This is a genomic window from Pedobacter sp. AC379 (assembly GCF_979258145.1).
In genome coordinates this window covers 5,420,939-5,478,609 of record NZ_OZ409839.1, presented here as the reverse complement: position 1 = coordinate 5,478,609, position 57,671 = coordinate 5,420,939, and the positions used below count along the sequence as shown (strand labels likewise).

Genomic DNA, 57,671 nt, shown 5'->3' with positions numbered 1-57,671 from the left:
CTAATCGGGGATCGAAATTTTGACCGGCCTCTAGCATTAAAACCTTTTGACCTGCATGGGCCAGAACATATGCAGCCATTCCACCACCCGCACCAGAGCCAACAACAATGGCATCATAAACGGTAGGCGATTTTTTTATCTGAAAGTCACTCATGGATTATGGTTAGCTATTTTTATATGCTCTAATCTAAAGCTTAATTTTTTGAAATAAAAGCGTTAGGCTTCTTTGGAATCAATATAGATAATTGCTGCCTTTGTGTATTTCTAAATCGTATTACGTTAACAATGTATCAGCCCTTTTTTGGCGGTGAAAAATTTAATTTGGTCGCTCTATTGTTACATTATCACGCAGATGTTCTGCTCCGGGTAAACTTGATTATCTTTGTCATTTAAATTTCAATGCCAGTGTCAGAATATATCAAACAATTTATCGCAGCTTTAAAAGAAAGCCTGAATGCAACAACTTTTGTAAAAGTTTCTTTAGGGAACTATAAAGGCAATGAAGAAGCATTAAAACAGTTGCTGGTTCGTAAAGTTGTAATTAAGCGCGATGATAAACTGGCTTTTACCTACCGTTACAAAACCCGCGATGTGGTGAAAAATTACCCGGTTGATGAAGCTATAGATCTAATTTCTGATTACCTGGAGCAAGGTTTTAAAATCGGTACTTTATTTACGACCGAAAAAGACCTGATTTTGGAAGAATTGAATAATGGTAAAATTGTTTTGAGAGAAAGTCCGGCATCAAGCGCGACCGCTCCTTCTGTAAACCACGACAAAGAAAAAGCGCGTTTAATTAAACCCGATTCAAAGTCGTATTTAACGGAACTGAAAATTACCGATGCCGATGGTAAGGTGTTTAAAAATGCCCAGGATAAATTCCGTCAGATAAACCATTATATTGAAATTTTAAGTTCTTTAATTAAGGAGCTGCCAGAAGGTACGATTAAAAAAGTGGCTGATATGGGCTCCGGTAAAGGATATTTAACTTTTGCATTATACGATTACCTGCATTCGGTTTTAAAACTGAAAACTGAAGTAATTGGTGTTGAATACCGCCAGGATATGGTTGATTTATGCAATCAAGTGGCCGACAAATCTGCTTTCGATAAATTAAAATTTGTTCAGGGAACAATTGAGGAATATAATGCTGAGGATGTTAATTTATTAATTGCCTTGCATGCCTGCGATACCGCAACTGACGATGCAATTTTCAAGGGAATTAAAGCTCATGCCGAACTGATTGTGGTTGCACCTTGTTGCCACAAACAAATCCGTAAAGAAATTGAGCAACATAAAGTAAAGAATGAGGTATCATTTTTAACTAAATATGGTATCTTTTTAGAACGTCAGGCCGAAATGGTTACTGATGGTATACGTGCCCTGATTTTGGAATACTTCGGGTATAAAACCAAGGTATTCGAATTTATTTCTGATGCGCATACGCCTAAGAATGTACTTGTGGTAGGGATAAAGGGCAAGGAGCATGGCGCAGAGAAGAAAGCAGAAATTTTACAGAAAATTAAAGCAAGTAAAGAATATTTCGGGATTGGGCACCACCATTTGGAAAGATTATTGGGGCTTTAGATTTTTTAATGTGGTCGTCATGCTGAATTTATTTTAGCATCTATCATACATTTAGAAAAACAAATGGGGCGTTATCCCCTTTTAAACTAGCCCCTAAAACAGGTTCAGGGGTAACGAAGGCCTTTATTAAGTTGATCGCCTAAGAATAAATCCAAAGCAACACTGGCTTTTTCCTGTTTTTGAGTAACACATCAATCTTTAGCATGGTACCATCTGATAAAACAGGGCAGCCGGCACTTTGGCCAAATAAGGTTTGAGGATAAATTTCCTGGTTGGGTACAGGCGTATAGGAATGTAAAACGACAATTCGCTTAAAAGCATTACTGTTTGATTGCTCTAATCCAAACATTTTATAGTGTACATGAATCCCCCAATTACTATAAGAGCGGCCTTTCACTTTATACTTACCCAATGAAGTACAATAACTACCTTCTTTATTGCTAAAAACGGGTTTGGCCGGAGTACTGCCTCCACCAACACCATGCGCACACAATCCTTCAACGGTAATTGCTTTTTGTTTGAAATCGTAAACGAAAATTCTGTTTTTGCCGGAGTGGATACTCATATCAACCATGATGGCGATGGAAGTGTCCATCTTGTTTTTATGGCAAAAAGCTAGGGCTTCATTAATTCTTTCTTCTCTTATTTTGTTACCAGTAGTGGGTTTTAAACCTAACAGCGTAAATAAGAAAAGGATAGCGGATAACTTAAGCATATAAGATTAATGAAAAAGCATACATTTTTATTGTTGAGCCACAACCGATAGATGAATTTACAGATGCAATAAAATCAAGGCTACCAATGCAGGTATCGACTGTACATACAGAATCCTTTTACTGGCCGTGGCTGCACCGTAAATACCAGCAATAATTACGCAGGTTAAAAAAAATACAGCCACATAAATTTTCCACTGATGATCAGTTATACATAACGACCAGATTAAACCTGCGGCTAAAAATCCATTGTACAATCCCTGGTTTGCTGCCAAGGTTTTGGTTGGCACAAACAAATCTTTAGGGATGGTTTTAAAAACTTTTGGTGCTTTGGTAGTCCAGGCGAACATTTCTAACCAAAGTATATAGATATGGATGAAGGCTACTAAGCCGATTACGATTTGAGCTGCTAATTGCATTTTATAAGGGATTATACAGATTTAAATGATTGTACAGATTGATTGTATCTCTAAAGATATAAAAATTAAAAGTGGTTTTTTAACGGGCTGTTATTATAAACCCTAAAGCGGAACTGCTGCCTCCAAAGCACTATTGACTTTCATTTTCAAATCATTTTCAGAAATTTGTACTTCGCTTTAGTATTTAAGCCTAAGCCTTTCAGCTTATTTCTGTCATGCTGTCAGTAAACTATAACCTCTTTTTTTACATTTTATCAGTCTTTTACCTGTATTATCTGCCAAAACCCAATTGGCACAAGCATTGTTTAATAGGAGTAGAAATTATAATACTTTAAAAAGAGAAAATACAAATACAATGGGAAAAATTATTGGAATAGACTTAGGAACAACAAACTCTTGCGTGAGCGTAATGGAGGGCAACGAGCCTGTAGTTATCGCAAACAGTGAGGGTAAACGTACTACACCGTCTATTGTTGCTTTTGCAGAAAACGGTGAGCGTAAGGTTGGCGAGCCTGCTAAACGTCAGGCTATAACCAACCCAACAAAAACGATATATTCGATTAAACGCTTTATGGGTAACAGCTATGACGAAAGCGCGAAAGAAGCTGGACGTGTACCTTATAAAGTTGTTAAAGGTGATAACAACACACCACGTGTTGAAATCGACGACAGAAAATATACTCCACAGGAGATTTCTGCAATGATTTTGCAGAAAATGAAAAAAACTGCTGAAGATTTCTTGGGTCAGGAAGTTACAGAAGCGGTTATTACAGTACCAGCTTATTTTAATGATGCACAACGTCAGGCTACTAAAGAGGCAGGCGAAATTGCAGGTTTAACTGTAAAACGTATCATTAACGAGCCGACTGCAGCTGCTTTAGCTTATGGATTGGATAAAGCACACAAAGACATGAAAATTGTTGTGTTCGATTGTGGTGGTGGTACACATGACGTTTCTGTATTGGAATTAGGTGATGGCGTTTTCGAAGTAAAATCTACTGATGGTGATACACACTTAGGTGGTGATGACTTTGACCACATTATTATTGATTGGTTAACTAGCGAATTCAAAGCTGAAAACAGCATGGATTTGGCTAAAGATCCAATGGCTTTACAACGTTTAAAAGAAGCTGCTGAGAAAGCTAAAATTGAGTTATCAAGCACAACTTCAACTGAAATTAACTTACCATACATTACTGCTGATGCTAGCGGCCCTAAACACTTGGTGCGTACATTATCTCGTGCTAAATTTGAGCAATTGGCTGATAGTTTGATCAAACGTACTATCGATCCTTGTAAATCTGCTTTGAAAAATGCTGGTTTAAGCACAAGCGATATCGACGAAATTATTTTGGTAGGTGGTTCAACCCGTATTCCTGCAATCCAGGATGCAGTTAAAGCTTTCTTTGGTAAAGAGCCAAGTAAAGGTGTTAATCCTGATGAGGTTGTAGCAATTGGTGCTGCTATTCAAGGTGGTGTATTAACTGGTGATGTAAAAGATGTATTGTTATTAGACGTTACGCCTTTATCATTAGGTATTGAAACTATGGGTGGTGTAATGACTAAATTAATCGAGTCTAACACAACAATCCCAACCAAAAAATCTGAAACTTTCTCAACTGCGGCTGATAACCAGCCTTCAGTGGAAATTCACATTTTACAAGGTGAGCGCCCAATGGCTGGTCAGAACCGTACAATTGGCCGTTTCATTTTAGATGGTATTCCACCAGCACCTCGTGGTGTGCCTCAGGTAGAAGTATCATTCGATATTGATGCCAACGGTATCTTACACGTAAGTGCTAAAGATAAAGCTACTGGTAAAGAGCAAAAAATCCGTATCGAAGCATCTTCAGGTTTAACTGATGCTGAGATCAAAAAAATGAAAGAAGAAGCTGAAGCTAATGCAGCAGATGATGCTAAGCAGAAAGAAGAAGCTGATAAAATCAACGGAGCTGATGCTTTAATTTTCTCAACTGAGAAACAACTAAAAGAGTTTGGTGATAAATTATCTGCTGATAAAAAAGCACCAATCGAAGCTGGTTTAGAGAAATTAAAAGCAGCACACGGTTCTCGTAACTTTGCAGATATCGATGCAGCACAAGCTGAATTGCAAAATGCATGGAACGCAGCATCTGAGGAAATGTACAAAGATGGCGTTCAGCCTCAAGGGGGTGAACAACCACAAGCTGATGGTCAGCCTCAAGGTGGTGGCGATAACGTTACCGATGTTGATTTTGAAGAAGTAAAAGAAGACGATAAGAAATAAGTCTTGAGTCTTTAGTTCTGAGGCGAGAGTCTTGGGAGAATATTAAAAGCGTTCCGATTTCACATCGGAACGCTTTTTTTGTATATGATGTAAATCGCGCAGGTTTGATGCGATCATAATGCTGAATTTATTTCAGCATCTTTTCATCACTTAAGGCCCTGAACTAATTCAGGGTGAAGAATGAGGTTAAATCCATTCTTTTATTAATATAATATCCAGGCGATAGTTTACTTATGTATTTTTAAATGCCTTATATGGTTGAAATGGTTTGGAAATGAACGGTTCGGTACGTTTCGGTTGATGTAGTCCCGCCATTTGCTAATCCGATGAAAGATCGGAACCGCTGCTGTCGGGTTTAGGTAGGAGGGTTTAGTGCTTCTTGGGGCAGGTTGAATAGCGATCGGTTTAACTAATGCGATCGTCATGCTGAATTAATTTCAGCATCTTTTCATCACTTAAGACCCTGAACTAAATTTAGGGTGACAAATGAGGTTAAACTAATTAAGTATGACGAATTTAATTAAACTAAATTCTGTTCAATAATATCCTGTAATTCTTTTTCTTCTGCAGCAATTTGTTGCAATAGTTTAAACTGATTTTTGGCCCTATCCAAATTTTGTTTGGGGTAGCTAATAGGGTAATACTTATTGCCGCTCAAATAATCAGTTAAGAAGCGCAGGGCCTGCATATAAATGATGTATTTGCCTGAGAATAAAATGAGTTCTTTTTCTGTTTCGGTTAAAATACCTTTCATCTCCGATAAATAACCTTTTATCGTGGCCTCAAAGTAGGGCAAACGTATCTTAATCTTATCTAAATCGGTTTCATTTTCAGAAAAAGCACAAAGATAAGTGCGCATCATATCACCCAGGTCGGAAATAAATTTACCGGGCATAATGGTATCTAAATCAATTACACAGATGCCCTCATAAGTTTCATTATCCAATAAAACATTGCTTATTTTGGTATCGTGGTGCATTACACGATCAGGGAAATCAGTCCTGTGCGAGTATGAAGTATAATAATCTAAAATATATTTATGAGATAAAGCATCTTCAATCTGCGTATTTGCCGCATTTTTTAGCATTTCTTCTGCCTGGTTTAAAGCTAAAATAAACTGTTCGTACCTTAAAGCCAGGTCGTGGAAACCAGGGATGGTAGCCTGAAGTGTTTTAGCCTCGAAATGATTAAGCAGCCTGCTAAGTTTTCCAAACTGCTTTGCTGCTTCATAAGCTTGTTTTGGGTCGGCCAGTACATCCAATGAGATTGTGTTAGGCACAAAGGGAAGCATGCGCCAGTATTCATTATGGATATGGGCCATTTCTTCGCTGTTAGCGGTAGAAACCGGTTTTATAAAAAGGTAATCTGGATAGTTAAACGCAAGATAATCGGCAATTGCCCTGAGGTTATTTGCAATAGCTTGTGGCGATTTGAACACCGAGGTATTGATGTTTTGAAGAATGTACTTTTTTTCTTCTGCTAATGGAGCAAGCAAATAAGTACGGTTAATTAAACCCGTACCTATTTGTGTAATTTTGATATTTTCTTTAGTGTATCCGTAGGCTTTTAAAACTTCAGAATCTAAATTTAGTTCCATAGTTTTTCCGGATATGTTCCGTTTTTAACCAACTGGTCAATACTATCCTGAACATAAGGTTTGTCTTCTTTGTAAGTTACACCAAACCATTTATTTGAAGTTGGTACCACTTTAAAGGTTGCTGTATTGCTTTTTACCAAACTTTCGCCAATTAATGGAATAAAGAATTCTGCCTTAGGTTTATCTTTGTTCGCTTGGGCAAATTCTCTGAAAAGTTCTTCGGTAATTTTAAATACTGAAGGTGTAAAACCCCAGAAATTCATCGATACAGGTGTTTCAAACGCTAAAGGGAATTCTTCGCCATTCTCTTCATAAAAGATACTGCCATCCTTAGGATAAACTTTTGTACGTTCTACAATTTCTTCCAGGTTACCAGCTGCGTCTACTTTACAAACACCGCGTGATACTGCACCAAACTCAGATAAAGTTTTGCCAATTTCGTATCCAATAATGGCATAATTGCTGTCGGTAACTTCTGTAGATAAGAAATCGACCATTTTTTTAAAGGCATCGTAACCATAATAATCATCTGCATTAATAACGCAAAACGGTTCTTTGATTACGTTTCTTCCAGAAAGAATTGCATGGGCAGTACCCCAAGGTTTTTCCCTGTAAATTTCCTCTTCGATACCAAATTGCTTTAAATCAAAGTTCTGAAAAACGTAATCCGTTTCAATTCTTCCGGCAAGTTTAGGCTCAAAAATAGACTTAAAGTTTTCTACAAACTCTTCTTTAATGATAAATACAACTTTGCCAAAGCCAGCATTAATTGCATCATATATTGAATAATCGATAATGGTTTCGCCGTTCGGGCCAAAACCATCGATCTGTTTCATACTTCCATAACGGCTTGCCATACCTGCAGCCAATATTAATAGGGTAGGTTTCATCTATTGTTTATTGTTTTTTTGGGATTACACCAATATCATTTAAAGTCATTTCTATTGGTAATGTTATTGTGAAATTAGTTATATGAGCGTTTTTATATTGTTATTTAACCAGTTTTAATATTCAAACAGACTATCTCAGCTTTTTGAGCATGTTTTATTCTTCTAATCATGCGAAATACGAGGTACAGTCTTTTACCAATCTGGTGTGTTATTGTTGCGAAAATAGTAATTTCTATGTTTATTATTAATGGCCCTTGCGGGCCATTAGCTTAATTGCTATAATGTATTTATATCATTTATTTAAAATCCAAACAGGCCGCCACCGGTTTTTGAGTGTGTTTTTTTTCCTGTAAGCATGCCGAAAATGCCCCGAACAATTTCTTTGCCAATCTGGCGTGTAATTGTTGCACCCATTACCTGCTCTACCAAACTCTTTTCGCCTGGTTTAGGTTTGCTTTCCTGTTCGGCCTGTTTCTGTTCCTCAGCCTCCTGTTTTTGTTGCTCAGCAGCTGCGGTTTGTTCATTAATGCGTTTTGTTAAAATCTCATAGGCACTTTCCGGATCAACCGGATCTTTATATTTGGTGTACAATGGACTTGCATGCACCACTTGATCGAAATCTGCCGCGGTAAGTGGCCCCATTACTGCACGCGGGGGCGTAAGCATGGTTGCAGAAACCTCAGTAGGTATTCCTTTTTCATTTAATACAGTTACCAATGCCTGCCCTGTACCCAATGCGGTTAATATCTTGTCAATTTCATAAAAATCGGATTTTGGATAAGTATTAACAGTTTTCTTTAAAGCATCTACATCATTCGGGGTAAATGCCCTTAGGGCGTGCTGAACGCGATTACCCAATTGCCCCAAAACACTTTCCGGAACATCGGTAGGTGCCTGCGTACAGAAGAAAACGCCTATTCCTTTTGAACGGATTAACCTGATAATGGTTTCTATCTGCGCTAAAAATGCTTTCGAAGAGTTTTTGAAAAGTAAATGCGCTTCGTCAAAAAAGAAAACCAGCTTCGGTTTATCTAAGTCGCCAACCTCAGGCATGGTATTGAATAATTCGGCCAATAAGCTCAAAAGGAAAGTAGAGTATAATACCGGCTGATTTTGAACATCAGCAATGTTTAATAAACTAATGGTTCCTTTGCCATCAACACGTTCGAAAAGATCTTCAATATCGAAAGATTTTTCACCAAACATACCTGCCAGCCCCTGTTGCTCTATGGCAACAATTTTTCGCAGTATAGTGCCTGATGTTGCTGTTGATATGGTACCATAACTGCTTTTTATTTCTGCTGCACCAGCCCCTTCAGAAAGGTAAGATACTAGTTTCTTTAAATCATTTAAATCAATTATCGGCATCTTGTTATCGTCGGCATATTTAAATATTACCGCCATAACACCTGATTGTGTATCGTTTAAATCTAAAATTTTTGATAAAAGCGTAGGTCCGAATTCGAGCACGGTTGCCCGCATCTGCGCACCCATTTTACCTGAAAGCGAATAAATTTCTATTGGGAAACCAGATGGTGAAAAAGGTTTGTTGAGCTGTTGTGCCCTTTCTTCAATTTTTGGATTAACTGCGCCAGGCTGGTTCAACCCCGATAAATCACCTTTCACATCCAACATAAACACCGGAACACCTGCATCTGATAACTGCTCTGCCAATAATTGCAGCGTACGTGTTTTACCGGTTCCTGTAGCTCCCGCAATTAAACCGTGTCTGTTCATCATTTTTAATGATAAATTAACTTCGGCTTCGCTGTAAACCTGTCCGTCTAAAATTCCGGCGCCTAAATAAATGTACGAGCCTGTTGGGGCATAAGATGATTTTATTTTTTCGATGAATTTTGAAGAAAGATCGCTCATTTTTTAAAATTAGATTGCCAATTTAAGAAACATATCTTAAAAAGGATGTGTTTTTGTTACCACTTTTAATGCAAAATACTGCACAAACGGTTGTTTAATGGTGTTGGTTAAGTTGCTTATAATAATTTAGTTCGTTCTGAAGTGTTGTTATTTCCTGCTGCATATTTTGCAATTGATTAAGCAGATGGGAAACGGCATGAATCCCTTCTAAATTGATTTCAAGATCGTGCGCTAAACGCAGGTATTGCTCCAATTTAGCTAATTCATCAACAGGTAAAAAGATCGATTGCTTTTTAACAGTGGTATGGATCAGTCCAAAATCTTCTAAAGACTGGATAAAATTGATCTCCACATGGTGGTAAGCGCAAATATCTTCTACAGGGATTAGATAGGTTTCCATAATGGTTAGAATTTGGAAAGTTTTTCAAATAGTTCTTTTTGTTCGGCGTTTAAGTTGGTAGGCAATTTAACCTGCCATTTGATGTACAGATCACCAAACTGATTGTCTTTTTTATAAAGCGGAAATCCTTTCCCTTTCAAACGCAGTGTAGCATCGGGTTGTGTGCCTTCGGGTACTTTAAGTTTCACTTTGCCGTTTAGGGTTTCTACAATTTTCTCTCCGCCTAAAATGGCTGTATATACATCTATTTCTTCCTGAATGTAAATGTCGTTGCCCTTGCGTTTAAACTTAGGGTCGTCAATAATATTAAATTTAATAAACAGATCGCCCGGAGGACCATTATTTACACCTGCTGCGCCATAACCTGGCAATTTAATTTTCTGTCCGTTTTCTACACCAGCCGGAATGGTAATGCGCACCTGTTTACCGTTTACAGTTAGCGTTTGTTTATGTGTAGTGCAAGCATCGAGTAGGTTTAACTGCAAATCGGCATTATAATCCTGGCCTTTAAAAGGAGAATTTCTACTGCTTCTGCCCCCACCACCAAACATGGAAGAAAAGAAATCAGAGAAATCATCTCCGCCAAAACCACCCGAGTAGCTATTTCCTCCTCCATAGCCGCCGCCTTGCGATTGATATTGCCTTTGCTGCTGCTGTTGCGCATCCAGCTGATCGGCATGTTGCCAATCTTTACCATATTTATCGTACTTCTTTCTTTTATCCGGATCGCTTAAAACTTCATTGGCTTCATTAATCTGTTGAAATTTTTTATTCGCTTCCTCATTATTGGGATTAAGGTCGGGATGGTGCTTTCTGGCTAATTTTCTATAAGCTTTTTTAATATCCTCAGTTGTAGCATCTTTTTTTAAATCGAGGATTTTATAATAGTCTATGTAGTCCATATTGGCATAACAAATAAGTAAAAAGAATGTTCAGTTTTAATGGTATAAATGTAAGGTTTTAGGTTGAAAATGCGGCTAAACCGTGGTGCAAAGCGCATAGGAAATAGAGCAAAGGGTAAAGAGAATAGAGCAGGGGGTGTGAGTTGAATTTGATGCGGTTAGCTGTTATGATTCTGGCTGATTGATAAGTGCCTGATTAACTATTGAGCATAATGGCAAAGAATGAGCAAAATTTAAATGCTAAGTATGGATTTACCTTTTATAATGATGCTAAGCAGCGCAGGGCACTAAACCATCAAAGTTACTTTGTTTTGCCGCTGCCCACGGCAGGAAGGTTTCCAAGTAACTTTGATTTGTCGCTGCTTATGGCAGGAAGGTTTCAAAGTAACTTTGTTTTGTCGCTGCCCACGGCAGGAAGGTTTCAAAGTAACTTTGATTTATCGCTGCGTATGGCAGGAGGTTTTCAAAGTTAATTGATGCCATTTTACTCCAAATAACCAAATGGATAAGAATAAGCGATTGAAAGATAGTTCATAATCAGTGTCAGGTAGAAATAGCTAATACCCTCGAAATTAAACTTAGAAACAAAAAAAGTGCCCCGGTTAGAGGCACTTTAATCGATAAAGGTAGAGAGAGATTTATTTTTTGTTTTTAACGTATTTTTCCAACCACTGGTCTTGCTCCCAAAGCATGTGCAATAAGTTTTCTTTACCGCGGTAACTGTGTGCCTCGTAAGGTAAAAATACAAAACGGGTGGTGCCTCCAGCTCCTTTTATAGCGTTAAATAAACGTTCGCTGTTAATTGGGAAAGTTCCTGGGTTATCGTCAGAATCACCGTGGATTAACAATATAGGTGTTTTAATTTTATCGGCATAACTGAAAGGGCTCATTTCATAATATAATTGAGGGGCCTGCCAGTAGGTGCGTTCTTCGTTTTGGAAACCAAATGGTGTTAATGTACGGTTATAAGCACCGCTGCGGGCTATACCTGCTGCAAAAAGATTGGTGTGTGCCAACAAATTTGCTGTCATAAATGCTCCGTAACTGTGACCGCCTACAGCCATGCGCTTTTTATCTCCAACGCCTAAATCTGATAATTTATTAATGGCAGCTTCTGCGTTTAACTGCAACTGATCAACAAAGGTATCGTTGGGCTTTTTGCCATCTTTAGCCACAATCGGCATTTCGGCATTATCCAGAACCGCATAACCACGGGTTACCCAAAATATAGGTGATGCCCAACTGATGGTTGTAAATTTATCTTTCGATCCGCGGATCTGAGCCGCATCAGCTGCTGAATTAAACTCTCGTGGATAAGCCCAGATTAATGCTGGCAACGGACCATCTTTATCCTTATTGTAGCCCTTAGGTAAATACAGATCGCCCGTTAAATCAACCCCGTCTGCACGTTTATAAGAAATTTTTTCTTTGGTAATACCTTCTAAAGATGGATATGGATTAGTGAAATTGGTAATTGGCTGATCTGCAATGCGGAGCATCAGGTTTTTGATAAAGTAATTGGGAACCAGTTTCTGACTCTCCTTGCGGGTAAGTAAAACCAGTTTATCAGGGTTAATTACATCAGTTACATATTCAAAAGTTCCTTCTGCACTGCGCCAGATAATTTCGTTCTTTTTGGTTGCTAAATCAAACTTGGCCAAAAACGGTAAGTCGCCTTTTTCTGATGAGCCTACAACGTTGTTCATCAATAGTTTGGTGCCATTATCAACTGTTTTAATTACCTGCCGGCCATATTTGTTTTTTGTTGTAACCGGCGAACCTGGATTGCCATAAGCATCAGTTTGGTTCCGGCTGTATAATTCCTCTACAGCACCGGTAGTTGGGTTGTACCTGCTTACTTTACTGGTTTGTTTGCTGCGTAAGCCTTCCATAATGAGGGCAAGGTTGGCATCGCCCCATTGTACACCACGGTAACGGGTTTGTGTTTTAAACAGTTCTTTTTCTGCCCCTGTAAAAGGCGCGCTCAGGGCGTAAACGGCATCATGAAAAGGAACATCTTTTTTAATTAAACCACTGTCTAAAGGTTTGCTCCAAACCAAAGTGGCAGGCTCATCATCTCTCCAATCAAAACCACGCGCTACGTTTTGTGTATTATCATAACCTGATGGAGTGCCTTCTGAAGATGGTAATTCGGCAATAACTTTTATTGTTTTACCAGTTAAATCGGTAATGGTTACGGTAGAAGGGAAACCATAAGCAGAAACCAGGTAAGAAAAAGGTTTGCGGATGGTTTCAATCATCATGTAGTTTTTATCGGGCGATATACTTGTTAAACCATAAATGGCTGGTTTGCCAATTGGGGTTTCTACACGTGCAGTATTTTTAACCAATTGTGATGTGGCAAAAAACTCAAATAATTGTTCATCAAAAGGCGATTTTATTAAATCCTGATAAGTAGCACTTGGCGCGGCTTTACCTAAATTTTGTTGTATGGTTGGCCCTTTTGGCGTTAATGGTTTTGTTGGTGCGGCACTTGCTGGTTTGGTTACCGTGCGGTAAATAATGGTGTTATCGTTTAACCAGATAAGGCCACTGCCTAAAACTACATTTAAGAAAGCTTTATTTGTTTTAGTAGCTTTTTTTGTAGTTAAATCTATAATGTAAAGATCTACACCTTTTTGTGTGGTGTTGGTAAAGGCAATTTTGTTTTCTGAAGGGTTCCAGTTGATATTGCTTGCATATAATGGCGTTGGCAAACCAGTTACCTGGAAGGTTTGATTGGATTTTATATTTTTAAGACTGAAGTTATTAATGTACGTCTGCCTGCTTGGCGAATAATTGTTTGGATTTAACCTTAAGCCCGCAATCCGGTATTCGGGCATGGCCAATTCTTCTACAGATGGGTAAGAATTACGTTCGCTAAATAAGATCCATTCTGCCTTGCCATCAATGCTAACGCCAGGTGTGGGTTTGGCCAGCAGCAAATCTGCAATTTCTTTTGGTGGGGTTTGGTAGCTTATGGCATCCTGTGCCGCTGCATTAAGCGAAACACAAGTGCCCGCTATCAGTAAATAGAGGTGTAGTTTTTTAATCATTTCCAGTTAGTTTGTTCGAAATAAGGAATAATCAAATATTGCAAAATTTAACTAATTATAGCGTAACTTCTTATTTACATCGTGCTGGTAAGGTTATTATTCCTGCGCAGGTGGGAACCCTAATGCGCCAAGCTGTTTTTACCCATTACTCAGGCTTGCTTTCGCTTAGTCTTGCTTCGGCTCACCGCCGCCGATGGGGCTCTTACCTTTTTCTTGATAAAAAGGTAACCAAAAATCAAGGCTTGGAACTGATGTCGGATAAATTCGTTAAAGCTTTTTGGTCGTCAGCACAAGTTCCGCCGAAGGGGGCGGAAAGTGTGTGCTGCCTCAATGCAATTATAAAAGAAAAGGTAATGATAAAGCTTTAACGTTTTCTCCTTCCATCATTTCCTATGCCGGATAGCAGGGAGCATATAGCGAGATGCAGATCGCGAGGTTTAAATAGCATTATGCAAGGAAAACGTTGAATCCGTCATTGCGAGGCAGGGAAATAGCGAGCCGAAGCAATCTTTGTAGTTTTTAATACGGTTGTCATTCCCACGCATGCGGGAATCGTAATGCGATCGCTATGCTTTTACAATCTTTAAGCTTATCTCTTTTAAGAAACTAAAGGGGTACATAGTAACGTCATTTCGACCGTAGTGGAGAAATCTTTGGATTTGCCTTCACAATAAATCCGTCATTCTCGCGCATGCGGGAATCTTAATACGATCGCTATATTTTCGCTCCGCTTAGTCTTGCCTCGGCTCACCGCCGCCGATGGGGCTCTTACTTTTGGCTTGGCCCAAAAGTAACAAAAGCCCAAGGCTTGGAACTGATGTCGGATAAATTCGTCAAAGCTTTTTGGTCGTCAGCACAAGTTCCGCCGAAGGGGGCGGAAAGTGTGTGCTGCCTCAATGCAATTATAAAAGAAAAGGTAATGATAAAGCTTTAACGTTTTCTCCTTCCATCATTTCCTATGCCGGATAGCATAGAGCATATAGCGAGGTGCATGTAGCGAGGTTCAGATTAAAACTGTCGTCATTCCCGCGCAGGCGGGAACCGTAATGCGATCGCTATGCTTTTGCAATCTTTAAGCTTATCTCTTTTAAGAAACTAAAGGGGTACATAGTAACGTAATTTCGACCGTAGTGGAGAAATCTTTTAATTTGCCATCACAATAAATCCGTCATTCCCGCGCAGGCGGGAACCGTAATGCGATCGCTATATTTTCGCTTCGCTTAGTCTTGCCTCGGCTCACCGCCGCCGATGAGGCTCTTACTTTTGGCTTGGCCCAAAAGTAACAAACCTGAGCGCAGCGAAAGCATGACTACCTATAAAAACAACAAACAATAAGGCATAACTGAAAGGCTTGGAACTGATGTCGGATAAATTCGTTAAAGCTTTTTGGTCGTCAGCACAAGTTCCGCCGAAGGGGGCGGAAAGTGTGTGCTGCCTCAATGCAATTATAAACTAAAAGGTATTGATAAAGCTTTAACGTTTTCTCCTTCCATCATTTCCTATGCCGGATAGCAGGGAGGAAATAGCGAGGTGCAGATAGCGAGGTTCAGATTAAAACGGTCGTCATTTCCGCGCATGCGGGAATCGTAATGCGATCGCTATGCTTTTACAATCTTTAAGCTTATCTCTTTTAAGAAACTGAAGGGGTACATAGTATCGTCATTTCGACCGTAGTGGAGAAATCTTTGGATTTGCCATCACAATAAATCTGTCATTCCCGCGCATGCGGGAACCGTAATGCATCACTATGTTTAACGAAATTATTTTTCCCCTGTACCACATTTCTTATTGCATTATAACCATCACTCCCCAACACTTATCCTTTTACAATTATTCTTAAATGAAGATTGACAAATGTCAAAAAAACAACATTTTTTATACAACCTTTTACACTTTTTTCTACATTTGAATTGTCAATCGTCCCCGATAGCTGATTTAATTATTTTTTCATTTTTTAAAAAATTAATTATCTCAATGACAACACAATTAAAGCAAGGAGAAATCCTTGAGCGCTTAGTGCGCAGAGATCGTATGGGCATCAGTGAGCTTTCCAGAAAGCTTAATGTAAGCCGCAGAACAATTTACAACTGGTTTGGTCAGGATAGGATTGGTCACGAAGTAATTTGGCAGGTAGGCAAATTATTAGGGCAGGATCTTTCAGCATCATTCCCGGAAGCTTTTCCCCGATATAGTTCAGATAATGCAAATCAAACTGCAGATCCTTCAAAACAAATCGGGTCTGATGCCAATTCGGTTTATTTCTGGATGAACAAGTACATTCACTTATTAGAAAAGTACAATGATCTGTTAATTACCGAAGAGCAACAGGAAGATCCCATTAGTAAAGAGTTTCCGTTAAGAAATAAAAAAACTGAAGCATTTTTGTACCAATAATAATATATACTAACCAAATACCGTGCAATTGCACAACTTAATGTGAGTGATCTAATCATCCCGTTAGATTTTATTTTTTTTACCACTCACCCTTTAAGTTGAATCAATTGTTTCTCACCTCCCTATTCTAAACTCTGTAATATTTTTGGGTGTTAACATCTATGCTTTTATAAATTTCTAAATTGGTAATTATCAATAGAAATTAGAAGTCATGATTATTAACCGAAACAACTATTTATTAAGCTTAAGTAGCTTAGTTGCCTGCTTTGTATTTTCTTTATTTACTGTTTGTGCGCAACAGAAATTAAATGTGGCAATTGCCGGGTTAAACCACGATCATGTGTATCTCATTATGAACAGTTACCAAAAGGCAGAGGTTAATATCATCGGTATTGCAGAAAGTAATCCTGAACTGGTAAACAAGTTTAAAACACGCTACAAAATTCCCGACAGTATATTTTATACTAACCTGGTTGATTTATTAAAGAAAAAGAAGCCAGATGTTGTACTGGCCTATAATGCCATAAGCGATCATTTAGCCGTGGTAGAAGCTGCTGCTCCGCTTGGCATATCGGTAATGGTAGAAAAACCTTTGGCGGTAACGGTTAAACAAGCAGAAAGAATGGCGGCACTGGCCAAACAGTATCAGGTGCATGTGCTTACCAATTACGAAACCACCTGGTATCCCAGTAACCAGGAAGTGTATAAAAATGTTAAAGAAACCAATAGCATAGGCACCTTAAGAAAAATAATTGTACATGATGGGCATGAAGGACCAAAGGAAATTGGTGTAAGTAAGGAGTTTTTAAGCTGGTTAACTGATCCCGCTAAAAACGGTGGAGGTGCATTGGTGGATTTTGGCTGCTATGGTGCAAATTTAATGACCTGGTTAATGGATGGTAAAGCACCCGTTTCTGTTACAGCAGTTACGCACCAGATTAAAAAAAATATTTATCCGAATGTGGATGATGATGCCACAATTTTATTAGAATACCCTGGTGCCACCGGCATTATTGAGGCCTCGTGGAACTGGCCGTTTAGCATAAAAGATATGGAAGTGTTTGGCGCAACAGGATATATACAAGCGGTAAACGAAAAAGATTTAAGGGGAAGGAAAAACGGGAAGGAAGATTATAAGGTATATGCAGCAAAAGCATTACCGCCAGTATATGCCAATCATTTAAATTATCTATCAGCAATATTAAAAGGCGAAATTAACCCAACAAATGATTTATCCTCTTTAGCCAATAACTTAATTGTAGTTAGCATTTTGGAGGCGGCTAAAATCTCTGCCAAAACGGGCAAAAAAGTGGTGTTAAAGTAAGCAGCCCCGAAATAAAAATAGCCACCTGTAATGATGGCTATATTGATAAAAGATATTCCTCTTTTTATGGTGTGCCTGCCCTCCGCGGATCTCCCGCTCACAGGACTTTTTTGTCTTTCCTTTATGCTTAACAATTTAGGCAATAGTTAGTTTTGTTATGCAAAATAATTTTACACATCGTGTGGAAAATGTTAATATCTCTGTAAAAGCCAGCTGTATATCTATAATTTAGGTTAAAATGGCGATTAATTGTAAACCCGTTTTACGTAATTTTTTTATATAAAACATTTTACGGCCTGCTGCGTTTCTGATTAGGTTGCTCAGAAGGTTCATAACCATCCTCGTGTACAAATTATCAAACACTAAATCTATGATCGAATTAAATAACGAGCTTTTTTGCAAACTTGGCGATTTGTCTGTTGATGGCTACTTTATTTACGAACATGATCAACAGAAATTTTCTTACCTGAATAAATCCTTGGCTGCAATCTGGGAAACAACACCAGATGATATTTATACTAATCCACAAGTACTTTTGGAGCGGATTCATCCTGAAGATACAGCGCATGTATTTTCATGTTATGAAGAATGTTTAGAAAATGAAAAAGAAAAGAGATATGAGTTCCGCCTCACTTTTAAAGGTAGAGAAAAGTATGTGCGTACAACGGTATTTGCTGTTGCTGATGCAGGCAGAGCGCGGATGATTGGTACTGTAGAAGATACTACTGTAGTGCGGCACAATAAAATCCATATTGAGCAAATTAACGCCAGAAAGAACATAACCCTTGAGGTGCTGGCGCATGATTTGAAGGAGCCACTTGGAATGATGAAATTAACAGCATCATCAATGGAAGATAGCATTGCACAAATGGGCGATGAACGGATGGTGAATTCGTTAAGTTTTATTAAGGATATGTGCGAGCGCAACCTGCTCTTGGTAAGGAGTATGATTAATCGGGAGTTTCTTAAATCATCAGTAATAGAAATTGGCAAGGAGCGCGCCGATCTCGTTTGGGAGCTTAGGGATGTGGTGCGTTTTTACAAGCGATCTAAATTGGGCAAAACCAAAAATATACAGTTTACCAGCTCTGCCGAGCAAATTTACCTGCGCCTGGATAGCATGAAGTTTTTGCAGGTAATTAATAATTTAATTTCAAACTCCTTAAAATTTACAACCGATAACGGTTACATTGGTTTGCATGCCGAAGAATTGGAAAAAACGGTTCTAATCACCGTAACTGATGATGGCATAGGGATACCGGATGAGTTGCAGGCAGGACTATTTGATCATTTGCCTGAAACTTTAAGGCCGGGTTTAAAGGGCGAAGAATCCGGAGGTTTTGGAATGAGCATAATCAAGTCGATTGTAGATTTGCATCAGGGAAAAATCTGGTTTAAGAGCAAAATTGGTGTCGGAACCACCTTCTATATCGAGCTTCCGAAGTAGCCGTTTTTAATTTTAAAATGGCGTAAGTTATATTTGAATTATGATTAACATTATTCTTGTAGACGATCACCATATTATCCGCACCTCTCTAAAAGCACTTATAGAAAAACATGATGGGATAAAAGTTGTAGCAGAAGTATCTGATGGTTTAGGTGTTTTAGCACTTTTGGAAAAAGGAATAAAGGCTGATATTGTTTTGTCTGATATGGCCATGCCGAACCTTGATGGTTTAGGTTTAATTAGTGCAGTTAAGGCACATGGATACAATACAAAAATTGTAATTCTCTCTATTTTAGATGATGAAAAATATGCTTCAAATGCCTTTATTTCAGGAGCTTTTGCTTACCTCTCTAAAGATATTGAAGAAGATGAACTGCTGTTTTGCATTAAACATGTAATGAAGGGAAAACGGTACCTTTCATCTAATTTATGCATCTCAATTTTGGAGCGTTTTAACACCCAATTAAATATGCTGTCGCAAAAAACCAACGGAGAAATTAATTTTTCTGAGCGCGAAATTAACGTATTACAACTCATAGCAGATGGTTTAACCAACCAGGAAATTGCAGATAAATTGTACCTCAGCAGGCGTACAGTTGAGAGCCAAAGGGAGGCTTTAATCAATAAAACGGGTACCAAAAACTCAGCATCTTTAGTCCGTTTTGTGATGCGGAACGGGTACATTTCTTAACAATTTTGGTGGTTTTGGGGTTCATTTTACGGTGTTTTAAATAAACCGTAAAAAATCGGGTATTTCTACAAATAACATTGCATGTTACCGTTTGTTGAACATTTACATCAATCCCAAAACCAACATGGAAACATTAAATTTCAATTGCGACATTTACCAATATCGCCAGCCACTTTTCGAACGGGCATTAGCATACACTCGTGATGAAGACGATGCCGCCGATCTGGTTCAGGATACCTTTATGAAAGCATTTAGGTTTTCGGCCAAGTTTGAAATGGGCAGTAATGTTAGGGCATGGCTTTTTACCATTTTAAAAAATACCTTCCTTAATCATTATTATAAATTAAAGCGGAAAAACGAAATGATCCAGCAGGAAGAAGATTTAACTTCTTTACAGTTGGCCCCCAGTGCATCAAGCAATGCCGGAACTGCTAAGTTTATGATGGAAGATATTCAAAAATCATTAAATGCATTGCCAGAAGATTGCCGCTTTTGTTTCTGCCGCTATTTTGAAGGGTATAAATACCATGAAATTGCTGCAGAACTGGATATTCCCCTTGGTACTGTTAAAACCAAAATACATGTGGCCAGAGGACTTTTGAAAAAGATGCTTAAAAATTATAAATCTGGCATGGCAGCCTAGTTTTATTGCTAAGCTCAATTCAAAATTCTACAGCTATCTAAAAAATAATGAGTTTAAATATTAAAAAAGGGATAAGTAATTAGCTTATCCCTATATCTAAACTCAAACATGCGCTCAAACATGAATGAATCTTATCTACTAAACAGTTCAATTAACTATTGGTTTTAAAAAGGCGAGGTTATTCTACTCAATTTTTCAATATTACCTTAGCTTTTGCTTCAATTCTATTTTCAGTTCATTTATTTGCTCCTGCGCCTGTCTGTTTTCCAGGTAAAAATAAATTGCAGTAGCCAAAAATATCTTTCCCAATACAAAAACAGCTATAAATGCCCATTTCCAGGCTTTATTAACCCGCATCTGGTTAGATTCTGATTCTACCTCGATATAGCGTTCTTGTTTGGCATATTCCTGCTCTCTGTTATCGTACCTGAATGCTGGCTCTGGTTCGGCCTGTAAAGCTTGGTTACGGCGTTGAATTTGGTTAATCTCCTGTTCAATTTTCTCCAGAGTTCCGGCAGGTGGATCGATGCTCATGCTTTGCGCCAATGTTTCCATATCAAACTCTAATTGATCTAAAGCATTTTTAAATTCAGGGTGTGTTTTTGTTAATGATAAAACCTGCTGAATTTCCTCTTCGGTTGCAATACCCATTACATAGGTTTCCATTAAACCGCTTTCCATTAATTTTTTAATTTCCACGGGCCCTCCTCATTTTATCAATTGCTAATTTTAATTGGTTACGTATTTCCTCTTCTCCATAATTTAAGCTTATGGCCAGTTGTGAAATTGATTTTCCGTGATAGTACACGGCTTTAAAAACTATTTTCTGCAAATCATCAAGCGATGCTAAGCCTGGCTCGCTAACAGATTGTTTTTGAATAAGCTGACGATCTGATAGTACAGCCGAATTTAACCTGTTTTGTGCATACTGGCGCAACTCAAGCCAGATGTGCTGATTGCTTTTTTCTGCCGCCACAAAATCCTGGGTAAAAGAGGTAAGGATTTTAACCAATTGATCTTCTGATTGCTGCTTGTCTTTAACAATGCCATTAATGTAGCCAAGCAACATTGCCGCATAGCGATCATAAAACCAACGGATATCCTTTGGTTCTGCAGGAGGGATATTTAAAACTGCTTTGAACATGGGTACTTACGGGATAATTTAATATACTGCAAGATAGTTGCAAATTTTTTATAAGTCATAGTTTTTTAACTCAAAAGAAATTTTATTGCTAAAATTGTAGCTTTAGTATGGTAAGTTGAAACACTTGGTTTCAATTTGGCGTTTTAATACTGAGATTTATAAAATGAAGATAGCAACTTATAATGTAAATGGAGTTAATGGTCGCTTGCCTGTTTTATTGCGCTGGCTCGAAGAAACCCAACCCGATGTAGTTTGTTTGCAGGAACTAAAAGCACCGCAAGAAAAATTTCCTGAACAGGCCATTAAAGATGCTGGTTATAATGCCATTTGGCACGGACAGAAAAGCTGGAACGGTGTTGCCATATTGGCCAAAAATTTAGAAATAAAGGAATTAAGGCGTGGGTTAGACGGCGACCCTGAAGATTTGCATAGCCGGTACATTGAGGCTATGGTAAACAATGTAATTATTGGCTGTTTGTACCTGCCAAACGGCAACCCGGCACCGGGGCCAAAGTTTGATTATAAATTACAATGGTTTGAGCGCTTTACTGCCCATGCTGCCAAATTACTCACCTACAATTTGCCTGTGGTTTTGGCTGGAGATTACAATGTAATTCCAACAGAACTCGATGCTTATAAACCCGAACGCTGGGTGGAGGATGCTTTGTTTAGACCAGAAACACGTTTGGCCTTTAAAAATTTAATAGGGCAGGGGTATACAGATGCCATCAGAAAGTTATATCCTGATGAAACAATTTACACCTTTTGGGATTATTTCCGCAATGCATACGGAAGGAATGCAGGGTTACGGATTGATCATTTTTTGCTGAGCCCACAGGTTAGCGATCGCTTAAAATCGGCAGGAGTAGACAGGGAAGTTAGGGGATGGGAAAAAACAAGCGACCACGGACCTGTGTGGATTGAAATTGATGATTTATAATTAAGAAACAGACTGCTTTAAATCGGTAACATCTAAAGTTGTTCCGATTAGTTTTAAACTTTCGCCATCTTGCTGAGATAGTATTCCATCCGCTTTAATCCATCTGATTTCACCATCAGGACGGCGGATGCGGTAAAGCACATTGTAACTGCTTTTTTCTCTGGTTACTGTCAATTCAATTTCGTCTTGAACATGGTCAAGATCTTCTGGTAAAATTAAGCCTAAAACGGTTTCATAACTTAAAACAGCATTTGGCGGGTACCCAAAATTTTCTTTAAACGACCTGGTTGAGCGGAGTATTCCAGTGGCTACACTTAACTCCCAAAAACCCAGACCAACGTGGTCGAACACAACATCCCAATGACCATCGCAGATAATTGAGAGATCGATGCTTCTAATATTTGATCTCATAATAAGGATAAACTAATTGTTATAATAACGCAAACAATGTAAATATAATTTTAAGTATTAATAACAATAAACGCAGTGCTTAAGGTTTTAATTGGTATAGTTGGCAAGAATTTTTCTCTACGAGGAGATAAGTAGGTGAAATTGGTATAAAATTACTCTATGTGCTGTTAATTCGCAGAAGTTTTTCAGCTAACTAAGCAATCTTTTAAGCAAAAATATCTAGCATGATGGTTTACTTCTCGTTTTCCTCCCTCAAATGACGGTATTTTTATAAATAAAGCTTCTTTTAGTATTTATTCAAGATAATAATGCCTGATTTTTTGCAGGTTATCATCCAGTTCGTAAACCAGCGGCACCCCTGTAGGGATTTCTAAAGCGGTAACTTCTTCGTTTGATAAGTTATCGATGTATTTAATCAGTGCCCGTAAACTATTGCCATGTGCGCTGATAATTACTTTTTCGTTTTTGCTTATGGCGGGTACAATGCGCTCGTTCCAATAAGGCAATACCCTTGCAATGGTATCGCTTAAGTTTTCGGTTAAGGGCAATTCTTCGGGTTTTAAGAGTTGATAACGGAGGTCGTTCCCAGGATAGCGTTCATCATCTTTGGTAATTTGTGGAGGTTCTTCATCAGGATTTCTTCTCCATTTATATACCTGATCTGCTCCATATTTCTCTGCAGTTTCTGCCTTGTTCAGGCCTTGTAAAGCACCATAAAAACGCTCGTTTAAATGCCAGCTTTTATGTTCGGGGATCCAAAGGTGATCAAGATCCTCCAAAATGATGTGTAATGTTTTAATAGCCCGTTTTAATAGCGATGTAAAAGCGATGTTGAAATTATAACCATGCTTTTTTAAAATTTCACCTGCCTTTTTTGCTTCCTGGTAACCATTTTCTGATAAATCTACATCCGTCCAACCGGTAAAACGGTTTTCGAGGTTCCAAACGCTTTGTCCGTGGCGAATTAATACAAGTTTTTTCATAACTATATGCTTAAACAAATAAGATGTAAAATGTTCTAAAAATGATTGTAGTGAAATTGTAAAATGCCTTTTAAATAAAAGAAGTCAAGTTTTTATAGCGCATGGCCATTAAAACTTGACTTCTTTAGCAACTAATCTTGCTCGGATATTAAAAATTAAATTTGTCGATTTTCTTTTTCGATCAATTCTCTTTGATCTGTTAAATCTTTATAATAGAAATAAGCTGTAAACCCTAAAATGAGGATAATGTTGCTTATTTTAAAACTATGGTCGAGCCAGTAAGCAAGTGGCGGTGCATTACCGTTCATGCTTTGTTTTATGCTTGGCCATGAGTTTAGCGTAAAAATGATCAAAATCATCAGCAAAAGCTTTAAAAAGGTTCTGATGATGATTTTTTTATGGTTTACTTTTTCCATTATTTAAATTCCCTGAAATCATGACCATCGGTAATGTTTAATAAACTTTCGTAAATTAAACTGATTACATTGTCAACATCTTCTTTATGCACCATTTCTACAGTGGTATGCATATAGCGTAGCGGTAATGAAATTAATGCTGATGGAACACCCCCATTTGAGTAGGCAAAGGCATCAGTATCTGTTCCGGTAGAGCGCGATGAAGCCTGACGCTGAAATGGAATATTATTTTTTTCTGCAGTTTTAATTAACAGTTTATTCAGGTTGGTTTGCACGGCTGGCGCATAAGAAACCACCGGGCCTTTACCGGCAGATAAATCGCCCTGAATGTTTTTGTTAATCATTGGGGTAGTGGTATCGTGGGTTACATCGGTAATGATAGCCACATTAGGTTTAATACGATGTGCAATCATTTCTGCCCCACGCAAACCAATTTCTTCCTGTACAGAGTTTACAATGTATAAACCGAACGGAAGCTTCTTCTTGTTTTCTTTTAATAAACGTGCAACTTCGGCAATCATAAAGCCACCTACACGGTTATCTAAAGCGCGACCAACATAATAGCGGTCGTTCAATACCATAAACTCATCTTCGTAAGTAATTACACAACCTACATGGATGCCCAGGTTTTCTACTTCCTCTTTTGAAGTACAACCACAATCTAAAAATATATTTTTAAGTTCAGGAGCCTGTTCTTTTTCACCATGGCGGGTGTGGATGGCCGGCCAGCCAAATACTGCTTTTACCAGGCCTTTTTCGGTGTGGATGTTTACGCGTTTTGAAGGCGCAATCTGATGATCAGAACCACCGTTGCGGATTACATAAATTAAACCATCGCTGGTGATGTAATTTACATACCACGAAATTTCATCAGCATGCGCCTCAATAACTACCTTAAAAGCTGCTTTAGGATTAATTACACCTACTGCTGTGCCATAATTATCTATAAAATGCTCGTCGATATATGGTTTTAAATAGTTTAACCAAAGTTTTTGCCCTTCCCATTCGTAACCGGTAGGCGCTGGGTTATTAATGTATTCTTCCAGAAATTGTAGCGATTTTTTTGTTACTACCGGAGTATGTTTCTTTTTTTCGTCGTCTTTTTTCTTAGCCATATGTTATTTGTTTTACCACCAAAGCACCAGGGGGCACAAAATTAAATTTCTTTGTGATCTTCGCGTATTGGGGGTTCTTCGTAATTTAATATTAATTGCATGATCACAAAATCGTACCCATCTTTAAAAAAGGTTTTATCGGTTTCGTGGAAGCCAAATTTAAAGTAAAATTCTTTAGCATTTACACGGGCATTGCACCATAGTTTTGTCGCTTTTTGAATTTTACAAAAATCAATGATATATTCCAGCAATTGCGAACCTAAACCAGTCTTTTGTGCTGTAGGAAGAATGGCCAGTTTCCTGAATTGGTAAACATCTCCATCATTAAATACGGAAACTACACCTGTTAATTTATGATCAAGATACAATCCAAAATGGATGCCATTAAAATCATCTGGTAGTTTTACAAAATCAAAGGGTTGATCAGGATACATGGTTTCATGCCTGATCCGCCAGGTTAAAGAAGGAAATATTTGCTCAATTTGAACCATCGTTATAATAAAAAGCTAAAACCGATTCTGCCGTCAACCCCAAAGTATGGATCAAAGGCGCTTAAGCGAACGGTTGGACCTAGCATCAATTCAAAATTTATTTTTTTGCCAATACTTCGTTGGTACCCCCATTGCGGAGTAATTCCAATCTCACCATTACCAAAATAATCATTGTTTAAAAGCGGTTTAAAGTATGCCGAAACATCCAAGCCGTAATAGTTGGCGGCATTGTTGGCCGTTTTCCTTCCTTTTTTATTTCTTTTGTCAAAATTATAGTAGCGCCTAAACCCTGCATTAATGTTTGGAGAGATATTAAAATAGGTATTCGTTTTAGCAATAAGGCCATAATCCTCTGTTTGGATGGCAAAGGAAGCACCTATACCTCCGGCAAAATATAAGGTGGCCAGTCTATCAATTTTTTGTTCACGCTCATAACTAATGCCCAATAAGGTAAGCCTTATTTTGTTCAGCGATTTAACTTCTGTTTGTTGTTCTACATGTGTACTGTCTTGCGCCTTTAACTGGCCTGCAAAAACTAAAGAGAATAAGAGAATTGAAAGTGTTTTGATTGCGTTTTTAGATTTCATGTATTTTTATTAATTAATGGATTTATTTTTTCTTCCGTAAAATTGGTAAATTAATATGTTAAGGATTATTATACCCGTCATCCCGTAGCAGAATAAAGCCCATCCACCCTGATCCCAGAGCCATAAACCGAGTGCCGACCCACAGCTTGCGCCAATAAAACTAACCGACATAAAAATGGTATTTAACCGGTTTCTTGCTTCAGGTATTAAAGTGTAAATCCGGGTTTGGTTAGTAACATGGATAGCCTGCTGGCCAATATCGATCAATACAATGCCAATTACAAAAAGATATAAGTGGCTGCCTGTAAAATAGAATAAGGCAATGCTTACAATTTGCAGGATAAAGCCAATCATCAGGTTTTTACGTGGATTGTTACCATCGCTCAGTTTACCAACCAATGGTGCCGCCAATGCGCCTGCAGCTCCGGCAATTCCAAATAACCCAATCTGTAAAGTTTGAAAACTAAAGGGTGGATTGGCGAGGAAAAGCACCATGGTGGTCCAGAAGGCACTGATTATGGCGAAGGCCAAAAAGTTAATAATCGATGTTTCTCTTAAAGCAGGCTGGGTTTTGATGTAGCCAAACATCGAGCGCATTAATTCTTTATATGTTCCTTTAAAGGCAGGGTAACTTTTAGGGAAACGTTTGGCCATTAAAATGATTAGTAACCCACAAATGGCAGCAGCGATATAATAAACAGCACGCCAGCCCAACCAAAAGCCAATGCTTCCGCTTACCGCGCGTGAGGCTAAAATGCCCACCAATAACCCGCTCATAATCATGCCGATATTTGCACCACGGTTTTCATCGGTGCTTAAGTTGGCTGCCAATGGTAAAATTAATTGTGGTACAATAGAGCATGTTCCGATTAATATGGAAGCAATTTCGAGTAGAAAGAAAGTGTGCGAAACTGCCGCCACAAGTAAGGCAAAAATAGCCAGACCAGTAATCATGAGAATCTGTTTCTTGCGCTCAAACATATCGCCAAGTGGTACCAATAGGAAAAGGCCAAGGGCATAACCAATTTGTGTGAGGTAAGTGATTTTTCCGGCATCGGTTTCGCTGAGCTTAAAATCTTTCGCAATTAAGATCACCAATGGTTGGCAATAGTAAATGTTTGCAACAATGAGGCCTGTGCAAAAGGCCATGAGTAAAATATCTGTCCGTGATAATTGGGGAGTAATCTGCATGTTGGTTTTTGAGTCAGAAGTCAACAGTCATAAGTGTTAGTGGGCGGGTTGCTATACTAGCTGAATATGCACTTATGACTATATACTATTTCTACAAAGGTATATTTCCGTGTTTTTTTCTTGGGCTGTTCACTACCTTATTTTCTAACATCTTAAAAGCTTTTATCAACTTTACACGGGTTTGGGCGGGTTCAATTACTTCATCAACAAAGCCACGCTCTGCCGCACGGTAAGGGTTAGCAAAGATATCGGAGTAGAGCTTTTCTTTTTCGAGCCACTTTTCTTCGGGTTTTTCTGCTGAATTGATTTCTCTTTTAAAAATAATTTCTGCGGCACCTTTAGCACCCATAACCGCAATTTCGGCACTTGGCCAGGCGTAATTCATATCTGCACCAATGTGTTTGCTGTTCATTACATCGTAAGCTCCGCCATAAGCTTTTCGGGTAATTACTGTGATGCGCGGTACAGTGGCTTCGCTAAAGGCATACAATAATTTTGCACCATTGGTGATAATTCCGTTCCATTCCTGATCTGTACCTGGTAAAAAGCCCGGAACATCTTCAAATACAAGCAAAGGGATGTTAAAACAATCGCAAAAGCGGACAAACCTTGCGGCCTTATTTGATGAATTGCTGTCTAAAACACCTGCTAAATAGGCTGGCTGATTGGCCACTATGCCAATGCTTCTTCCTGCAAGGCGGGCAAAACCTACTACAATATTCTCTGCATAGGCGGCATGTACTTCCAAAAAGCTATCACTGTCGGTAACAGTGGTAATTATTTCGCGGATATCATATGGCTGTGAAGCATTTTCGGGCATAAAGGTATTCAGCTCCGGCCTGCTTTCATCAGCGGTTTCGTATGGTAAATGATCGGCAATTTCCTCACAGTTTTGAGGCATATAACTGAGTAAGCGTTTTACGTGGTTAATGGCTTCAATTTCGTTGGCACAGGCAAAGTGCGTAACGCCTGATTTTGTGGCATGTGTGGTTGCGCCGCCCAATTCTTCTGAGGTTACTTCTTCATGTGTTACTGTTTTAACCACATTTGGGCCGGTAACAAACATATATGAAGTGTTTTCTACCATTAAAATAAAATCGGTAATGGCGGGCGAGTACACTGCACCTCCGGCACATGGGCCCATAATGGCCGATAGCTGCGGGATAACACCGGATGCCTGCACGTTTTTATAAAAAATATCTGCATAACCGCCTAATGAAACAACACCCTCCTGGATACGGGCACCACCGCTGTCATTTAAACCAATTAAAGGTGCACCATTTTTCATGGCCATATCCATTAATTTGCAGATTTTTTCTGCATGGGTTTCGGAAAGTGAACCGCCAAATACGGTAAAATCCTGAGAGAAAACATAAGTTAACCTTCCGTTGATTGTTCCATAGCCTGTTATTACACCATCACCAAGATATTTTTCGCGTTCCATGCCGAAATCGGTGCTGCGGTGGGTAACCATCATCCCGATTTCTTCAAAGCTACCTTCATCCATTAAAAAATGAATGCGTTCGCGGGCTGTAAGTTTGCCTTTTTTATGCTGACTGTCTATCCGCGCTTGTCCGCCACCTAGGTTGGCCTGGTTAATCTTATCTTTAAGTAATGCTATTTTTTTATCCATTGCTGAAGCTATGAGAATTTAAAATTAAAAATTACTAACGGTAATGCAAGGTTTGCACCAGGTTATTTATCCTTGAACTATGCCCGATGTTAATTAAACAGCAGCGGTATCCGTTTTGGCCTGGTTTGATTTTAATTTTGAAATGAAAGTTGCCAGAAAGATTAAGCAATTGGCAGGGCTGCGCTGGCCGATGATAACCAAGCCATGATGTTTCAAAAGATAAATAAAAGCCTTTTTTATAAGCTACAAACTAAGATTTACGATATAATTACATTTTTTTTACAGCCTAAAGCATTGAAAAACCAATTATCCGTTTATTTTTGTAACCGTTAGTATTAGAACAACATTAGAATTAGTAGATGTTTTTAAGGAAATACAAGTATTTAATCGTTACATCATTCATGTTCATCTTCATGGCGAAGATGGGTATATCTGGTGCACCGGTTTTTTGTACGAGTATTGATAAGGAAATCATGAACGCTGTAATCATGCAAATTGAGTTAGAGCATGATGGCGGAAAGGATACCGCCAAAGATACCGCAAAGTTTACCGATTTTAAGCTTGTTGAACTTAACCATCCTATTTTTTCTTACGAGTTCTCTTCAAGTCATTTCTTTTTGAAGAGCAGTTTTATTGAACATTTCAAAAGATATGTAGATCCATATCATCCTACGGTACCAACACCACCGCCTAACTTTATTTAGTCAGTTTTTATTGGGGTAATCTTTTTGGTGAGTAACCAGCTATGATGGTATATGCCGTGTTTAAATACCTGCACGATATAATCATTGTGATCTGTGATCGCTTTTTAAAATTTCCCCAACGATTTATTCGTTAAAATTTACCAGATAATTATATCGTTATGCAAAAGTTTAACCCGGCCTTTTCAGGTTCGGACGTGAAGAAATATATTCTTAAAAAGAATTTAAAGAAAGATCTACCATCAAGTATTGTAGTGTTTTTGGTGGCCCTGCCATTGTGTTTAGGTATTGCACTTGCCTCGGGTGCGCCATTATTTGCCGGTTTAATTACCGGTATTATTGGTGGTATTGTAGTGGCCTCATTTAGCGGCTCGCAACTGAGCGTAAGTGGCCCCGCAGCAGGTTTAACCGTTATTGTTTTGGGCGCTATTACCTCTTTGGGTAGCTATCCAACCTTTTTACTTGCTGTTGTGCTGGCAGGGGTATTCCAATTAATTTTAGGCCTGGTTAAGGCCGGAACAATTGGTAACTACTTTCCATCAAGTGTAATTGAAGGCATGCTTGCTGCAATCGGACTGATTTTAATTTTAAAACAGTTGCCGCATGCATTAGGTGTTGATACTGATTTTACAGGCGATGAAGGTTTCTTTCAACAAGATCACGAAAATACTTTTTCTGCAATTACTGCAGCAATAAGCCATTTTAGTTTGGCTGCTGTAGTAATCAGCTTATTATCGATAGCCATTCTTATCATCTGGCCTAAATTTCCTAAATTGGCAATTGTGCCGGCACCATTGCTTGTGGTAACCTTGGGTATTATTGGTACTATAATTTTTGCTGGTACTGATCATCCTTTAAGGCCCGATCAAATGGTGAAAATACCTGTAGTAAGCGGATTCGGTGAATTTTTAGGTTTGTTTACCATGCCCGATTTTTCGCAACTGGCTAATAAAAACGTTTATATTGTGGCTATAACCATTGCTGTTGTAGCCAGTTTAGAAACCTTGCTCAGTATTGAGGCGGTAGATAAGATTGATCCGATTAAGCGTGTTACGCCAACAAACAGAGAATTGATTGCGCAGGGGATAGGCAACATCACCAGTGGAATGGTTGGTGGTTTACCCATGACATCGGTAATTGTACGGAGTTCGGCCAATGTAAATGCTGGAGGAAGAACAAAAATGTCGGCAATTTTCCATGGAACCTGGTTATTGTTATCCCTGTTGTTTATTCCGGGTTTAATTAACATGATTCCATTGTCGTGTTTGGCAGCAATTCTTTTGGTAACGGGTTATAAATTAACTCGCATCAGCTTGTTTAAGCACATGTACCATAAAGGATGGGATCAGTTTGTGCCATTTGTAATTACAGTTGTTGCGGTGTTGTTTACCGATTTATTAAAAGGAGTGGCCATTGGTATGTTGGTTTCGATATTTTATTTATTGCGTACCAACATGCGTAACCCCTTCTTTTACAGAATTACGAACGAAGGCGACAAAAAGAATATAAGGATTAAACTGGCAGAAGAGGTTTCATTTTTAAATAAAGCAGCAATACAGGTAGTTTTAACGAATATCCCTAAAGAAACAAATGTAACTATTGATGGTTCGAACGCCAGGTACATAGATCCTGATGTATTGGAAACCATTTTTAATTACAAACATAATGCCTATACAAAAGGTATTATTGTAACCCTGGAGAACATCCAGAAACATTATACAGTACCAAAATTAAATATTAAAGTAAAAGAAGAAATTAATAAAATATAGTTATGTGCGCAAAAACAATAGAAACACAAGATATTACTTACGATAACTTGTTACAAGGCAATAAGGATTGGGTTAAGGATACAATAGACAAGGATCCTGCCTTTTTTGATAAACTTTCTGCAGGCCAGAGTCCGCCTGTATTGTGGATAGGCTGTTCTGATAGCCGTGTACCTGCCAACCAGATTACGAATACCCGCCCTGGTGATATTTTTGTACATAGAAATATTGCCAATGTAGTGGTGCATACTGATATGAATTTACTTTCGGTACTTGATTATTCTATTAATGTATTGAAAGTAAAACATGTAATTGTTTGCGGCCATTATGGTTGTGGTGGTGTTAAAGCGGCCTTGGGTAACAAACAGGTTGGTATAATCGACAACTGGTTGAGAAACATCCGCGATGTATACCGTACGCACGAAAGTGAAATGGCGGCGATTGAAGATGAGGATCAGCGTTTTGATCGTTTGGTTGAACTGAACGCTATTGAAGGTGCAGCAAATGTAACCAATACTTCAATTGTACAAAGTGCCTGGGCAAATGGCCAGGAGCTTTCTGTACATGCTTGGGTTTATAGCTTAAAAACAGGAATCATTAAAGATTTACAGGTAACATGTACTTGTATTGATGATGTTGCTCCTGCTTTTAAAGTTGGATAAAACACCACCATAGGTGTTATTTTTTAGTTGTTAGGAAAAGCCTCCGGTTTATATCGGGGGCTTTTATTTTTCTGTGCTATCCGGCATATTCCCTGCATGGCCTTTGTTGCCTTTTTCGGCATCTGTTCGTGCTTCTTCCGAACCGAAATCGCCTTTTCCGAAATCTCTGCCTAAATTGCCTGATTCGGTTTCTACCGTATTTTGCGTTTCGTTATCATTGCTGCGGTGGCGTGGCACCTGCTGATCGGGCATATTGCTTTTATCGGCACTGTTATCTGCATTTTTATCACCCAGATTTTCGTTGTTGTCTTTTGTGCTTTCCATAATCTTAAATTAAATTGCTAGTATAGAACAGGATAATAGCAGATTAGTTTTAGCTTGTTTTTGGGTTTTAATTGATTTTAGGCATGGCTCTGAAATTAAAGGTCGATCTGTTATCATCAGTGATGATATATAGTGTGAAATCATAATTTTGACCTTTTTCGAAGGCAAAGCTTGTTGGCAGTGTTTTGGTAAATGCTGCGTATTTTTCAATGTGGGGAATTTCACCTTTTGTAATTAATTGCTGCTTATTGGCAATTGTGGCATAAAGTTCAATCTTGCTCGGTACCGATGTATTTAAACCGAAATTTTCTATGGTTATTTCTGTTGTTTGTAGATTTGAATTATTTTTGAAAACTGGTTTTCTTGCACTTAAAATGGCTTCTTCGTACTTTACCCAGGGTACGCGAGTGTAGCCGAAAAGTGTTTTTCCAGATCGGTACTTGCCGAGTAATTTTGGTGCAAATTCATCTTTGGTTAAAGCTAAACCGGTTGTGCTAAAAATCAGAATAAGATCTTTACCTGATTTTTCTGTACCAATTATTTTAGCTCCTTTACCAAAATTTACAGCATCAGATGCACCAAAACGCAACGATTTAAGGTCGATATCGGTTTGGGGATTAAAATCTTTTTCGGCTTTAACTTTTATCTTAATATTTTTGGTTTTATCATTAGGAAAATTTTTTGTGAGTGTGGTAAGCAGTACACCTGGATTTAGCGGAATTACAATATTTTTGGAACTGTGGTTGTCATTCGCAAAATCTTCTTCTTTTTGTGCATCAATTACAGCGAAATTTGCTTGAGTTGCTCTACCATATTGATCTTGAAAAACACGTATTCTTTCATATTTAAACCAGTTTTCTATCAATCCGTTTTTATGAAAAGATATGCCCGGAACGTAAGCTTCACCAGCATCTGTAACCCAATTTACACCATCTTTTGATCGCAGGTAATAGGCAATTCGGCCAAGCCAATCGTTTACAATTAAGTTATACTGAATATGGTCGCGCCAAATAACAGGATCCTCAAATTCTCCTTTTATGTTAGGATAGGCGGTTTTATTCGATATTTGATAATAGGTTGATAACCCCGATTTGCTTACCCAACTTCCGCCACCTCTACATACCATAAGGTAAGAACCATCTGCTCTTTGCGCAAAGGTGAGGTTGGAAAGCCCTTCAATAATCCGCCGGTCTCTTCGGTCAAAATCAAATTTTCCTTCGGTCCAGGGGCCATCTTCGTTATTTGCGGTGTAATTTTTATCTATGGCGTATAGTACCAGTTTACCATCTTTAGCTTTAAAAACATCTACATTGTGGCCATAACCAATGGTATCTTTGATAACAAAAGGGCCGAAAGAGTTTTTACATGTTGCATGGTAAATTATTGATTTTGGCCATTCAAAATGCCCTTTGGGAGCACTTTCTTTCCATCCATTTACATACAAATGGTATAAATTATCCTGTACTTTAATAATATCACCACACCAGTAAGATCGCTTACGATCTTCAATGCCATTATCTACATACCTTGGTACAACATTTTTATCACCCCAGGTATCGCTACTCAATTTTCCATCTGGCATGGGCAGAAACCGATCTTTAAAAGCTCCTCCTTTAACCAGTTGTTTCCAGCTTTCCGGGCGAGCACGCTCAGTTATCTGTGCATTAAGTTGATAGGCAATTGTTATGATCAAGAATAGGTTTAATAATTTCTTCATTAATTGTGTTGTTTTGATTGGTTAGGCAATAGCAATAACTAATTTGAGCCAATTGATTAGTGCTTATTTACTAACTGGAGCCTAATTATACATTGTACATTGTGTTTTGTAATATAAATAAAAATTTACCAGATATTAAATGCCACTTTTACCATAGCCCAATAATAAACATTAATAAATCAGATTAATTGTGGTGGAATACTTCTTCCATATTGCTCCATGTTTCTCCTTTGGCGGCAGCATCAGGTAGTGGGATTTGCATTGGTGCAGTTTCTTTCCACCAGCGTTGGGTAGTTGTATCGGCCGCCATTTTCTTCATGTCTGCATTGAAATTTTTCCCGGTATATTCAAAGTAGCTGAACAGGTAGGGTTTTCCATCTATATCTTTTAAATAAATAGAATAATTGCGGATGTTGCACTCACTTATTTTTTTAAGTACCGTTGGCCATGCTGCCGCATGGAGTTTCTTGTAATCGGCAACTTTATCCGGTTTCAATCCTGTTATGCTCCCGTAGCGTACCGGGGTTGCTGACGAATCTGTTTTTACTGATGAATTACAGGCAAACAGGACTAACATTGGAGCCAAAAGCCATAGATAGATTGTTTTCAGATTTTTCATATAATCATATAGCTTTAGTTAATTACAGGAATATCTTCTGGGTTGCCATCCAATTCGAGTACAACAATATAATCGGGTAGCGCGGTTTGATTGGCTGGAAGCTGAACAGCAATATTTTCATTTATTTTAAAGTCGACCGCTTGATTATTCAATAAGTATGCTTTTTTTACCTGTCGGTTTGGAATTTGTTTTAAGCTCAGCTTAGCTAAATTGGTATTGAATATATGCAGGTAAATTTTGTTGCCTTTTCTGGTTGTTGCATAATCATTGTTGGGTTGGTAAGGGCCACCTAATGTACCGTAAATGGCCTCTCCATTAATTTTTAACCAATTGCAAATTTCTTTCAGGCGTTCAGTTTGCCTGGCTTCAATGCGGCCATCAGGCATTGGCCCCACATTTAGTAACAGATTACTGTTTCCGCCTGCTGTTTTCGAAATAATTTCCAGGCATTGTTTTAAAGTCTTCATTTTATCGTTGGGTTTCCAGGCCCATTGCTCACAAATGGTAAAGCAGCTTTCCCAAGGTGTTGTCATGTTAAGTTTGCCTACCACTTGCTCTGGTGTATCGTAATCGCCTACCATTTTAGCAACATCAATATTTTTATTTTCCATCGCTGCAAATTCTTTTCCCAAACGGTTATTAATAATAATATCAGGTTTTAATGTTTTGAGGTAAGCATACAGATCCTTTCCCATTTCATCTGTCCAGGGTTTTTCCCATTGTCCATCAAACCAAAGCATATAAGGGTCATATTTGGTTATCAGTTCTTTTAACTGATTTTTCATGTACGTTCTATAACGGTCCATATCCGATTTGGGATCAATGGTTTGGTTTTTTGCCGAGTGAATAGGGTAATCGGGATGGTGCCAATCCAATACGGAATAATAGATGCAAAATTTGATTCCCTGTTTCTTGCAAGCCTCGTTCAATGCGCCTACAATATCTTTTTTGTAAGGGGTATTGGCAATATCATAATCCGTAAAAGCACTTGGCCATAAACAAAAGCCATCGTGGTGACGTGCGGTAATGGTGAGGTATTTCATGCCAGCATCTTTTGCAGTTTTCACAATCGCATCTGCATTAAACAATACGGGGTTAAATTCTTTGTACAAGTTGTCGTAATCTTCTATCCCAACCTGATCGCCACGGCTCCAGCCAATTTCGGTGCCACGTAAACTTACCGGCCCCCAATGGATGAACATGCCGAAGCGTTTATCCATAAAATTGTTTATGGGTGATGAATTTATATTTTTTGTTTGTGCACCAACACTGAGAAATGCTGTTAATGCAAGCAGTATTAAAAGATTTTTTTTCATATCAATCTTATTTAAAATACACATATAAAATACCCATAATGGCCAGCAGTGCCACCGATAAAAATTTGTAATTGCCTATACCCGTCCACCCTTTACTTTGTAAGGGTTCCCAGATCGATTTCCAATACAATACTTCGCTTTGTGCGGTGTGTTTAACGGGATAGCAATAAGAAAAAATTACCTGTATGGTTACACATGCACAGAAAAGATAAAAGGCCATCATCATAAATGGAATCCCGCCGATGAAGGTTCCGGTACCATAAACCTTATTTACAATAAATACAGCAACGCCAAGGATAGAGCCAATAAGCAAGGTGTACTGGGCTGCTTTTGCAGATGCTTTTTTCCAGAAAACCCCTAAAAGAAATACACAGGTAATGGGTGGGGCAATATGTGCAATTACATCATTTATACCCTCAAACAAACTTTGGTAACTGTTTAGCAATGGCAATAATGCGATAGATAATACCAGGGCTATGCCTGCACTCCAACGCCCAACGGTTACCAGTTGCTGATCGGTAGTTGCTGGTTTAAAACGTTTGTATAAATCGTAGCTGCTTAGGGTGGCAATAGAGTTTAGTGCTCCTGCTATCTGACTCATTAATCCCGATAGAAGTGCCGCTACCAGTATCCCAACCAATCCTTTTGGTAAAAGCTGAGTAATCATTAAGGTGTAAATGCCTTTGGTGTTTAAAACAGCTTCGCCGTTTGTACCGGTAGTTTGTAAGCTTGATAAATCCATTGTACCTGATTTGTATAGTGCATAAGCAAATAAACCTGGTAGCACAAAAATGAAAACAGGTAAAATTTTAATGAAACCGCAAAATAGTGCGCCTACACGGGCATGGTTTTCATCTTTTGCACCCAATACCCTTTGTACTATAGTTTGATCCGCACACCAGTACCAGATACCCAATACCGGATAGCCCAAAAATACGGCAACCCAGCTCATGCCGCTTTTATCACCAACAGGGCGTATCATGCTGAGTTTATCCATTGTGTTTTCGCGTTGTAAAACCGCAGTCATTTCGTGCCAGCCACCTACTTTGTTCCATGCAAATACAGTAATAATAATTGCACCGGTTATTAATACCAAACTTTGTATGGTTTCGGTAACTACAACGGCTTTTAAACCACCAATAATGGTGTATAAACCTGTTAAAGCTGCAATTACGACAATGCTGGTGTACATCGGGATGCCAAATAAGGTTTCGAGTACTATACCGCCTGCTAAAAAGGAAAAGGCAATGTGAATAATAATGGCTGATAAGATGGAAATAAAGGCGAGCCAATCTCTGCAGGCGCGGTTATAACGGCGTTCTAAAAAATCGGGTAGGGTAGAAATGCCCGAGCGGATATAAAAAGGGATAAACAGCAAAGCCAGAAGGATGAGTGTAAAAGCAGCCATCCATTCGAAATTGCCATTTAACAGGCCCGAATCGAACCCACTTTGGGCAAGGCTTACCAAATGCAGACAGGAGATGTTGGTAGCAAAGAGGGCAAGCCCAATCATTGGCCATTTAAGGCTTTTACCTGCCAAAAAATATTCGCCACTTGTGGTTTCCTGATTCTTTTTTTTGCGCGTGCCTGTCCACAGTCCTATGGTTACAATAAACAATATATAGGAGATGGTAATTACAATATCTATTGTACTAATCATATTTGGTTGATTAATAAAGTGGGTTTTGCTGTAGCTGTTTATTTTTATCCAGCTCACCTTGAGGAAATGGCAGCACATTATTTTTCTCTCCGAACTTTAAAGGTACTCCTGCCGGATTTTTAAGCGGCGTCAATTTGGTATCCATAAGGTTTCTTCTTTTAAGATCATAATAACGTTGTCCTTCAAGCGCAAGCTCAATTCTTCTTTCATGAAGGATAAAATTTCTTAGTTTATCCTTGGTGTTGTAAACGGTTTGATCTACGCGGGGCATTTCTACACTTTTTCTTGTTCTGATGACATCCAAAGCATCATAAATGGTTAAATCCGGGCCGCTTACTTCATTTTTGGCTTCAGCAAACATCAATAGTACATCGGCATAACGGAGATGGATAATGTTTTGATCGGTAACCGGAATTTTAGTCCTGTCGAATGGTAGTTTTGATAAATCGATATACTTCTTTTGTACATAAGTGGTTAAAAGGGGGTCTGTTTCTTTAAACTCCGATCCATCTGGATTAATGTATTTCTCTGTAGGTACTGTTATGGTAAATTTTAAACGGGGATTCCTGTTGGCGTAGGGGTTTGCAGCATTGTAACCTGAGCCAGTTTCAGCAATCATTTTTCCGTTGGCCATTTCATATTCATCAACCAGGTTTTGGTAAGGAGCTATTGAGCCATACCAAGCCACTTCTACCAATACACCTTCATTGCCCTGTGGGTTGTTAGGCGAAAGATATTTAGTAGAGAATATAATTTCGGGATTGCTTTGCTGTGTAGCGGTAAGGAAAAGGTTGGAGTAGCCTCCCTGGTAAATCTGATATTTGCCTCCGGTAATTACGGCGTTTGCAAATTCTACTGCTTTTGGCCAGTTTTGTTCGGCAAGGTAAACTTTGGCCTGCAGGGCCTGAGCGCTTCCTTTTACAGCATGGCCGTTATATACTACATCAGGTAGATTAGCGATAGCAAAATCCAGTTCATCGTGTACAAACTTTAAAACCTCTTCTTTTGTGCTTTGTTTAATTTTTGCCGCTTCAACTGATGCAGGCACGCTTTTGTATAAAATTACTCCACCAAATGCCTGTTCGAGCTCAAAATAAAACATGGCTCTTAAAAAGCGTACTTCAGCTTTGTAAATTGTTTTGCTGGCTTCGGCAGTTGGTGCCTTATCTACATTATCTAAAAAGTAATTGCAGCCTGCTATTCCCTGGTATGGAATGTCGTAAAATGCCGAAGGTACGTTACTTGAGTTTACAATTCCTTGCGTTAAGTTACCAAAGCCGTAAAAAGAATGCCTGTCCAGTGCATTATCTGAATAGGTATCGAGCCATAATTTGCGGTGACCTAAAAAGCCGTTCTGCAAGCGCTTGTATACTCCTGTCAGTGCCAGTTGTACATCTGCATCACTTTTCCAAAAAACCTCAGCAGAGATGGCTGATGTAGGGTTTTTATCCAGAAAATCTTTTTGGCAAGCGGTAAACAATCCAATTATGATCAGAATAATTAAAGATATGGTGGTTTGTTTCGTTTTCATCTTATATATTTTTAAGTACAAAATATTTTACCCTTATTTTTTATCAGGTTAAAATTTAACCTTTAAACCTGCTGTATATATCCTGAGCTGAGGGAACTGAGCGAAAGAACCAGAACCAGCTCTTTCCGGATCATTGCCTTCGTATTTTGTCCAGGTAATTAAATTATCTCCCGATACATACACGGTAATGCCCTGTGAAGCTATTTTTTTAGAGATTGCTTCCGGAAAGGTATAAGAAAGATAGAGGTTTTTTAAACGTAAATAAGAGGCATCCTGAATAAAATACGTTGATGTGTAACCTGATACCCCCTGATAACCTGTAAGGTATACTGCCGGGATGGTATTACTGGGGTTGGTTGGCGACCATGCATTTAAAAATTTAGATGGAGGAGGAGAGCCCTGCCTGAAGGGTTCGTATCCCCAGCCATCTACCTGAACTTTTTGACCTTGTACGCCCTGGAAAAATGCACTTAAATTAAAGCCTTTATAACCAGCATTTAAATTGAATGAATAGGTGTAATCGGGAAATCTGCTGATGCGGATCCGATCTTCAGGACCAACTGTGCCATTACCGCTCACATCTCTTATTTTTAGATCGCCTGGTTTTAATACGCCAGAATTGGGTTGTTTTGGAGAAGCATCTATTTCTGCCTGGCTTTGGAAGACACCGATCCAATCGTAAACAAAGAAATTATTGTATGGTTGCCCCACCTCAAAAGTACCGAGTGTTTCGGCCAATACTTTGGTTACCTTATTTCTATAGCTGTGAAATATAAAATTTGCACCGTAGGTAAACTCACCGATTCTGTTTTGGTGTCTTAATTCTATTTCAATCCCCTTATTTGTCATGGCACCAGCATTTACAACGGGTGCGGTTACGCCCATGCTTGCAGGCACATCTGCACGGCGGGCCAATATATCGGTGGTGTTTTTGTTATACCAGCTTAGGGTTGCACCGAACAGACCTTTAAACAGGTCGAAATCCAAACCGAAATCGGCAATAGCTGTTTTTTCCCAGCGTAAATCTTTTGTGTTTATACCAAGAAGTTGTACTCCAGAATTTAAAGTTGAAAATGGATAGCTTGTTAGTGAAAGTATGTCTTGGTAAGGGTAATAGTTAGGGTTTCCTTCAGTAACTATTTCCTGATTACCCAATACACCATAAGATGCCCTCAATTTTAAATTGTCTATCCATGAAATGTTATCTTTTATAAAACTTTCTTCAGATATTTTCCAGGCAGCCGATCCTCCACCAAATGTGCCCCAGCGGTATCTTGGATCTACTCTGGAGGTACCATCGTACCTGATATTCCTTCTAAAAGGTATTTCCCTTTATAATCGTAATTAACCCTGCCAAATAAGGATTGTAAACCCCATTCGAACGAATTGCCACTCAAACTTTGATTAATGGGAGAACTTCCATTCAATTCCATAATGGTATTGTTCGGAAAATCGTAGCGGTTGCCTCCAATGCTGGTGCTGCGGTTATCTTGTTGTTCGTAGCCGGCTAATGCGCTTAAATTATGTGCATTGGCAAATGTGGTGTTGTAATTAAACGTACTATAAAGTGTTTTGGTAATGTTTCTGGCAGAGCTTTGTTGTAAACCAACAAAAGTAGGGTTGCCATTTCCAACTAATTCGTACACACCGCTGGTATTTGGTTGGTAAGCAAATGATGGTGTGCCAAACTGACGCTGCCTGTAATCTTGATTAAAAAAAGTTATAGCACCTTTTGTGGTCCATTTTAAACCATTAATAATATCAACATCTACATAAGCTTGTGCATTAACATTATAGTTTTTCGTAAACTGACCACCTGTAGCATATACTTCTTCAACCGTTCTGTTAGTACCGCTACTTGTGGTAAAATCTTTATCTGTAATTCTTCCACTCCCATCGGGTAAAAAAGGCTTAAACGTAGGGGCAGAGGCGTAGGCCAATAGTAATAAATCTGCATTAGTTAGCCAAGGTGCTTTAAAATCTTCATATGAAAAATTTATGTTGGTACCAACTTTTACTCTTTTGTGTACCCGGTTGGTATAATCTAATAAAGCATTATAGCGGTTGTATTTATAACCCTTTGTTATCGCATCCTGATCGAGGTAGTTTAATGATAAATTATAAGTGCTTTTATCGGTGCCACCCGAAAAACCTAAATTGTGGTTTTGGATAGGTCCTTTATCCAAAACATAATCTAGCCAGTCAAAATTCGGGTATTGCTCGCTGTTTGGGTTATTTTTATAAGCATCAATCTGTGCCTGTGTATATTGTGCAGGCTGACCGCTTCTTGCTTTTGCCTGATTGTACATTTCCATGTAGGTTACCGAGTTGGTAATCAGGTCAGGATATTTAGTGGCATAACTAAGGCCATAGCTGCCATTGTATTCTATTACATTGGTGCCTGCCTTACCTTTTTTAGTACTAACCAATATTACACCATTTGCAGCCCTTGCACCGTATATTGATGCCGATGATGCATCTTTAAGTACGGTTACACTTTCAATGTCCTGTGGTGATAAATTACTCATCGTACCAATTACACCATCTATTAATACCAAAGGATTTGGTGAAGCACCAGTAGAGCCAAAACCACGCAGCCTAAAGCTGGCACCATCTCTGCCAGGTTCACCTGTGGATTGTACAACATCGAGTCCGCTTACCCGCCCCTGTAATAAGTTTTGAACATTGGGTACAGGCCGCTCAGTAAGTGTTTTGCCTGTTACCGTTGAAACAGAACCCGATAGGTTGATTTTCTTTTGTGTGCCATAACCCACTACAACCACTTCATCAAGCTTATTGTCGCTTTCGCTAAGGGTAATACTTAATTTTTCCTGGTTTTGAACAATAATCTGTTGGTTGGTATAACCCACCATGGTAATTTCAAGTTTATTGCCTTTTTCTCCAGCGATGCTAAATTCGCCATTGCTGTTAGAAATGGTTTTGCTCTTATCTTTCGAGCTCGTATTGGTGATGGTTACACCAGGCAGTGGCTGATTGGAAGCATCTACCACTTTACCTTTAATCAAAGTTTGTGCTCCAGCATAATAAAAGCATAAACAAAGTGCCAGTACTGTTAAAAAATAACGTAAGCACGTTTTTCTCAATACCTTTTTCATAATAGTTTAAATTTGGTTTATAATTTGGTTAGCTTATTTTAAGTCACAGCTGCTCCCTGCTTCTTGGGGGGTAATGTAAACTCCTTTTTCAATCTTAATCGGGTTTACAAAATATTGTTTTAAATGTGGGATATGTTCTAAAAATAAGGCCTCATGGCCCATTGCTATATGGTTAAACAATACAAGGTGTTGGTGCAGCTGCCCCATATCGCCTACATGCGGTACAACAGGAACGCCAAATTTTTTGCACATTAAGCTAATGGTAATAAATTCACTTACCCCACCAACCCTTACGGCATCTACCTGGGCAAAACTGGCACAACCCGTTTGTAAGTAATTTTTAAAAATAATACGGTTTGGCACGTGCTCGCCAAGGGCAAGTTTAACCGGTGCAATGGCCTTTGCTAAAATTTGGTGTGCTAAAACATCATCCGGATGGGTGGGTTCTTCTACCCAGTAAGGATTCATGTTTTTTAGTTCATTGCATATTGATATGGCTTGCGGTAAAGTCCATTGCTGGTTGGCATCGAGCATTACTTTTGAGTTATCGCCTGCAACCTCGCGTACAATATTTGCCCTGCGGATATCTCTTTTTGGATCTGCTGAACCTACTTTAAGTTTCATGGCGGTAAAGCCGTTAGCTATCGCTTTTTTGCAGTTTTCGCGTACCTGGTTATCATCATAATTAAACCAGCCTACCGAAGTATCGTAACCTGGGTAACCAGCATTTAATATACCTGCTCTTGATGGCTTGCTATCTACCTCATTTTGCAGCATTTCAATTGCTTCTTCTCTTGTAAGTACATCTTCCAGGTAGGACAGATCGAGGGTGTTTACAATTTCTTCAGGGCTTAGGTCGATTAATAATTTCCATAGTGGCACCCCTCTTTTTTTTGCCCATAAATCATAGCAGGCATTGGTAACAGAGGCCAAACCTAAATGTACCACGCCTTTATGAGGCCCGAGCCACCTAAACTGTTGTTCGTTTGATAAGGTTTTAAAGGTTTGCCCAAAATTCCCCATCAGCTCTTCAATACCAATGCCTTTTAAGGTATCGGCATAAAATTTTGCGGCATTGCAAACCAGATCATTACCTGCCCCGAGTGTAAATGCCAATCCTGTTCCGGTTATATTATTTTCGGTTAATTGTGTTACTGCGTAAGAATATTGGGGATCTTTATGTATCGCATCGCTTCCTGCTCCGGTTGTTAGTGCAAACCTTTTATCCTGGATCTGTATTTTATCAATCATTTTTAGGGGTTATATTGTAGTTCTGTATCCTAATTCTGCACCACCGCTAACGGGTAAAATTGTTCCGGTAATGAAGCGGGCAGCGTTGCTTAAAAGAAAAGTACAGGCATCGGCAATTACGTCGCCAGCCGGCATATTGCCCAAAGGCTGTAAATTATTCAGGTACTTTTCTATTTCGCCTGCATTAGGTTGTTCCTGGCTCCAGGCTTGTAATGTTGGGGTATTAATTGCTGCGGGCGATACGGCGTTTACCCTGATCTTAAATGGTGCATAATCAAGTGCCATTGCTTTGGTAAGGGCATTAATGGCTCCTTTGGTTGCCACGTATACGGCATGGTTATCTTGCCCAATACTGCCCACCATCGAGCTTGTGTTTAATATACAGCCCTGCGATTTTTTTAAGTGTGCAATACCATAACGGGTGGTGTACAAAATGCTTTTCAAATTGATGTTCATCAGTAAATCCCATTCTGCATTACTGGTTTCATCTAAAGATTTTGAAGGATGGGCTATTCCGGCATTATTGTGAATGGCATCTATACGGCCATACTTTTCGATGATGATATTTATTGCCGTTTCCACTTCAGCTTCATGCGCAACATTACAGTTTATAAATAATGCTTTTGTGCCATCAAGTTCTTCGAGTTTGTTCTTAGCTGGTTGGTTTTTATCTAATATGCAAACAGTAGCTCCTGCTTTTACATAGGCTTTTGCGCATTCCCAGCCAATACCATCGCTACCGCCGGTTAATGCGATAATTTTATTTTCGAGCATAATGCTTTAATATTTGGTTATGATTAAGCTAATGTATCGATGAAAATTTGAAATGACTGGAAGGAGGTTTGCTGATACTGACGCTATATTAGCCCTGGTCGATATTGTTAAGCTGGATTGTGATAATATATCAGTTTTTTATAAATTGCCATTCTCAAACCAAATATATGAAGCCCATTTTCGCCAAAATACTGGATGGTAAACTAAACGATGTGTATGGTTTAAAGGTGGTTGATGCGCCTTATTTTTCTACTGAATTTCATTTCCACGAAGAGTGCCAGCTTACATACACCATTGAAAGTGAAGGGCGGAGGATGATTGGTGATAGTATTGAAGATTTTAATTCTGACGAACTTATTTTTGTAGGTTCCAATTTGCCCCATGTATGGCACAACACCAATCAGTATTTTAACAATGCAGATGCAGCTACTCACGCACGGTCAGTTTCTGTATTTATACATCCCGATAAAATTCTTGACTTTTTTAAAGAACCTGATACGATACAAAGACTTAAAAACTTCTTCCTAATGGCAAAAAGAGGGATAAAGTTTGGTAATGACGTTAAAAAGAAATTAAAAGAACTGATGTTAAAAGTAGCCTTGCAGACTGAAGAAATATGTCGCTTAATTGTTGTGCTCGAAATTTTGAACCTACTTTGTTTTACCAGGAATTATGAATTGTTGGCAAGCCCGGGCTATACAAACAACTATCAATTAAAAGATAATGATAGGATGGATAAAATCTTAAAATATGTTTTTGATAATTTTAATCAGGAAATTTTACTCCATGCGGCGGCCGAAATGACAAATATGAACAAACAGGCCTTTTGCAGGTATTTTAAAAACCGCACGCAAAAAACTTTTGTAACCTTTGTTAACGAAGTAAGAATAGGCCATGCCTGTAAGTTAATGGCGCAAACCGATAAGCAGATTAGTGAACTTGCTTATGCCTGTGGTTTTAACAGTTTATCAAACTTTAATAAATTTTTTAAACTGGCTAAAGGTGTTACGCCTAAAGAATATAAAAAGATGTTGCTGGTAGATTAGTGTTTTGAGCGCTTTACACTGCGGTTTATCATCCTGAGGGATATTTATTTTATAAAAATCAATATGAGTGACATGATTTTAAAGAAGTGAATATCCTATGGGTATCGAAATTGCGAAAAGGCTTTTTCTTCGTGCCGCGCAAAGACGATCGATTTACTAAAGCCTGTCAATGGTGGCGGAGTTGAAGGAAGCAACTTACAACAATCGCTTGCTTCCCAGAAAGTCTTTTTTAATTCCCACCCGTCAACATGCGCTACCTCGTTCTTGTTTCTTCAGCACTTAATAAAGCCTCAAGCTCCTTAATTTTTTCAGGGTATTGTAAAGCAAGGTTATTTTTCTCACCTACATCATTTGTTAAGTTGTATAACTGAGCTGTTGGTAAATTGCCGGTATCGGTATGGGTTAGCTTGTAATATGCTTCTCCCTTTGATGGTCGGATGTATTTCCAGTTATCTTTAACAATGGCCAGTTGGTTGCTTTGCTCGATGAAAAAATCACGGCCTTCGTGATCTTGCCCAATCAGGGCGTTCCATACATTTTTACTATCGATAGCATTTTTACTTTCCAGCTTAAAATAGCTTGCAAAGGATGCCAGGAAATCGATCTGCGATACCAAAGCATTAGAAACACCTGGTTTAACCATTGCCGGCCACGAAATAATAAAAGGTTCTCTTGTGCCACCTTCTAAAATACTGTATTTGCCGCCACGTAAATTGCCTGCGGGCGTATGGCCATTTAATTTTTCGGCACCCTGATCTTCATATCCATCCATAATTACAGGGCCGTTATCACTGCTAAAGATAATCATTGTGTTTTTGTCAATACCAAGGTATTTCAGCTGTTTTGTTATTTCGCCAACGGCCCAATCCAGTTGCAGGATTACGTCGCCTCTGTAACCCAGCTCACTTTTGCCTTTAAACATGGTTGCGGGCAAGCGTGGTACATGTGGTTCAGTTAAGGCATAGTACAGGAAAAAGGGCTGTTGTTTATGGTCTTCAATAAAATTTTTAGCCTTAGTTAAAAAGGTAAAAGGGAGTTCCTCATCTGTCCAACGTGCCAATTTGCCACCATGCATGTAACCAATACGGCCAATGCCATTTACAATGGTTTGGTTATGACCATGGTTTACTTCTGCCTGCATTTTTAACAATTCGGGATGATCTTGGCCAGTAGGATCTGTGCCTATGGGATTTGTAATCAACGGTAATCGGGTCGTTAGCTTCTAATCCCACTACCAATTGGTTTTCCATAAAAACAGTTGGTACGCGATCTGCGGTGGCCGGAAAGATAAAAGAATAATCAAAACCTACTTCTTTCGGACCTGGTTTTACTTCCTTGTTCCAATCTTTTTCTACGGCAGTACCCAAACCCAAATGCCACTTACCAACCAGGCCGGTTTTATAACCTGCCTGTTGAAAAATTGCTGCGAGTGAGCTGTTATCTGTCGGAACAATCAATGCAGCGTCACCAGGTAAAACACCGGTGCCTTTTTTACGCCAGGCGTATCTGCCAGTCATTAACGAATAACGTGATGGGGTACAGGTTGAGGCGGTGGCATGCCCATTGGTAAATCTTAATCCTTGCTTTGCAAGTGCATCAATGTTTGGTGTTTTTATTTTAGTTGCTCCATAGCAGCTGAGGTCGCCATAACCCAAATCATCTGCATAAATGATTATGACATTGGGTTTCTTTTGTGCGGATGCATAAAAGTTGAAACTTGCTAAAAAAACAAATAAGGAAAGTAAAAATCTGTGGCTCATGGTTAGAAAAAGGTGGTTTGTCAGTTAAGCGATGCAATCGCTTTTCTCAATAATCCTCGTTACAAACGAGGACTATGTGTTTATATTTTTAATATGGTTTGTCAGTTAAGCGATACAATCGCTTTTCTCTATAATCCTCGTTACAAACGAGGACTATGAGTTTATGTTTTTAATATGGTTTCTCAGTTAAGCGATACAATCACTATTCTTTATAACCCTCCTTACAAACGAGGACTATGTGCTTATGTTTTTAATATGGTTTGTCAGTTAAGCGATACAATCGCTTTTCTCTATAATCCTCGTTACAAACGAGGATTATGAGTTTATGTTTTTAATCTGGTTTATCAGTTAAGCGATGCAATCACTTGTCTAAAAACTATGGGCATAAAAAAGGCCAAACAAATATGTCTGGCCTAATATATTTCAGTATTAATCTTCTGCTAAAAACGGGTAACGGTAATCCGTTGGCGATTCGAAAACCTCTTTAATGGTACGTGGAGAAACCCAACGCAATAAATTGATCATCGAGCCGGCTTTATCATTTGTACCCGAACCTCTTGCACCACCAAATGGCTGCTGACCTACAACGGCACCAGTACATTTATCGTTGATGTAAAAGTTACCTGCGGAGTTGCGTAAAGCATGACTTGCTTTATCTATTGCATATCTATCCTGCGCAATCAAGGCTCCGGTTAAAGCATAAGGAGAAGTGGTATCAATTACTTCTAAAATCTGGTCGAAATCCTGATCTGCATAAACATAAACAGTTAAAACGGGGCCAAATAATTCTTCGCTCATGGTGGTGTATTTTGGATCATCTACAACTAGTATTGTTGGTTCAATGAAATAACCTTTAGTTTTATCGTAGTTTCCACCAGCAATAATTTCTACACCGCTATCTTTTTTAGCCTGATCGATGTATTTAGCCAATTTATCGAAAGAACGTTCATCGATTACGGCATTAATAAAGTTGCTGAAATCTTCTGTTCCACCCATTTTAAATGTAGCTAAATCAGCCAACATCTGTTCTTTAATTTCTGGCCAAAGACTTTCTGCAATGTATACGCGACTAGCTGCAGAACATTTTTGTCCCTGGTATTCAAAAGCACCACGCAGAATTGCCGTACTGGCCACTTTTGTTTGTGCTGACGGATGTACGAGAATAAAATCTTTACCTCCGGTTTCGCCTACAATACGTGGGTATGATCTGTATTTATGGATGTTTGTTCCGATTGTTTTCCAGATTTCCTGAAATACTTTAGTAGAACCTGTAAAGTGGATACCGGCAAAATCAGCATGGTTAAAAATCACTTCTCCAGTTTCTGGTCCGTCTGCATAAACCAGGTTAATTACGCCATCAGGTAATCCTGCTTCGCGGAAAATTTCCATTAATAAGTTTGCTGCGTAAACTTGCGTATCAGCAGGTTTCCAAACCACAACATTTCCCATCATGGCTGCAGATGCAGGTAAATTTGCTGCAATTGCGGTAAAGTTGAAAGGTGTAAGTGCAAAAACAAAACCTTCCAATGGGCGTTGCTCAACACGGTTCCAGCTTCCGCGAGGAGAAACAGGAGGTTGTTGTTTGTAAATATCTACCATGTAACTTACATTAAAACGTAAGAAATCAATCAGCTCGCAAGCGGCATCAATTTCGGCCTGATAAGCATTTTTGCTTTGACCTAACATTGTTGCAGCATTTAATTTATAGCGGTATTTACCGGCAATAAGATCGGCAGCCTTTAAAAATATGGCAGCGCGATGTTCCCAGGTTAGGTTTTCCCAATCCTGTTTTGCAGCCAAAGCAGCATCAATGGCTTGTGTAATATGGGTTTTATCACCAATGCTGAATTGAGCTAAAATATGTTGGTGATCGTGTGGTGCAACAACTTTACCTTTTTTGGTGGTATGAACTTGTTTGCCACCAATGTACATCGGAATATCTTGTTGGTATGAGCGGGCTTCGGCAAGTGCTTCTTTTAAAAGTGCACGCTCTTTACTGCCTGGGCCATAATTTAATATAGGTTCGTTTACCGGAGTGGGTACGTTAAAAAATCCTTTAAGCATATTTTATTTTTTATGATTTGTACAAAGATAATGCTTTTTGAGCTAGGCCATTCCATTATTCTGTAAAGAAAACAGGGCAAACGTTTGATTGTATTCGTTAGATTAGATAGCGGTTAATTTTGATTTTATTGTGGTTAAAATATGGGTGGTTGGATTTTATTTATAGTGGTGTCAGTTGTTAGTAACTGACACTCATTTAGCTCTTCCTTTGTTTTACGCAGAAAATACCGCGGATTTAGGAGGCTTTCCCGCAGATTGCGCAGAAAATACCGCGGATTTAGGAGGCTTTAGTGGGTTTTACTTTTGTAATAAGAGTTGACAACTTTTCTTGCCACCCTGTGAGTAAAATTGTCAACTCTGGAGTTCATACACCAATGCCAAAAACTGGCCATGATGGCTTACACAACCTGGCTTCGTGCTTTTATAATCAAACAAATGATCTGGAGCTTTGTAAATCGCAATGTGGGTGCAATTCAAATGTACAGCCTCTGCGGTGGCAATGGTATGCAGATAATGGGTGTAAATATCACTTTTAGTAAAATAAGTGTGTCCTTCAATATGCACTTCGCCAAAAGTTTGGTTGGTATCAGGGTGAATTATACACCTTAAACTCGTCGGTGCAAAACTCCTGATGCCGGTTTTACGGTTATAAATTTTATAGGCTGCTTCTTTCATGCTCCACAACAGCCACACCATTTCATCAGGTTTCTGTGATGAGGTAATGAGTAGCTTTTCTTCAGCGGTAAAAATTTTGTCAAGATAGTTCCTCCGTCGCCAGTTGCTCTGGGTTTTGGCTAAACCCAAATCAACAATATCATTGCCCAGCATTGGCTTCCAGTTTTTGCGTTATAATTTCTGTGGTCGCTTTTACTGTGAGCATTTTCGCCATCGAATCGTTGTCTATCTCAATGTTAAATTTCTCTTCAATATCCAGGATAATATCCACCAGGTTGGCCGAATTTATTTTCAGGTCGTTAATAAAATCCGTGTTTTCGTCGATATGGGCAATTGCCGATGTTTCTTCGCTATAAGGCTCAACAATTGTTTTTAGGGCTTGGATAATCTGTTCTTTATTCATGGGATGTATTTTTTAAAGATAACGCAGGCATTAATGTCGCCAAATCCGAAACTGGCTTTAGCTAATATATTAATTGGTTGTTCAATTAGGGTTTGTGGAATGCTTTTTACATCGATCAATGCACTAATCTCAGGATTTAAATCTTCACAATTGATGTTGGGGAAAATAAATCCTTCGTGCAATTCCAATACCGAGGCAACACATTCTATACTTCCAGAGGCTGCAATACAATGACCGATCATGCCCTTTAACGAATTAATGTAAGGGAAATTTTCGGTAGGTAACTGTAAGGCTGTTTTCCAGTTTTCTATTTCAAAAGCATCTTTCGAAGTAGCGGTAAGGTGACCGTTAATTACATCTATTTCGTGGGCTTTTATGCCTGCATTTTGCAAAGCAGCCTGTATGCAACGCTGAACGGCAATGGGGTTTGGGGCCGTCATGGTGCCTAATCCCCGCTGACCGCCAGAATTAACATGACCGCCAAGCACCTCACCATATATTTTGGCCTTTCTGGCTATTGCACTATCGAGCGATTCTAAAACCAAAGACCCTGCTCCGCTTCCGGGTACAAAACCACTTGCTGTGGTACTCATTGGCCTGCTACCTTTTTCTGGCTCGTGGTTATGTTTAAAGGTGCAAACTTTCATGGCATCAAAACCGCCCCAAATATAAGGTCCGCTATCGCTAGTACTGCCTGCCAGCATTCTCTGTGCCTGCCCGGTTTTAATCCTTTCATAAGCCAGTAAAATACTTTCTGCACCGGTTGCGCAGGCTGATGAGTTGGTGCTTACCTGGTTTCCTAAACCAAGTTTACCACTTATAAAAGCACTTACCCCACTGGCCATTGTTTGGATCACCACAGAACTTCCAAGTTTTTTAATTTCGAGGTCATCAATTTTGTTAATTGCCCACCTAAACTTATCTATACCCGAAGTACCCGTGCCAAAAATTGTTCCGCTGTCCCAATCCGGCTCATCGTTGTTTTCAATTGCAAAACCTGCATCTTTCCAGGCATCTAAACCTGCAATTACGCCATAAACTATACCGGTACTGTTTAAATTCCGAAGTTCGAGTGGGGTAAAATATTCACTGATGCGTTCATCACTTAGTACTGGTTTCCCGGCAATCTGGCAGGAAAAATTTAAGGCTTCCAGATCGGGCTGATGGCGGATACCTGAAGTTCCCTTTTTAATGGCATCTGTAAATTCAGCAACAGTTGTACCATTGGGTGCACATACGCCTAATCCGGTTATAACCACTCTGTTATTCATTTCCTGTAGAAATTAACATTCCAGCAATATTTCCTTTGCAAACCACTTTGCCTGCAGCATTTTCCATTTTAACATTACATTTCAACTTATTAAACCTGAAATATATTTTCTCACTTGTTACCGTTACCTGTTCGCCTGGGTAAACCGGAATTAAAAAATCAATTGCGTTTGATGTCATGGCTACAGACATATTTAACGCTTTATCCGGTAAGAGGTAAATCCCTAAACACACCAATCCAATTTGTGCCATGGTTTCGGTAAGCACTACTGCGGGGGTAACCGGGTTGTTTTTAAAATGACTTTCGTAAAAGGATAGCTTTTCATTATAAGTAAAAATTCCTTTCGCTCCGTTTTGATCAACATGCAATAAATCATCTACAAATAAAAAAGATTTGCCATAGGGGAGTTTAGCCAATATTTCTGCGTTTGTCATGATGGGAATTAAATAACTGAATGATTGATTTTACCATTGTAAAAGTATGCGCTGTGCAGAAAAACCTGGTCCAAAGCTTAGCATCAATCCTTTTTCTCCGGTATCAGGCTTTTTATCCATAATCTGTTCTAAAACATACAGTACCGTTGCGCTGCTCATATTTCCATATTGCCTCAATACTTTTTTCGTTTCATTAATGTTTTTGCCAAGCTGTCCAAACAGTTCATCAACGGTCTGAATAATTTTTTTGCCACCTGGATGAAAGATCAAGTGGTCTATATCATTGATGCGCAAACTATTTTTGGCTAAAAAGGGGTGGATGATATCGGGAAAATGATTGGCAATGGTTTCGGGCACGGCAACATCCAGTACCATTTGTAAACCGGTATTGGTGAGTTTAAATCCCATCATTTCTTCAGCATCATAAAAATGATACATTTCTTCGGCTAAAATTTCGGGGCCACCATCTTCCTCGTTCGAACTCAACAGCACACAGGCAGCACCATCGCCAAATATTGCGGCACTTACAATGTTGGCCATCGAAAAATCGTTCAGTTGAAAAGTTGACGTAGGCGATTCTACTGCTACAACCGCGGCACGTTTACCCGGATTGGCTTTTAAGAAGTTTTTAGCATAAATCATCCCCGATACCCCGGCTGCACAACCCATTTCTGTAACCGGCAGGCGCACAATATCCTGCCGAAGTTTGAGTAAATTGATTAAATATGCATCTAAAGAAGGGATCATAATCCCTGTACAGCTTACTGTGATGATATAATCTAAATCTTTTGCCTGCCAACCTGCTTTATCAAGTGCCGAGGTTAAACATTGTGTGCCCAGTTTAATGCCTTCCCTAACATAAATATTGTTCCGCTCCTCAAAACTTAAATCACTGAATACTTCCTCAGGCGACATTATAGAATAGCGTTTATCAACCGCTGCACCTTCAAAAATCTTTTTTACCTTTCTGATAAAACGCTCATCCTGATCCTTTAACCAAAGATCAAGAAAAGGTAAGATTTCATCCGTTGATCTGGAGAATTCGGGCAAGGCTTTACTTACTGCTTTTACGGTTACGCTCATATTGTTTTAATTATCCATTGGTAACGGAAAGCCCATTTCCATCTTATCGAACTCGATTTAAGGTTTAATTGTTTGCTATATTTAATCAGATCAGCCTTTTTAAATCCACGCAGAATAGATACCAATCCATCCTCGCGCGACATATCATTTAAACGGAACACATAACACAAGGCCTTAAAAAGATTATAGGCAATAGCGCTTCTTTCTAAATCGTTAATCACAATGCCCATTTTTGCCGATTTTTTGAAATTCTCCAATAAGCCGATAATCTCTTCATCTTTGAAATGATGTAATGTTAAGGTGCAAAGCATTATATCGCAGTCTTCGTTTTTATCCAGGTCATCAAAAATATTGCTGCACTGGTAAGAGATATTCTGATAGTTGTGCGATAAACTTTCTGCATGTTTTATAGTAAAGTTATTGGCATCTATTCCTTTTAAAATAAAATTTAAACCTTTGCTTTTTGCATAATCGGCCAATGTGCGTAGCATATCACCATTTCCACATCCAATATCAGTAATACGTATAAGCTGATCTTTTGGTTTGTTTTTAATAAGGCTTTTAATGCCATCGAGCGTAACTTTATTGCCGCCCAAAAGCTGGTTTATTCTTGCTATTTTGTCTAATGCATCGCGCAGTATTTCACCTTCCATGGCAAAATCGTCCATAATTTCGGGTGCTGTGCTTCTGTTCGTGGTATCTACAGCCATTTATTGGGGGATATTGATAGGTTTTCCATGTGTTTGTTTGATGATTTGCTTAAGTAGAAAAGGAATCCGCGTTAAGGTGTTCATTGCAAAACCCTCTAATTTATTGTTTCTGAGCAATGCAGATAAAACCCTGCCCATTTTTAGCCGGGTTTTAAATTCCCTGTTCCATTGTGAGGTATAATTTTCTTCCAATGCCGCACGTGAGGTTATTTTACCTTTAATTTTTTGGTGCAACAATACAGAAAGAAGCTGAGCACTGTGTATCGCCATTGCCATTCCATTTCCACAAAGCGGGTGAATCAGTCCTGCGGTATCACCAATCATTAATATGTGTTTATAAACAGGTTCTTTGGTTTCGAAAGAAATCTGACTGATGGTTAATGGGGCGTCAAATATAATTTCTGCCTGCTCGAAAATATTTTTTAAATGTTTGTTCTTGTATAGAATTTTTTCCTGGTAAGCCACAATATTTTTATGTTTTTTAAAACTGTTGTAGTCTGCCAGGTAACAGATGTTCAGCTTGTTGTTTTCTACTTTCGATAGGCCACAGTAGCCTCCTTCAAAATTGTGCAGACTTACCACATGATCAGGAAAATCGGCTTTGTAATGTGCTTTAACTGCAAGATAGGGAGATTGTTTGTTGATGAAATTCCGGTTGAGTTTAACATCTATGGCTGATCTTTTTCCATAAGAACCGATTACGTACGGCGCAATGTAAGTGCTGTTGGTAGTTTCTACCATAAATTGATCGTTAGCAAAGTCTATTTGCACTACACGTTCGTGGATAACCTTAATGTTTCTTTTAATAAGCTCATTGTAAAGGTAATGATCGATGGTATAACGGCTCAAACCAAAACCACCAAGTGGGAGTGCTGTTTGTATACTTTTGCCTGAAAGGGAGGTAAATAGCAAATCGCTAATGGATGTAGGATTTAGATCTTCCGTGTGTAAACCAAGCCACTTAAAATAGGGTAATACCTCATTCGAGATGTATTCGCCGCAAACTTTATGATGAGGATAAGTATCTTTCTCAATCAGTGTTACATGTATGCCCAGTTTGTTTAGGTGGAGCGCAGCAGTTAAACCGGCCAAACCACCACCAATGATTAAAATTTCTGTTTCGGGCTGCATAAAATTAGATGGAATGCTAATATAACATTTAAACCATCTGTTTTGTTCCGCATCCATATTTTAACTGCTGGAGTTTTAGGAATGGATAAATAGATTAGGGCTTCGTTGTTAAAAGCGACGAACTATACAATGCCCTTTTCCGAACGAGTGCTTAAATAGCTTACCCAATTAATCGTTAAATTTAGCTTTAATTCAAAACCCTTAATAGTAGCAGTGCCCAACTTTATTAAACAGGATTGCAGCGGTATCCTTTTGTTTTTTTCAAAACAAAAGATTTAGCAGAAAGCCTGACTAACATTAATCATAGCTATTGCCCCTGCTTTCCAAATAATTTTGCTTGATGGTTTCTTCGTTAGGAAGCGACGAACTATACAACGCTCTTTACCGAACAAGTGCTTAAATAGCTTACCCAATTAATCTTTAAATTTAGCTTTAATTCCAAAACCCTTGATAGTAGTAGTGCCCAACTTTATTAAACAGGATTGCAGCGGTATCCTTTTGTTTTTTTTAATACAAAAGATTTAGCAGAAAGCCTGACGAACATTAATCTTATCTATTGCCCCTGCTTTCCAAATGATTTTGCTTAATGGTTTCTTCGTTAGGAAGCGACGAATTATAACAACGCCCGTTACAAACGAGCATTAGCGTCAGTTTAATCTTTAAATTAGCTATGCCCCACAGCAAGATATTTATCTATCACTCCGTTCTTCCATATTTAAATCCGTATCAAACGGACTTTTAGTAAATGGATAAATAGATTGTTTAACAAAACCTTTCGGGTAAGCCGCTTCGTGCACGCCTGTTCCGGCTGGCCATTCTTTGCCTGGTAAATAATAGGTGCCAAAAATCATATCGATAAATGGAAATATCGAAGCAAAGTTATGTCCGTAATATTTTGGGTCCTCACAATGGTGCCAGTGGTGATATTGAGGTGTAGTAAAAATATATTTAAGCGGACCGAAGTTTATGCGTGTGTTGGCATGAATGAGTACGGCATGGATGGCAATAAAAATAATGTAAACGTTAAAAACTGTCGACGAAAAGCCCAATACATACAGCGGTATAAACGTCATGGCGCGGGTAAAAAAGATATCGATAAAGTGTGTACGGCTACCGGCCAGCCAATCCATATTTTGTGTAGAGTGGTGTATAGAATGGAAACGCCACAACGATACCCGCGTATGGAAGAAACGGTGTGCCCAGTACTGAAATAAATCTGTACTGAAAAACGCCAGAAACAATGCCACAATAAAAGGCAAACCCTGCACCCAGGCATGAAGCTTATCTAAACCCATCCAGCCGAAAAATAACACAGCAGGTTTTTGCGTAACAATACCAAAAAACTGAATAAACAGGTGACTGATTACAAAGTAAGTTAAATCGGTACGCCATTCTTCGTGAAATTTAGTTTGTTCATTGTTTTTTGGGAAAAACAGCTCAAGCGGAACAAATATGGCAACCATTAAAAGTAAATCTAAAATCATCCAGTCTAAACCGAAATGCCAGCTGGATTTAGCCACATCTCTACCTTCTACACTTAATGCACCAAGTACAACAGCCAGTGCACCTAAAGCAAAACCAGGCCATGCCCATTTTACTTTTTTACTGAGAATTAAACTTAACAGCGAAAAAAAGAAACAGCCAATAACACCGCCAAGCATTAAAGCTTCCATACTATCTTTAGTGTATATTTCGCGGAATTCGGGAGTGGTTAACTTCTCTGGATAATGGAAGCAAAGGATGCCCAATAACGCCAGCACAGCTAAAAAAATAGAGATATATCCGCTAATCTGGCCCTGGCCTATTACTAATCTTTTATTTGGAGACATTAAATTGTTTTTTTGGTAGACAACAATGATAATAAAAAAATTAAAATAACTGTTCATTGAATTGTTATAGGTTAGCTCATAATCGGTCAATTGCTAAATCAATTTACGATGATAACGGTAAACCATTACCGAAAATTTATGCTGCATTTTGGTTATTTATTTAGAATAAGTAAATTCACCACAGATAACCAAGTAATTCCCTAAATAACGCCTCAAACCTATGCCTTACCGTTCAAAAATTATTTTACCCTTCTTATTCTGCTGTTTATTTTTTTTGCATGCAGCATGGGCACAAAAAATAATTAAAGGGCATGTAATTAATCATGTAAATAAAGGCATTGCGTCTGTATCCATTTATAATAAAGGAAAATTGATTGCATTGAGTGATGAAGAAGGTCAATTCAGTATCAAAGTAGATTCGCTAAATAAAGGGCAGTCGCTTTCTTTTAGTTCGGTTGGTTACGAAAGCCGTTCGGTTAAGGTTGATGATAGTCAAACTGATGACCTTACCATAAAATTAAAGGATAAATACGTTACGCTAAATGATGTGCAGATTTATTCTTCCAATTTCGTTACTACACTCGTAAAGAATGCAATGGCGCACCTTGCAGATACAGGCGTGGTGAGTAAAAAGATCCTTTGCAGGCAATATTTAGTTAAAGATGGCAAATATAACACCTTTGCCGAAGGCGTACTTAATCTGCATACCGACGA

The 57,671-nt window shown here is 38.7% G+C and carries 53 protein-coding genes and 1 pseudogene (2 of these 54 running past the window's edge); 15 read left to right on the top strand and 39 right to left on the bottom strand.

What is annotated here, in order from left to right; translation table 11 throughout:
- On the bottom strand, window positions 1-154 hold the 5' portion of the coding sequence (locus ACZZZW_RS23570; protein WP_463497153.1) for a GMC family oxidoreductase. It extends 1,583 nt beyond the left edge of the window; only the first 154 of its 1,737 coding nucleotides appear in the window; it begins with the start codon at window positions 152-154; its stop codon lies off the left edge, out of view.
- Window positions 155-399: 245 nt separating this feature from the next.
- Between ACZZZW_RS23570 and ACZZZW_RS23565 the strand changes: the two genes are divergently transcribed.
- Window positions 400-1,587: a class I SAM-dependent methyltransferase gene (locus ACZZZW_RS23565; protein WP_055910066.1), complete on the top strand. Its 1,188-nt coding sequence runs from the start codon at window positions 400-402 to the stop codon at window positions 1,585-1,587.
- Between the two features lie 139 nt (window positions 1,588-1,726).
- Here ACZZZW_RS23565 and ACZZZW_RS23560 read toward each other — a convergent pair whose 3' ends face one another.
- Entirely contained in the window at window positions 1,727-2,302 is a 576-nt protein-coding gene (locus ACZZZW_RS23560; protein WP_055910064.1) for a murein L,D-transpeptidase catalytic domain-containing protein, read from the bottom strand.
- Between the two features lie 57 nt (window positions 2,303-2,359).
- Complete coding sequence (locus ACZZZW_RS23555) at window positions 2,360-2,719, bottom strand: DUF1304 domain-containing protein (protein WP_055910062.1); 360 nt, start codon at window positions 2,717-2,719, stop codon at window positions 2,360-2,362.
- A 355-nt stretch (window positions 2,720-3,074) separates the two neighbouring features.
- Between ACZZZW_RS23555 and dnaK the strand changes: the two genes are divergently transcribed.
- Window positions 3,075-4,985 (top strand): molecular chaperone DnaK, encoded by a 1,911-nt coding sequence (gene dnaK, locus ACZZZW_RS23550; protein WP_463497146.1) that lies wholly within the window; start codon window positions 3,075-3,077, stop codon window positions 4,983-4,985.
- A gap of 520 nt (window positions 4,986-5,505) precedes the next feature.
- On the opposite strand, the gene ACZZZW_RS23545 is transcribed toward dnaK, so the two are convergent.
- The 5 genes from ACZZZW_RS23545 to ACZZZW_RS23525 all read right to left on the bottom strand — a co-directional run bounded on the left by ACZZZW_RS23545 (window position 5,506) and on the right by ACZZZW_RS23525 (window position 10,649).
- Complete coding sequence (locus ACZZZW_RS23545; RefSeq protein WP_463497143.1) at window positions 5,506-6,582, bottom strand: phosphotransferase enzyme family protein; 1,077 nt, start codon at window positions 6,580-6,582, stop codon at window positions 5,506-5,508.
- Window positions 6,573-7,472 carry a nucleotidyltransferase family protein gene (locus ACZZZW_RS23540; protein WP_055910058.1) on the bottom strand — a complete coding sequence of 300 codons (900 nt, stop codon included), beginning with the start codon at window positions 7,470-7,472 and terminating at the stop codon, window positions 6,573-6,575. Before ACZZZW_RS23540 ends, ACZZZW_RS23545 begins: the two co-directional genes overlap by 10 nt.
- Window positions 7,473-7,772: 300 nt before the next feature.
- The gene (locus ACZZZW_RS23535; protein ID WP_463497138.1) at window positions 7,773-9,347 is read right to left on the bottom strand and encodes a helicase HerA-like domain-containing protein; all 1,575 of its coding nucleotides are present in this window, start codon (window positions 9,345-9,347) and stop codon (window positions 7,773-7,775) included.
- A gap of 94 nt (window positions 9,348-9,441) precedes the next feature.
- Window positions 9,442-9,747 (bottom strand): chaperone modulator CbpM, encoded by a 306-nt coding sequence (locus ACZZZW_RS23530; RefSeq protein ID WP_055910054.1) that lies wholly within the window; start codon window positions 9,745-9,747, stop codon window positions 9,442-9,444.
- 5 nt (window positions 9,748-9,752) lie between these two features.
- The gene (locus ACZZZW_RS23525) at window positions 9,753-10,649 is read right to left on the bottom strand and encodes a DnaJ C-terminal domain-containing protein (protein ID WP_463497134.1); all 897 of its coding nucleotides are present in this window, start codon (window positions 10,647-10,649) and stop codon (window positions 9,753-9,755) included.
- A gap of 212 nt (window positions 10,650-10,861) precedes the next feature.
- Here ACZZZW_RS23525 and ACZZZW_RS23520 point away from each other — a divergent pair, with 212 nt between their 5' ends.
- Window positions 10,862-11,122: a hypothetical protein gene (locus ACZZZW_RS23520; RefSeq protein WP_055910049.1), complete on the top strand. Its 261-nt coding sequence runs from the start codon at window positions 10,862-10,864 to the stop codon at window positions 11,120-11,122.
- A 165-nt stretch (window positions 11,123-11,287) separates the two neighbouring features.
- On the opposite strand, the gene ACZZZW_RS23515 is transcribed toward ACZZZW_RS23520, so the two are convergent.
- Window positions 11,288-13,705, bottom strand: coding sequence for an alpha/beta hydrolase family protein (locus tag ACZZZW_RS23515; protein WP_055910047.1), 2,418 nt, complete (start codon window positions 13,703-13,705; stop codon window positions 11,288-11,290).
- Between the two features lie 38 nt (window positions 13,706-13,743).
- Here ACZZZW_RS23515 and ACZZZW_RS23510 point away from each other — a divergent pair, with 38 nt between their 5' ends.
- From ACZZZW_RS23510 to ACZZZW_RS23485, 6 genes are all read left to right on the top strand, one after another.
- Window positions 13,744-14,073, top strand: a complete 330-nt coding sequence (locus ACZZZW_RS23510) for a hypothetical protein (protein ID WP_463497129.1) — start codon at window positions 13,744-13,746, stop codon at window positions 14,071-14,073.
- A 1,606-nt stretch (window positions 14,074-15,679) separates the two neighbouring features.
- Complete coding sequence (locus tag ACZZZW_RS23505; protein WP_055910043.1) at window positions 15,680-16,099, top strand: helix-turn-helix domain-containing protein; 420 nt, start codon at window positions 15,680-15,682, stop codon at window positions 16,097-16,099.
- A gap of 211 nt (window positions 16,100-16,310) precedes the next feature.
- Window positions 16,311-17,423: a Gfo/Idh/MocA family protein gene (locus ACZZZW_RS23500; protein ID WP_463497125.1), complete on the top strand. Its 1,113-nt coding sequence runs from the start codon at window positions 16,311-16,313 to the stop codon at window positions 17,421-17,423.
- A gap of 370 nt (window positions 17,424-17,793) precedes the next feature.
- Entirely contained in the window at window positions 17,794-18,870 is a 1,077-nt protein-coding gene (locus ACZZZW_RS23495; RefSeq protein WP_055910034.1) for a PAS domain-containing sensor histidine kinase, read from the top strand.
- Between the two features lie 40 nt (window positions 18,871-18,910).
- A complete protein-coding gene (locus tag ACZZZW_RS23490) occupies window positions 18,911-19,561 on the top strand; it encodes a response regulator (protein WP_463497121.1) in 651 nt (216 codons plus the stop codon).
- Between the two features lie 124 nt (window positions 19,562-19,685).
- Window positions 19,686-20,204, top strand: coding sequence for an RNA polymerase sigma factor (locus ACZZZW_RS23485; protein ID WP_055910028.1), 519 nt, complete (start codon window positions 19,686-19,688; stop codon window positions 20,202-20,204).
- Between the two features lie 201 nt (window positions 20,205-20,405).
- Here the strand turns inward: ACZZZW_RS23485 and ACZZZW_RS23480 are convergent, their stop codons facing one another.
- Both ACZZZW_RS23480 and ACZZZW_RS23475 read right to left on the bottom strand, forming a co-directional pair.
- The gene (locus ACZZZW_RS23480) at window positions 20,406-20,903 is read right to left on the bottom strand and encodes a hypothetical protein (protein ID WP_055910025.1); all 498 of its coding nucleotides are present in this window, start codon (window positions 20,901-20,903) and stop codon (window positions 20,406-20,408) included.
- The gene (locus ACZZZW_RS23475; protein WP_055910021.1) at window positions 20,893-21,348 is read right to left on the bottom strand and encodes a sigma factor-like helix-turn-helix DNA-binding protein; all 456 of its coding nucleotides are present in this window, start codon (window positions 21,346-21,348) and stop codon (window positions 20,893-20,895) included. Before ACZZZW_RS23475 ends, ACZZZW_RS23480 begins: the two co-directional genes overlap by 11 nt.
- 163 nt (window positions 21,349-21,511) lie before the next feature.
- Between ACZZZW_RS23475 and xth the strand changes: the two genes are divergently transcribed.
- Window positions 21,512-22,288: an exodeoxyribonuclease III gene (xth, locus tag ACZZZW_RS23470; RefSeq protein ID WP_055910018.1), complete on the top strand. Its 777-nt coding sequence runs from the start codon at window positions 21,512-21,514 to the stop codon at window positions 22,286-22,288.
- Here the strand turns inward: xth and ACZZZW_RS23465 are convergent, their stop codons facing one another.
- The 8 genes from ACZZZW_RS23465 to ACZZZW_RS23430 form a co-directional block, all read right to left on the bottom strand.
- Complete coding sequence (locus ACZZZW_RS23465; protein WP_055910011.1) at window positions 22,289-22,699, bottom strand: PAS domain-containing protein; 411 nt, start codon at window positions 22,697-22,699, stop codon at window positions 22,289-22,291.
- Between the two features lie 293 nt (window positions 22,700-22,992).
- Window positions 22,993-23,682: a 2,3-diphosphoglycerate-dependent phosphoglycerate mutase gene (gpmA, locus tag ACZZZW_RS23460; protein ID WP_055910008.1), complete on the bottom strand. Its 690-nt coding sequence runs from the start codon at window positions 23,680-23,682 to the stop codon at window positions 22,993-22,995.
- 155 nt (window positions 23,683-23,837) lie between these two features.
- Window positions 23,838-24,098: a hypothetical protein gene (locus ACZZZW_RS23455; protein WP_055910006.1), complete on the bottom strand. Its 261-nt coding sequence runs from the start codon at window positions 24,096-24,098 to the stop codon at window positions 23,838-23,840.
- Window positions 24,098-25,213: a M42 family metallopeptidase gene (locus tag ACZZZW_RS23450; RefSeq protein WP_055910004.1), complete on the bottom strand. Its 1,116-nt coding sequence runs from the start codon at window positions 25,211-25,213 to the stop codon at window positions 24,098-24,100. Before ACZZZW_RS23450 ends, ACZZZW_RS23455 begins: the two co-directional genes overlap by 1 nt.
- A 41-nt stretch (window positions 25,214-25,254) precedes the next feature.
- Entirely contained in the window at window positions 25,255-25,704 is a 450-nt protein-coding gene (locus tag ACZZZW_RS23445; RefSeq protein WP_055910002.1) for a GNAT family N-acetyltransferase, read from the bottom strand.
- 2 nt (window positions 25,705-25,706) lie between these two features.
- Window positions 25,707-26,291, bottom strand: coding sequence for a hypothetical protein (locus tag ACZZZW_RS23440; protein ID WP_463497109.1), 585 nt, complete (start codon window positions 26,289-26,291; stop codon window positions 25,707-25,709).
- Between the two features lie 9 nt (window positions 26,292-26,300).
- Window positions 26,301-27,482, bottom strand: coding sequence for an MFS transporter (locus ACZZZW_RS23435; RefSeq protein ID WP_463497107.1), 1,182 nt, complete (start codon window positions 27,480-27,482; stop codon window positions 26,301-26,303).
- 91 nt (window positions 27,483-27,573) lie between these two features.
- Entirely contained in the window at window positions 27,574-29,115 is a 1,542-nt protein-coding gene (locus tag ACZZZW_RS23430) for an acyl-CoA carboxylase subunit beta (RefSeq protein WP_055909996.1), read from the bottom strand.
- A 401-nt stretch (window positions 29,116-29,516) separates the two neighbouring features.
- Between ACZZZW_RS23430 and ACZZZW_RS23425 the strand changes: the two genes are divergently transcribed.
- The 3 genes from ACZZZW_RS23425 (at window position 29,517) to can (ending at window position 32,244) form a co-directional block, all read left to right on the top strand.
- Window positions 29,517-29,819, top strand: a complete 303-nt coding sequence (locus ACZZZW_RS23425; protein WP_235526092.1) for a hypothetical protein — start codon at window positions 29,517-29,519, stop codon at window positions 29,817-29,819.
- Between the two features lie 158 nt (window positions 29,820-29,977).
- A complete protein-coding gene (locus ACZZZW_RS23420) occupies window positions 29,978-31,585 on the top strand; it encodes a SulP family inorganic anion transporter (protein ID WP_055909992.1) in 1,608 nt (535 codons plus the stop codon).
- Between the two features lie 2 nt (window positions 31,586-31,587).
- Window positions 31,588-32,244 (top strand): carbonate dehydratase, encoded by a 657-nt coding sequence (can, locus tag ACZZZW_RS23415; RefSeq protein WP_055909989.1) that lies wholly within the window; start codon window positions 31,588-31,590, stop codon window positions 32,242-32,244.
- Between the two features lie 63 nt (window positions 32,245-32,307).
- Here the strand turns inward: can and ACZZZW_RS23410 are convergent, their stop codons facing one another.
- The 9 genes and pseudogenes from ACZZZW_RS23410 to ACZZZW_RS23370 all read right to left on the bottom strand — a co-directional run bounded on the left by ACZZZW_RS23410 (window position 32,308) and on the right by ACZZZW_RS23370 (window position 44,552).
- Window positions 32,308-32,568 (bottom strand): hypothetical protein, encoded by a 261-nt coding sequence (locus ACZZZW_RS23410; RefSeq protein WP_463497100.1) that lies wholly within the window; start codon window positions 32,566-32,568, stop codon window positions 32,308-32,310.
- 67 nt (window positions 32,569-32,635) lie between these two features.
- Window positions 32,636-34,285 carry a glycoside hydrolase family protein gene (locus tag ACZZZW_RS23405; RefSeq protein WP_463497097.1) on the bottom strand — a complete coding sequence of 550 codons (1,650 nt, stop codon included), beginning with the start codon at window positions 34,283-34,285 and terminating at the stop codon, window positions 32,636-32,638.
- Window positions 34,286-34,469: 184 nt separating this feature from the next.
- Window positions 34,470-34,904, bottom strand: a complete 435-nt coding sequence (locus ACZZZW_RS23400; protein WP_082458845.1) for an L-rhamnose mutarotase — start codon at window positions 34,902-34,904, stop codon at window positions 34,470-34,472.
- 14 nt (window positions 34,905-34,918) lie between these two features.
- On the bottom strand, window positions 34,919-36,220 hold the full coding sequence (locus tag ACZZZW_RS23395; RefSeq protein WP_162235822.1) for an alpha-L-fucosidase: 1,302 nt from the start codon (window positions 36,218-36,220) through the stop codon (window positions 34,919-34,921).
- A 7-nt stretch (window positions 36,221-36,227) separates the two neighbouring features.
- Window positions 36,228-37,880: a sodium:solute symporter gene (locus ACZZZW_RS23390; RefSeq protein WP_463497092.1), complete on the bottom strand. Its 1,653-nt coding sequence runs from the start codon at window positions 37,878-37,880 to the stop codon at window positions 36,228-36,230.
- Window positions 37,881-37,890: 10 nt separating this feature from the next.
- Window positions 37,891-39,411, bottom strand: a complete 1,521-nt coding sequence (locus ACZZZW_RS23385; RefSeq protein ID WP_463497089.1) for a RagB/SusD family nutrient uptake outer membrane protein — start codon at window positions 39,409-39,411, stop codon at window positions 37,891-37,893.
- A gap of 48 nt (window positions 39,412-39,459) precedes the next feature.
- Window positions 39,460-42,527: pseudogene (locus ACZZZW_RS23380) on the bottom strand (SusC/RagA family TonB-linked outer membrane protein).
- 33 nt (window positions 42,528-42,560) lie between these two features.
- Window positions 42,561-43,778: an enolase C-terminal domain-like protein gene (locus ACZZZW_RS23375; RefSeq protein WP_055912079.1), complete on the bottom strand. Its 1,218-nt coding sequence runs from the start codon at window positions 43,776-43,778 to the stop codon at window positions 42,561-42,563.
- Between the two features lie 9 nt (window positions 43,779-43,787).
- Complete coding sequence (locus ACZZZW_RS23370; protein ID WP_055912081.1) at window positions 43,788-44,552, bottom strand: SDR family NAD(P)-dependent oxidoreductase; 765 nt, start codon at window positions 44,550-44,552, stop codon at window positions 43,788-43,790.
- Between the two features lie 167 nt (window positions 44,553-44,719).
- On the opposite strand from ACZZZW_RS23370, the gene ACZZZW_RS23365 reads away from it, so the two are divergent.
- The gene (locus tag ACZZZW_RS23365) at window positions 44,720-45,598 is read left to right on the top strand and encodes a helix-turn-helix domain-containing protein (protein ID WP_055912083.1); all 879 of its coding nucleotides are present in this window, start codon (window positions 44,720-44,722) and stop codon (window positions 45,596-45,598) included.
- Window positions 45,599-45,851: 253 nt separating this feature from the next.
- On the opposite strand, the gene ACZZZW_RS23360 is transcribed toward ACZZZW_RS23365, so the two are convergent.
- The 11 genes from ACZZZW_RS23360 to ACZZZW_RS23310 form a co-directional block, all read right to left on the bottom strand.
- Complete coding sequence (locus ACZZZW_RS23360) at window positions 45,852-46,739, bottom strand: sulfatase-like hydrolase/transferase (RefSeq protein ID WP_463497083.1); 888 nt, start codon at window positions 46,737-46,739, stop codon at window positions 45,852-45,854.
- Window positions 46,711-47,358 (bottom strand): sulfatase-like hydrolase/transferase, encoded by a 648-nt coding sequence (locus ACZZZW_RS23355; RefSeq protein ID WP_463497081.1) that lies wholly within the window; start codon window positions 47,356-47,358, stop codon window positions 46,711-46,713. Before ACZZZW_RS23355 ends, ACZZZW_RS23360 begins: the two co-directional genes overlap by 29 nt.
- A gap of 429 nt (window positions 47,359-47,787) precedes the next feature.
- Window positions 47,788-49,422, bottom strand: coding sequence for an L-glutamate gamma-semialdehyde dehydrogenase (pruA, locus tag ACZZZW_RS23350; RefSeq protein ID WP_055912087.1), 1,635 nt, complete (start codon window positions 49,420-49,422; stop codon window positions 47,788-47,790).
- A gap of 351 nt (window positions 49,423-49,773) precedes the next feature.
- On the bottom strand, window positions 49,774-50,250 hold the full coding sequence (locus ACZZZW_RS23345; protein ID WP_055907591.1) for a 4'-phosphopantetheinyl transferase family protein: 477 nt from the start codon (window positions 50,248-50,250) through the stop codon (window positions 49,774-49,776).
- Window positions 50,237-50,500 (bottom strand): acyl carrier protein, encoded by a 264-nt coding sequence (locus tag ACZZZW_RS23340; protein WP_055907588.1) that lies wholly within the window; start codon window positions 50,498-50,500, stop codon window positions 50,237-50,239. Before ACZZZW_RS23340 ends, ACZZZW_RS23345 begins: the two co-directional genes overlap by 14 nt.
- Window positions 50,497-51,771, bottom strand: a complete 1,275-nt coding sequence (locus ACZZZW_RS23335; RefSeq protein ID WP_055907585.1) for a beta-ketoacyl-[acyl-carrier-protein] synthase family protein — start codon at window positions 51,769-51,771, stop codon at window positions 50,497-50,499. The genes ACZZZW_RS23340 and ACZZZW_RS23335 overlap by 4 nt, the downstream gene beginning before the upstream one ends.
- Window positions 51,764-52,204: a 3-hydroxyacyl-ACP dehydratase FabZ family protein gene (locus ACZZZW_RS23330; RefSeq protein WP_055907584.1), complete on the bottom strand. Its 441-nt coding sequence runs from the start codon at window positions 52,202-52,204 to the stop codon at window positions 51,764-51,766. Before ACZZZW_RS23330 ends, ACZZZW_RS23335 begins: the two co-directional genes overlap by 8 nt.
- A 30-nt stretch (window positions 52,205-52,234) precedes the next feature.
- On the bottom strand, window positions 52,235-53,287 hold the full coding sequence (locus ACZZZW_RS23325; protein WP_463497074.1) for a type III polyketide synthase: 1,053 nt from the start codon (window positions 53,285-53,287) through the stop codon (window positions 52,235-52,237).
- A complete protein-coding gene (locus ACZZZW_RS23320) occupies window positions 53,284-53,997 on the bottom strand; it encodes a methyltransferase domain-containing protein (protein ID WP_055907578.1) in 714 nt (237 codons plus the stop codon). The genes ACZZZW_RS23325 and ACZZZW_RS23320 overlap by 4 nt, the downstream gene beginning before the upstream one ends.
- Window positions 53,998-55,128, bottom strand: a complete 1,131-nt coding sequence (locus tag ACZZZW_RS23315) for an NAD(P)/FAD-dependent oxidoreductase (RefSeq protein WP_055907609.1) — start codon at window positions 55,126-55,128, stop codon at window positions 53,998-54,000.
- A gap of 689 nt (window positions 55,129-55,817) precedes the next feature.
- A complete protein-coding gene (locus ACZZZW_RS23310; protein WP_055907606.1) occupies window positions 55,818-56,957 on the bottom strand; it encodes a sterol desaturase family protein in 1,140 nt (379 codons plus the stop codon).
- 220 nt (window positions 56,958-57,177) lie between these two features.
- Here ACZZZW_RS23310 and ACZZZW_RS23305 point away from each other — a divergent pair, with 220 nt between their 5' ends.
- Window positions 57,178-57,671: the beginning of a carboxypeptidase-like regulatory domain-containing protein gene (locus ACZZZW_RS23305; RefSeq protein WP_055907575.1), read on the top strand. It continues 661 nt past the right edge of the window; only the first 494 of its 1,155 coding nucleotides appear in the window; the start codon lies at window positions 57,178-57,180; its stop codon lies off the right edge, out of view.

Coding starts and splice junctions, on each gene's coding strand:
- ACZZZW_RS23565 (WP_055910066.1), top strand. CDS start 400: ATGCCAGTGTCAGAATATATCAAACAATTTATCGCAGCTTTAAAAGAA.
- ACZZZW_RS23560 (WP_055910064.1), bottom strand. CDS start 2,302: ATGCTTAAGTTATCCGCTATCCTTTTCTTATTTACGCTGTTAGGTTTA.
- ACZZZW_RS23555 (WP_055910062.1), bottom strand. CDS start 2,719: ATGCAATTAGCAGCTCAAATCGTAATCGGCTTAGTAGCCTTCATCCAT.
- dnaK (WP_463497146.1), top strand. CDS start 3,075: ATGGGAAAAATTATTGGAATAGACTTAGGAACAACAAACTCTTGCGTG.
- ACZZZW_RS23545 (WP_463497143.1), bottom strand. CDS start 6,582: ATGGAACTAAATTTAGATTCTGAAGTTTTAAAAGCCTACGGATACACT.
- ACZZZW_RS23540 (WP_055910058.1), bottom strand. CDS start 7,472: ATGAAACCTACCCTATTAATATTGGCTGCAGGTATGGCAAGCCGTTAT.
- ACZZZW_RS23535 (WP_463497138.1), bottom strand. CDS start 9,347: ATGAGCGATCTTTCTTCAAAATTCATCGAAAAAATAAAATCATCTTAT.
- ACZZZW_RS23530 (WP_055910054.1), bottom strand. CDS start 9,747: ATGGAAACCTATCTAATCCCTGTAGAAGATATTTGCGCTTACCACCAT.
- ACZZZW_RS23525 (WP_463497134.1), bottom strand. CDS start 10,649: ATGGACTACATAGACTATTATAAAATCCTCGATTTAAAAAAAGATGCT.
- ACZZZW_RS23520 (WP_055910049.1), top strand. CDS start 10,862: ATGGCAAAGAATGAGCAAAATTTAAATGCTAAGTATGGATTTACCTTT.
- ACZZZW_RS23515 (WP_055910047.1), bottom strand. CDS start 13,705: ATGATTAAAAAACTACACCTCTATTTACTGATAGCGGGCACTTGTGTT.
- ACZZZW_RS23505 (WP_055910043.1), top strand. CDS start 15,680: ATGACAACACAATTAAAGCAAGGAGAAATCCTTGAGCGCTTAGTGCGC.
- ACZZZW_RS23500 (WP_463497125.1), top strand. CDS start 16,311: ATGATTATTAACCGAAACAACTATTTATTAAGCTTAAGTAGCTTAGTT.
- ACZZZW_RS23495 (WP_055910034.1), top strand. CDS start 17,794: ATGATCGAATTAAATAACGAGCTTTTTTGCAAACTTGGCGATTTGTCT.
- ACZZZW_RS23490 (WP_463497121.1), top strand. CDS start 18,911: ATGATTAACATTATTCTTGTAGACGATCACCATATTATCCGCACCTCT.
- ACZZZW_RS23485 (WP_055910028.1), top strand. CDS start 19,686: ATGGAAACATTAAATTTCAATTGCGACATTTACCAATATCGCCAGCCA.
- ACZZZW_RS23475 (WP_055910021.1), bottom strand. CDS start 21,348: ATGTTCAAAGCAGTTTTAAATATCCCTCCTGCAGAACCAAAGGATATC.
- xth (WP_055910018.1), top strand. CDS start 21,512: ATGAAGATAGCAACTTATAATGTAAATGGAGTTAATGGTCGCTTGCCT.
- ACZZZW_RS23465 (WP_055910011.1), bottom strand. CDS start 22,699: ATGAGATCAAATATTAGAAGCATCGATCTCTCAATTATCTGCGATGGT.
- gpmA (WP_055910008.1), bottom strand. CDS start 23,682: ATGAAAAAACTTGTATTAATTCGCCACGGACAAAGCGTTTGGAACCTC.
- ACZZZW_RS23455 (WP_055910006.1), bottom strand. CDS start 24,098: ATGGAAAAAGTAAACCATAAAAAAATCATCATCAGAACCTTTTTAAAG.
- ACZZZW_RS23450 (WP_055910004.1), bottom strand. CDS start 25,213: ATGGCTAAGAAAAAAGACGACGAAAAAAAGAAACATACTCCGGTAGTA.
- ACZZZW_RS23445 (WP_055910002.1), bottom strand. CDS start 25,704: ATGGTTCAAATTGAGCAAATATTTCCTTCTTTAACCTGGCGGATCAGG.
- ACZZZW_RS23440 (WP_463497109.1), bottom strand. CDS start 26,291: ATGAAATCTAAAAACGCAATCAAAACACTTTCAATTCTCTTATTCTCT.
- ACZZZW_RS23435 (WP_463497107.1), bottom strand. CDS start 27,482: ATGCAGATTACTCCCCAATTATCACGGACAGATATTTTACTCATGGCC.
- ACZZZW_RS23430 (WP_055909996.1), bottom strand. CDS start 29,115: ATGGATAAAAAAATAGCATTACTTAAAGATAAGATTAACCAGGCCAAC.
- ACZZZW_RS23425 (WP_235526092.1), top strand. CDS start 29,517: ATGTTCATCTTCATGGCGAAGATGGGTATATCTGGTGCACCGGTTTTT.
- ACZZZW_RS23420 (WP_055909992.1), top strand. CDS start 29,978: ATGCAAAAGTTTAACCCGGCCTTTTCAGGTTCGGACGTGAAGAAATAT.
- can (WP_055909989.1), top strand. CDS start 31,588: ATGTGCGCAAAAACAATAGAAACACAAGATATTACTTACGATAACTTG.
- ACZZZW_RS23410 (WP_463497100.1), bottom strand. CDS start 32,568: ATGGAAAGCACAAAAGACAACAACGAAAATCTGGGTGATAAAAATGCA.
- ACZZZW_RS23405 (WP_463497097.1), bottom strand. CDS start 34,285: ATGAAGAAATTATTAAACCTATTCTTGATCATAACAATTGCCTATCAA.
- ACZZZW_RS23400 (WP_082458845.1), bottom strand. CDS start 34,904: ATGAAAAATCTGAAAACAATCTATCTATGGCTTTTGGCTCCAATGTTA.
- ACZZZW_RS23395 (WP_162235822.1), bottom strand. CDS start 36,220: ATGAAAAAAAATCTTTTAATACTGCTTGCATTAACAGCATTTCTCAGT.
- ACZZZW_RS23390 (WP_463497092.1), bottom strand. CDS start 37,880: ATGATTAGTACAATAGATATTGTAATTACCATCTCCTATATATTGTTT.
- ACZZZW_RS23385 (WP_463497089.1), bottom strand. CDS start 39,411: ATGAAAACGAAACAAACCACCATATCTTTAATTATTCTGATCATAATT.
- ACZZZW_RS23375 (WP_055912079.1), bottom strand. CDS start 43,778: ATGATTGATAAAATACAGATCCAGGATAAAAGGTTTGCACTAACAACC.
- ACZZZW_RS23370 (WP_055912081.1), bottom strand. CDS start 44,552: ATGCTCGAAAATAAAATTATCGCATTAACCGGCGGTAGCGATGGTATT.
- ACZZZW_RS23365 (WP_055912083.1), top strand. CDS start 44,720: ATGAAGCCCATTTTCGCCAAAATACTGGATGGTAAACTAAACGATGTG.
- ACZZZW_RS23360 (WP_463497083.1), bottom strand. CDS start 46,739: ATGCAGGCAGAAGTAAACCATGGTCATAACCAAACCATTGTAAATGGC.
- ACZZZW_RS23355 (WP_463497081.1), bottom strand. CDS start 47,358: ATGAGCCACAGATTTTTACTTTCCTTATTTGTTTTTTTAGCAAGTTTC.
- pruA (WP_055912087.1), bottom strand. CDS start 49,422: ATGCTTAAAGGATTTTTTAACGTACCCACTCCGGTAAACGAACCTATA.
- ACZZZW_RS23345 (WP_055907591.1), bottom strand. CDS start 50,250: ATGCTGGGCAATGATATTGTTGATTTGGGTTTAGCCAAAACCCAGAGC.
- ACZZZW_RS23340 (WP_055907588.1), bottom strand. CDS start 50,500: ATGAATAAAGAACAGATTATCCAAGCCCTAAAAACAATTGTTGAGCCT.
- ACZZZW_RS23335 (WP_055907585.1), bottom strand. CDS start 51,771: ATGAATAACAGAGTGGTTATAACCGGATTAGGCGTATGTGCACCCAAT.
- ACZZZW_RS23330 (WP_055907584.1), bottom strand. CDS start 52,204: ATGACAAACGCAGAAATATTGGCTAAACTCCCCTATGGCAAATCTTTT.
- ACZZZW_RS23325 (WP_463497074.1), bottom strand. CDS start 53,287: ATGAGCGTAACCGTAAAAGCAGTAAGTAAAGCCTTGCCCGAATTCTCC.
- ACZZZW_RS23320 (WP_055907578.1), bottom strand. CDS start 53,997: ATGGCTGTAGATACCACGAACAGAAGCACAGCACCCGAAATTATGGAC.
- ACZZZW_RS23315 (WP_055907609.1), bottom strand. CDS start 55,128: ATGCAGCCCGAAACAGAAATTTTAATCATTGGTGGTGGTTTGGCCGGT.
- ACZZZW_RS23310 (WP_055907606.1), bottom strand. CDS start 56,957: ATGTCTCCAAATAAAAGATTAGTAATAGGCCAGGGCCAGATTAGCGGA.